Consider the following 52,041-nt stretch of genomic DNA (forward strand, 5'->3'; position numbering starts at 1 on the left):
TGCTACTGCACATCGAACACGACAGAACAACATGATCATGCCGCTACTGAGAAACGCTCACTGTCGAATGGGCCGGCCGAAGGCGGACGCGTTACCACTCCATCGGACGCAGCCGAGCTGTGAAATCGCAACCAAAGGTGAATGGGTTCACGCGGTCGCGGTCCACCAGTCCCGCAGCGGTGATGGAGCGGTGAGGTCGATCCGTTCCCCCGGACGCGGGACCGTGAGCTGGGCTCCGTCGTCCTCTGCCGCGCGGAGCAATCGCACCACCGGCTCGGACCACGGGTGGAAGCCGAGGTTGAACGTCGCCCAGTGCACCGGGACCAGCACGGCTGCACGCAGGTCGCGATGCGCGCGCACGGCGTCCTCGGGGGTGAGATGGACGTCCGGCCATCGCTCGTTGTAGGCGCCGATCGGCAGCACCGCCAGGTCGAACGGCCCGAGCTGCCGCCCGGCGCGGGTGAACGCCGCCGTATAGCCGGTGTCGCCGCAGACGTAGACGTTCCGGGTGGGGCCCGCGATGGCCCAGGACGACCACAGCGTCGTGTCGCGGCGCAGGCCCCGACCGGAGAAGTGGCGGGCCTCGGCGCAGGTGATGCTCAGTCCGGCGACGCGGGTCCGGCCGCCCCAGTCGAGCTCGATGATCCGCTCGTCCGGCACACCCCACCGGCGCAGATGCGCCCCGACACCCAGCGGTACCACGAACGGGGTCTGGCCGGCCTGCGCCAGGGCGCGAACGGTCGGCAGGTCCAGATGGTCGTAGTGGTCGTGCGAGATGAGCACGGCGTCGACGGGCGGCAGCTCGGCCAGCGGCGCCGGCACCGGATGCATCCGGCGCGGGCCGATCAGCGGCGAGGGTGACACCCGCTCACCCCACACCGGATCGGCGAGGACCCGTCGCCCATCGATCTCCACGAGGACGGTGGAGTGGCCGAACCAGGTGAGCGCGAGCGTGTCCGCGGCGGCCGGGCAGGTCACCGGGGCGAGCGGCACCGGCAGCGACGGCCGGCCGGTGCGCCCGCGGCGGGCCAGCAGGGCAAGCACGGGGATCGCGGTCCGGGGGCTCAGCCAGGTGCTGGGCTCGGTGTTGCGGTAGGTGCCGTCCGCGCCGCGCGCCGCGCCCGCGGTGCCGGCCCGCAGCTGTGCGTTCGTGGCGCCCAGCGCGAGGGGAAGCCCGCGCGCGGCGCTGGCCAGGGTCGCCGCCGCACCCAGCAGTGCGCTGGTGATCAGCAGCGGGCGGGCGGGGATGGCGGAGGGCCGGAGCGCAGACACGTCGCCAGGGTATGAAGCGCCGTCAATCTGGCAGAAGCCTCGGGAATTGAGTCGATACGACTCATGTTTCGTGAAGTGCAAGGGCTAAGTAGTCTCGAGGAGGACACCATGACCCTGTGGCTCTGGGCCGACCGCGCCCCGTTCGCCGAGCTCGATGCGCTCCGCCGCGCCTACGCGGCTCCGGCCATACCCCCGCGTTCCGGGTTCGTCCCCGCCGCCGAGGTCAGCCGGGACGGTGACGACGCGGTCGTCCGGGTCGAGCTACCCGGGCTGGACGTGGAGAAGGACGTCACCGTCGAGGTCGACGAGGACCGCCTGGTCGTGCGGGGGGAGCGCCGCGACGAGCGGGCCGAGCAGCACGCCCGGCACAGCGTGCGGGAGCTGCGGTACGGCTCGTTCCGGCGCTCGTTCACCCTGCCGGCGCATGTGACGTCCGAGGCGGTCAGTGCCTCGTACGACGCCGGCGTGCTGAGCGTGCGCGTCGCGGGCGCCTACGCGGGCGCCGCGGCGAGGCGGATCCCCGTGACGGCCGGCGCCGCCGCGGCCCCGGCCGTCGAGGGTGAGGAGCCCGCCGAGCACCGCGCGGCGTGACCCGGCACCCCGCCGGGCGGTCTCCACCGGCGCGGTCCGGTCCACCCGGGACCGGACCGCGCGACGGTCAGCCGCACGCCAGCTCCGCGAGCGGGGCGGCCAGCGCGCGCCACTGGGCCTCGGGCAGGCCGCGCCGCTCGGCGGGCAACGCCTGCACCGCGACGTGGTCGGCGCCGGCGTCGAGGTGTGCCCGGATCCGGGCGCACACCCGCTCCTCGTCGCCCCACGCCACCAGCGCGTCGACGAAGGCGTCGGTGCCGCCGTCGCGCAGGTCGTCGCGGTCGAAGCCGAGCTCGAGGATGTTGCTCACATAGTTGGGCTGGGACAGGTAGACCGAGGTGTAGGCGCGGCCGATGGCCCTTGCCTTCGACGGGTCGGTCTCGAGCACCACTGCCTGCTCCGGGCACAGCAGTGGCCCGGCGCCCAGCGCCTCGCGGGCCCGTGCGGTGTGCTCGGGGGTGACGAAATAGGGATGTGCGCCCTCGGTGCGCTCGGCCGCGAGCCGCAGCATCCGCGGCCGCAGCGCCGCGAGCACGTACCGCGTCGGCGTCGCCGGACGGTATGCGGTGTAGGGCGAGTTCGCGATCCCGTCGAGATAGGTGCGCATTGCGGTGAGCGGTTTGTCGTAGTTGTGCCCACGCAGCTCGCTCACCAGGTTCTGGTGGCTCACGCCGAGGCCGACGAGCACCCGTTCCGGGAAGGCCTCGATGAGCGCCTTGGTCGCGCACGAGGTCGCGACGGCGTCGCGGGCCCAGATGTTCGCGATGCCGGTGGCGCCGATGAGCCGTCGCGTGGCCGACAGCAGCAGGGCCAGGTGCACGAACGGGTCGCGGCCCGCGACCTCGGGGACCCACAGCGTGCCGTAGCCGAGCTCCTCCAGCTCCGCGGCCAGCTCGCGGGCCCGCGCCGCGGGCACGGTGTCCAGTGCACCGGTCCACAGCCCGACCGGGGGAACGGCAAACCGCTGGTTCTCGGTCATGACCAGAACATACGTCGGTGACGGGTTGGAGAACCGGCCGGATGTCAGAGGTTGGCGGTGGCGGCCTCCAGGTAGCCGGCGAACTTGCGCCGCGCCGCCTCGCGGCGGGTCGGGATGTGCTCGGTCGGCACGTCGGTGGGGGTGTAGCCGCGCAGGATGCGCCGGCCCACCGTCTCCTTGTGCACCTCGTCCGGGCCGTCGTAGATCCGGGCCGCGCGGGCGGCGCGGTACATGTGCTCCAGCGGTAGGTCGCCGGAGAAGCCCAGCGACCCGTGGACCTGGATCGCGCGGTCGATGACGTCGTGGAGCACCTTCGCGCCCCAGTACTTGATCATCCCGATCTCGATGCGGGCGTTCGACGCGCCGACCTGGTCCATCGTCCATGCGGCGTGCAGCGTCAGCAGCCGGGCGGCCTGCATCTCGGCCGCCGACAGCGCGACCCAGTCCTGGACCATCTGCTTGTCGGCCAGTGCGGAGCCGTGCGCGTGCCTGCTCACCGCGCGCTCGCAAAGCATGTCGAACGCCCGGCGGGACTGGCCCAGCCAGCGCATCGCGTGGTGGATGCGGCCCGGACCGAGCCGCTGCTGGGCGAGCCGGAACCCGTCGCCGGGGTTGCCGACGAGGTTGTCCTGCGGCACCCGGACGTCGCGGTAGATCACCTCGGCATGGCCGCCCTCGAGCGCGCCGCCGATCGTGGCGTGGTCCATCACCGGGATGTCGCGGACGATGTCGACGCCGGGGGTGTCGACCGGAACGATGATCATCGAAGAGCCGCGGTAGGGCGAGACGTCGGGGTCGGTGACCGCCATGACGATGAGAAAGTCGGCGACGCTCGCGTTCGACGAGAACCACTTGTGGCCGTTGATGACATAGGAGCCGCCGTCGAGGACGGCGCGGGTGGTGAGCATCGTCGGGTCGGCGCCCGCGCCCGGCTCGGTCATGGAGAAACTGCTGCGCAGCTCGCCGCGCAGCAGCGGGTGCATCCAGCGCTCCTTCTGCTCCGGGCTGGCGCCGATCGCCAACAGCTCGGCGTTACCGGAGTCGGGAGCCTGGTTGCCGAAGATGCCCGGTGCGAAGCGGCACTGGCCGAGGATCTCGTGCATCAGGCCGAGCCTGACCTGCCCGAACCCGCCGCCGCCCAGCTCCGGGGGGAGGTGCGCCGCCCACAGCCCACGCTCCTTGACCTCCTCCTTCATCGGCGCGGTGATGCGGGCGAAGGTCTCGCGGTCGAGGTCGAGGGTCTCCAGCGGGATGATCTCGTCGCGGACGAACCCGCGCATCCATTCCAGCTTCGCCTCGAACTCGGGCTCGGTCGAAAAGTCCCATGCCATGGGGGTCCAGCCTCCGCGGGTCGCCTTCGATGGTCCTCGCCATGGTGGCCTAATCAGTATGTTTCTTAAAGTGATGCAAGCGAATTAAAAGGTGTGAGTCTCCCCTCCGTCCGGCTCGCGGGCCGCGAGGCGCGAGCGTCGGGTCAGGCCCGCGAGGCCGACCGGGCCGCCGGCATCGGCGGCGCGTCCGGTCGCGGCCCCGTGGCTCCCGGTGCCGCGGCCTGTTCGGCCGGACCGGTCTGCCTCGCCGGTTCGTCCCGGCAGACCCACCCGCACCGGGTGTGATCCCAGTAGCAGCGCCGACCGTGGACGTGGTGCGAGGCGCTCGTCATGGGAGGCCCCCTCTCCGGATGCGACCGCAGGCGGCCAGTGTCGAGCCGGACGAACCGCGCGTCGAGATGCGCACGGGTGTCGCCGTCGAGCGGCGATGCGCCCGTTCGGGTGGACGAGCCGTCGCCCGCGGTGCGAAGCGATGCCGTTCGCGCTCGCGACCAGTTCCGGTCCGACTACGCGTTTCCGAGTGCCGACATCGACCGCCACTGCTCCCAGGGGATCGTCCAGTCGTAGTTGTCGCCGTCGGCCGCCGACAACGCGACACTGCTGCCGGTCACCTCGACGGGGTCGCCGTACAGGGCGGTGGCGAAGTAGTCCCTGGCGTTCTTCGTCGACAGATTGATGCAGCCGTGGGTGACATTGCGCTCTCCCTGCGCCCAGATCGACGCCGGGTTGGCGTGGATGAACTCCCCGTTGTTGGAGATCCGCACCGCCCAGTGCTCGGGAAGATTCACGTACCCGTAGGCGGGATTGGACATCAGGACGGTCTCGGCCTTGCCCATCACGATGTGGATGCCGCTGCGGGTGACCCGGTTCGGGTCGCTGCCCAGCCCGTAGCTCGCCGGCAGATCCATGACCTGCTGGCCGTCGCGGATCACGACCAACCGGTGGCTGTTCACGTCGGCCTTCACGATCTGGCTGCGGCCGATGGTGAACTCGCTGGTCAGGTCCGCGGCACCGAAGCCGGCGTCGCCGAGGTCGAGGCCGAACAGCCGCGCGGTCATCCGCACGGTGGCGCCCGGCGTCCAGTACTCGGCAGGCCGCCAGTGCACCCGGGAGCCCTGGGCCGTATCGGGCAGCCAGGCCCAGCCGCCCAGGACCGGAACCGAGGTCTGCACGCTCAGCGCCCGCTCGGCGGTGGCCTTCGCGGCGTCGTCGAGATGCCGGTTGAAGCGCACCTCGATGGGTGCCGCGATGCCGACCGTCTGCCCGTCGCCGATATTGGTCCGTGCCTTGACCAGCTTCGTGGGGGCGACGGTGTGAAACGTTCCGGTCAGCGGGACGGACGTGCCGTCGGGGGCGACAGCGGAGCCGCTCCAGGTGTAGGTGCTGTCGTAGTCGAGCGGAGCGGTCGTCGTCCACTGCCGCTGGTCGGGGGACAGGGTGCCGGGCACCGCGACGCCCTCCGCGTCGGTCAGACCGACCCCGCGCAGCGTTCCGGCACCGGTCTCGGCGCGCACGAGGGCGCTGGGACTGACGTCGGCGGTCCCGTCGGCGGGTTGGAGCAGCGGCGGCGCGACCACCGCCGGGGCGGGGGCAGGTGCCGGGTCGTGGTGCGAGGAGCGGGCCGCCGCCGTTGCGCCCCCACCGATCAGCGCCGCGATCACCAGCGCGGAGATCACCACCGCGAGCGGCCCGCGGCGGCGCCGCGGCGAGCCCTTCCACAGGTGGCTACCCGCACGCTCTGTCACCGTTGTCGACCCCCCCCGTCACTCACCGAGACGGGTGGGCATCGACCGGTGGTGTCCCCGTCCCGTCCTCACCCGACATGATCCCAGCTCGTACGGCCCCGATTGACACCGATCGTGTTGCGTTTCGGTCGCCGTGATGAGATCGCGGGTGATGCGGTCGGTGGGTGCGGCAGGGGAGCGGGCGGGTCCGGCACGCCCGCAGGAGGGCATCTTCGAGACGCTGCTCGTCGCCGACGGCCGGCCGCGGCGGCTCGACACGCATCTGCGCCGGCTGCGCCGCTCCTACCGGGAGCTCTACCGGAGCGCGCTGACCGCCGACGTCCGCGGGGCGATCGCCGCGGCGATCGCGGACCGCCCCGGGTACCTGCGCGTCCGGGTCGACGCCCGCCCCGAACGTCCCGACCGGGTGCAGGTGGTGGCCCGCAACTGGGCGCCGCCGCTCCCGGTGACCACGCAGCCGGGCCTGGTGCTGCGACCGGTCCGCGTCGCGTCCGGCGCCGCGCACAAGTTCGCCGACCGCGGCTGGATCGACCGGATCGAGGCGGCGCTGCCGGACGGCGTCCTGCCGCTGCTCGTCGACCCGGCGGGCCTGCTGCTGGAGTCGACCCGCTCCAATGTCGCGGTGGCGCGCGGCGGGATCGTCGCCACCCCGCCGCTGGATGGGCGGATCCTGCCCGGCACGGCGCGGCAGGCGATGCTCGACGCCCTGGACGCGGCGGGCCGCCGCTACGACCTCGACGCGCCGCGCCTCGACGAGCTTCCCGCCGCCGACGGCGTCTTTCTCACCAACGCGATCCGCGGCGTGCAGTGGGTGCGCGCGGTCGAGGGGGTGGCCAGGTGGGACGCCCCGGATCCGGTCGCCGTCGCGCTGGGTGCCCGGCTGCAGCCGGCGTGACCGGGCCCGCTCAGTCCGGCACGTCGAGATCCACGGTCCCGGCCGGCACCGCGGCCGCCGCGCCGCCGGTCTGTTCGGCCAGCCACGCGTCGAACTGCGCGGTGCCGTCGGCCCCGGTGAGCGGAACGTGGACGGTGAACCGCGCCTGCCCGCCGTAGTCGATCGACGCAATCCGATGCCCGGCTGCGCGCAGCATGTGCTCCAGCCTGCCGGCCTCGGCGTACCCGACGGCGATCTCGAGGACGGCGAACCGGGCGCGGCGCAGGGTGCCCACCGCGTCGATCGCCTCCGCGACCGCCCTGCCGTAGGCCCGGACCAGCCCGCCCGCACCGAGCTTGGTCCCGCCGAAGTACCGGGTGACGACCGCGACGGTGTCGGTGAGGCCGCGGCGCGCCAGCACCTCCAGCATCGGCACCCCCGCCGTGCCCGCGGGCTCGCCGTCGTCGCTGGAGCGCGCGATGGCGCCGTCGGGGCCGACCCGGAAGGCCGAGCAGTTGTGCGTGGCCGACCAGTGTTGTTTACGGATCCCGGCGATGAACGCGGCCGCCGACTCCTCGTCGCCCACCCGTGCGAGGCTGCACAGGAACCGGGAACGCTGGATCTCGATCTCGTGCGCGCCGTCGCGGGCGATCACTCGGTTCGCCGGGTTCACCGAGGAAACTCCGAGGAAGCCCCTGGCTTCAGCCATGGGGAGGAATCGGAGTGCCCTGTCTTACTCAACTGCGCCTCCACGGTGAACTCGATCTCGTGAGGACGGCGTACAAGGTCCGGGCCTACCCGGGCCCCGAGCAGGCGGCGCTGCTGCGCCGCACGTTCGGGTGCGTCCGCGTCGTCTGGAACCGGGCCCTCGCCGCGCGGCAGAAGCGGTACACCGTCGAGAAGAGACCCACCTCGTACCGGGAGACCGACGCCGCGCTGGTCGCGTGGAAACGCACCGACGAGCTGGCGTTCCTGTCCGAGGTGTCCTCGGTGCCGCTGCAGCAGACGTTGCGCCACCAGCACAACGCGTTCCAGAGCTTCTTCGCCCGCCGTGGCCGATACCCGCGGTTCAAAACCCGGCGCGGCCGCCAGTCCGCGCCCTACACCCGCTCGGCGTTCCGGATCAAGCCCGACGGGTTGTGGCTGGCCAAGACGTCGGCTCCGTTGAGGGTGGCGTGGTCGTGGCCCGACGTCGACCAACCCGACCCCACCCCGCTCCCCGCCACCGGGGAGACCGTCGGCGTCGATCTCGGCGTGACCGACTTCGCGGGGTGCCCCACCGGGGCCCGGATCGTGAACCCGCGCCCTCTGGCGAAGCGGGAGCGCAACCTGGCCCGCTACCAGCGGCGCATGGCACGCAGCCGGAAGGGCTCCCACAACTGGGCCACAGCGAAACAAAAGGTTGCGCGCGCCCACTCGAAGGTCCGCGCCGCCCGCCGAGACTTCCCGCACCAAACCTCCACCGGCCTGGTGCGCCGCTTCGACCGGATCGGGGTCGAAGACCTCGCGGTCGTCAACATGGTCCGCCACCGCTGCCTGGCGAAGGTCATCTCCGATGTCGGCTGGGGCGAGTTCCGGGCCATGCTCGCCTACAAGGCGGTCCGCGCCGGGCGTCAGCTCGTGGTGCTCGACCGCTGGTATCCGTCCCGCAAGACGTGCCGCTCGTGCGGGCATCTGCTCGCTCACCTCTCGCTCGGGACACGACAGTGGACCTGTCCCGGCTGCGGCACCCGGCACGACCGGGACCTCAACGCCGCGCAGCACATCGATACGGCGGCCGGGCTGGTCGCTGCTGCCTCCGGAGGGACGGTGAGACCCGCGTAGGCAACCGCCGGGCACGTCCCGGTGAAAGAGGAACCCCCGCAGGTGACTGCGGGAATCCCCCGCCTTCAGGCGTGGGGAGGAAGTCAACATGACGAGTATCCGCCTAGGGTGACCGCGTGAATGTCGCAGGGGTGGACGAACAGGCGCGGGCCCGCGCGCTGGTCGAGGCGCAGGACAAGGCCATCGCGCTGTTCGACGAGATCACCCGGCGCGGGCTGGTGCGGCCCGGCGTGCGGGAATCGGTCCTCAGCGCCGAGGTGCGCGATCTGGGCGCCGAGCTGTTCGGCACCCGGAGGCACTGGCACAAACGCATCGTGCGGTCGGGCCCGAACACGTTGCAGCCCTACCGGGAGAACCCACCGGACCGGGAGATCGGCGCCGACGACATCGCGTTCCTCGACCTCGGGCCGGTCTTCGCCGAGTGGGAGGCCGATCTGGGGCGGACGTTCGTGCTCGGTGATGATCCGGTGAAGCGACGGCTGTGCGACGACCTGCCCCGGATCTTCGACGCCGGTCGCTCCTACTTCGACACCCATCCGCAGGTGACGGGCCAGGAACTGTTCGGGTACATCGCCGGGCTGGCGGCCGACGCGGGCTGGGAGTTCGGCGGCCCGCACTGCGGGCATCTGCTGGGGGAGTTCCCGCACGAGCTCATCGACGGCGAGCGGATCGAGAGCTATATCGCCCCGGGCAACCCGACCCCGATGCGGCGTGTCGACCGGTCCGGCCGGCGCTGCCACTGGATCCTCGAGGTGCATCTGGTCGACCGGCACCGCGAGATCGGCGGGTTCTACGAGCAGCTGCTCACCCTGGGTTGACGTCCGGGTGTTCCCCGGCCGTCCGGCCCGCGACCAGCACGCCGATCACGGCCATCGCGGTCAGCCCGGCCACCAGCACCGGCAATGCGGAGGCCGCCGAGCCGAACAAGGCCAGCAGCCCACCACCCACCGCGATCATCAGCGCGGTCGTGAGCTGGTCGGACAGCTGCGCCGCCGAAGAGTGGAACCCCACCTCGCCCGGTGCGGACTGGGCGAGCAGCAGGTAGGCCACCGAGGAGAAGCCGAGGCCCATCCCGAGCCCGGCCAGCGCCCACAGCGGTGCGGCGAGCCACGGCACGCCCCAGGCCGGGGCGACGAGCAGCATCCCGGCGGTGCCCGCGGCGAGCAGGCAGAACCCGGCGCGCAGCAGCCGGTGCCGGGCCAGTCCGGGGTGGCGGCCCTGCCACGCCGCCGCGGCCGACCAACCCAGCGAACCGACGAGCAGCGGGACCCCGGCCATCGTCAGCGACCAGCGATGGGTGTCGGCGAGCATCAGCGGCAGGTAGGAGTTGACGGTGAAGAAGGTGCCGGCGAGCAGCCCGCGCGCCGCGACGAGCGTCGGGACGCCCCGGCGGGCCCGGAACACGCCGACCGGGAGCAGCCGCCGCATCGACGGCACGAGCAGCACCGCCGCCCCGGCCGCGACGACGGCGGCGAGCGTGCTCGTCTGCTGCGAGGCCCAGCTCAGCGCGGACACCCCGGCCGCGGCACCGACCGCCGCGAGGGCGAACCCGCGGCGGGCCGGTGGCGTCGCCCGGCCGGGATCGGGCGGGCCCAGCCTGCGCGCCGCCGGCGCCACCAGCGCGACCGCCAGCAGCACCACCGGCACCAGCCCGAGGAACACCCAGTGCCAGGACAGCCGCTCGGTCACGATTCCCGACACCGGCGGCCCGATCAGGGCGGGCAGCACCCAGGCGGACGAGATGAGGCCGAACACCGCGGGCCGGACGCGCTGCGGGTACACCGCCGCCACCAGCACGTACACCGCGACGCCCTGGGCGCCCGCGCCCAGTCCCTGCAGGAACCGCCCGACGAGCAGCTGGCCCATGCCGTCCGCCGTGCCCGCGACGATCAGCCCGGCCCCGAACAGGGTGGGCGCGACGACGAGCGGGACCCGCGGGCCCGCGACATCGCACCACCGTCCGCCGAGCACGGTGCCGATCACCGCCGAGGCCATGAACGCGACGAACGGCCACGCGTAGTGCGACACCGCACCGAGATCGGCGACGATCGCGGGCATCGCGGTTCCCACGCCCATCGCCTCGAACGCGATCAGGCTGATCAGCAGCACCAGCCCGATCGTCGTTGCGCGCCGGGCGGGCCCGAACAGCTCGGTGCGGACGGCGGTGCGGACGGCGCTGTCGGGGATCTCGGCGGGGACGCTCACGACGACCAGCCTGGGCCCTGCACCCGTGTTCAGGTCAACGGGGTTGGCGCGTGCGAGGCTGGCCCGGTGAGCTACGACGTCCGCGCCGTCCGTGCCCGCTTCCCGGCCCTGGCCGCCGGCTTCGCCCATTTCGACGGACCGGGCGGCTCCCAGGTGCCCGATACCGTCGCCGAGGCGGTGGCCCGCGCGCTGACCTCGCCGCTGGCCAACCGCGGCCGGAACACCGCCGCCGAGCGCGCGGCCGACGACATCGTGGTCGGGGCGCGGGCCGCGATGGCCGATCTGCTCGGGGCCGACCCTGCCGGGATCGTGTTCGGCCGCAGCATGACCCAGCTGACCTACGACATCGCCCGCACGCTGGCCGCGACCTGGGCGCCGGGCGACGAGGTGGTCGTGACCCGGCTCGACCACGACGCCAACATCCGGCCGTGGGTGCATGTCGCCGAGGCTGTCGGCGCCGTCGTGCGGTGGGCCGACTTCGACCCGGCCTGCGGCGAGCTCACGCCCGGTCACGTCGCCGCGGAGCTCTCCGACCGCACCCGGCTGGTCGCCGTGACGGCGGCGTCGAACCTCATCGGCACCCGGCCCGACGTGCCGGCCATCGCCGCGCTCGCGCGCCGCGCCGGAGCGCTCACCTACGTCGACGGGGTGCATCTGACCGCGCACGCGCCCGTCGACGTGGCCGCCCTCGGCGCCGACTTCTATGTCTGCTCCCCGTACAAGTTCCTCGGCCCGCACTGCGGGGTCCTCGCCGCGGACCCGGCGCTGCTGGCGACGCTGCACCCGCAGAAGCTGGTGCCCGCCACCGACGTCGTGCCGGAGCGGTTCGAGCTGGGCACCCTGCCCTACGAGCTGCTGGCCGGGACGACGGCGGCGGTGGAGTTCCTCGCCGGGCTCGGCGGGCCGGCCGAGGGGCCGCGCCGCGAGCGGGTGCTGGCCGGGATGGCCGCGGTGCAGGCGCACGAGGGGCCGCTGCGCGGGCGCATCGAGGCCGCGTTGGCGCAGCTGCCCGGCATCGTCGTGCACTCCCGGGCGGCGCGGCGCACCCCGACGCTGCTGGTCAGCTTCGCCGGTTGCGATCCGCAGCGGGCCTACCGGCAGCTCGCCGAGCGCGGCGTCAACGCCCCGGCCAGCTCGTTCTACGCGCTGGAGGCGTCGCGGCGGCTCGGGCTCGGCGACGGCGGCGCGCTGCGGATCGGGCTGGCCCCATACACCGATGACGCCGATGTCGACCGGCTGCTGGCCGGGCTGCGGGAGCTGACCTGCCGATGAACACCGCTGCCGACCACCCCGGGCAGGACACCGACGTGGACCACTACGAGCGCGACGAGACCGAGGCCGAACGCCTCGACCGCAACTGGACGGACCTGCTCCAGGAGCTGCGGGTGGTGCAGACCGGCGTTCAGCTGCTGACCGGGTTGCTGCTCACCGTCCCGTTCCAGCAGCGGTTCGTCGAGATGTCGGGCTACCAGCGGACCGTCTACCTGGTGGCGCTGGCGTGCTCGGCGGGGGCCACGGCGCTGCTGATCGCGCCGGTGAGCATGCACCGGATCCTGTTCCGGCAGCGCGCCCGCCGCCCGCTGGTGGCGGCGGGCCAGTGGTTCGCGCTGATCGGGCTGGCGTTCCTCGGGCTGGCCGTCGTGCTCGTCATGCTCCTGATCTTCGACGTCGTGCTGGGCTTCGTGCCGGGGCTGGTGGCCGCGAGCGTCGCGTTCACGATCTTCGTCTGTCTGTGGGGACTCGGGCCCTGGATTCTGCGCAGGCGGCGCCGAGGGCGGCCCGCCGGCTCGGGGCGACGCGCCTCACCAGGTCACGACGATGGCCCGCAGCACCACCACCAGGATGAAGACCACCGGCAGCGCTAGGTCGATCGCGACCGGCCCGACCTGCACCGGGCGCAGTACCCGGCGGACCGGCGCGAGCACCGGCTCGGTCACGGTGTGCGTGACCCGCCGCGCCTGCCGCTGCCAGCCGCCGCCGCTGCCGACGAGCACCCCTGCCCAGTCCACCACCAGCCGCGCGATCAGGACCACCTCGAACGCCAGCAGTAACCAGCCCAGCACCATTCCGGCCGTGCCCATCGCGGTCCCCCTTCCGGTCGTCGGCCGCGCGATCTGAGAACGGATGTGCGGGCCCGGAAGTTGCCGGCCCGCGGTGAGAGGCGATGTCGGGGCCTTCGTGGTCGCTCGTAGAACCTCGTTCAGCCTCGTCGTCTCGCTGCCGCAGACTGTCCGTAGCTGTCGAGCTTCGCCGCGACCCGCTCGATCTCCTCGGCCGGCAGCAGGTTGGGCTCGCCGAGCAGCCGGGCCTGGTAGTACATCCGGCACACCCATTCCAGGTAGACGCTGCGGGTGTAGGCCTTGGCCAGGCTGTCCCCGTAGGTGGTCGCGCCGTGGTTCTGCAGGATCACACCGAACCGGCCGGCCATCGCGCGCACGCTGTTGCGGGCGAGTTCCGGGCTGCCGAAGGTCGCATACGGCGCGACCCGCACCGGCCCGCCGAGCAGCGCGATCATGTAGTGCACCGGGGGGAGCTCGTCGATGAGCGCGGACAGCGTGCAGGCGTAGAGGGGATGGGTGTGCACCACCGCGACGGCGTCGGTCTGCGCGTAGACCTGGGTGTGCATCGGAACCTCGGTGGAGGGCTCCAGCCCGTCCTCGACACGATTGCCGGCGAGGTCGAGCACGCAGATCGACTCGGGCGTGAGCTCGGCGTAGGGGACCCCGCTCGGGGTGATCGCGATGTGGTTCCCGGAACGCACGCTCAGGTTCCCCGAGGTGCCGACCGTGAGCTCGTCGGCCTGCATCCGGCGGCAGTACTCCACCAGTTGGACGCGTTCATCGTGCAGGAGCATGTCGGGCGGCTTCCTTTCTGGGACGGCTGGGCTGTGCTCTGATTCTGACCGGCCCGCCGCGACCGCGACCGGGTCGGCCCGCGCCGCCCGCCGTCCGATCGAGGTGACGTCCGGCCCTGCGGACCGGGGCTTCCGCCCGTCGTCGGGGACGCCGTCGGAGGACGACAGTGGATCAGTGCTGATCGGCGGCGGAGGGACGGCAGCAGGCGCCCGCCGCAACGGCCGAGAATCCCGGGGAGGACGAGACAAGCGTGAACGATCAGTCGAATGCCGTCCGACCGGACGTGGGGACGGTTCTGCCCGGCCTGCGGCCCGACGAGGTACCGGAGTGGCTCGTCAAGACCGCGCCGGCCGCAGACCGGATGCCGGGACTGTTCGGTGCCGTGCTGGACGTGGTGTCCGGGCTGCAGCTGGAGACGACGCTGCGCCGGATCGTGGAGGCGGCGGTCGAGGTGATCGATGCCCGGTGCGGGTCGCTGGCCGTGCTCGCCCCGAACGGGGACGTGTCCCGGTTCGTGAACGCGGGCCTGGACGACCGTGGCAGGTCCGGCTCCGTCCCGACGCGGGGTTTCCTCGCCGTCCCGATCTGGGTCGGCGACCGCCTCCACAGCAATCTCCATCTCTCCGAGAAGGCGGACGGCGGCCCGTTCACCGCCGACGATGAGGTGGTCGCGCAGACCCTTGCCGCCGTGGCCGGTATCGCCGTGCACAACGCCGAGCAGTTCGAGCAGGGCCGGATCCGCAGGCTCCTGCTGGAGGCCTCCGCGGAGATCCTCGGCGAGCTGCTCTCCGGGGCGACCGATCAGGACGCCCTGCAGCTGATCGCCCAGCGAGCCCAGGAGCTGACCGGGTCCGCAGCAGCCGTGATCATGCTCGTGCCCGACCCGTCGGGCCGGTTCGAGCTCGGCGCCCGATCCGGCGCCGCGGTCGGGTTGGACGAGGACTCCACGCCGATCCGGGAGGTGCTGGAGAGCCGGGCCCCGGTGCTCGCCGAGGCCGCCGTCGGGCTGCCCGGGGATCCGGATCGCCACCAGCGGCGTCCCGGCCCGGCGGTCGCGGTCCCGGTCTGTCGCGACGAAGGAGTCACCGGGGTCTTCGTCGCGGTGCGCAGTCCCGGGGCCGAGGCTTTCTCACCCGCGGTGATCCCGCTGCTGCGCTCGTTCGCCGACCAGGCCACGCTCGTGCTGGAGGTGGGCGAGAAGAGCCGGGCCCAGCGCCAGGTCGCGGTGCTCGCCGAGCGCGACCGGATCGCCCGCGACATGCACGACCACATCATCCAGCGGCTGTTCGCCACGGGGCTGGGACTGCAGAGCGCGCTCAGCCGCACCCAGCTCCCCGACGTCCACGACCACGTCCGGCACGCCGTCGCGGAACTGGACGAGATCGTGCGGGAGGTCAGGGCCGCGATCTTCGATCTGCATCCCTCGGACCCGCCGGAGCGTGCCGAGCGAGGGTGATCCCCCGCTCACCCCGGTCGCGGGACGAACAGGACCGGGCACGGCGCGTGGGCGAGCGCGGAGCGGGCGACGAGGCCGAGCATGCGGGGCCGCCGGATGCGAGGTCCGCCGATCACCAGCAGCTGGGCGTCGAGGTCCTCGCCGACCAGCTCGTGCGGATGGGCCCGGGCCAGCTCGGCCGTCACCGTGGCCCCGGGGGCGTGGGCGCGGAGCGCGTCGATGCCCGCCGCCAGGACCCGCCGTCCGCGCTCGACGGCGGCGTCGAGACCCACGCTGCGCTCGGCGAAGGACTGGGGGACGCCGTGGACGAGATGAAGCACGGCGCCGAGGTGAGCCGCGGCGTCGGCGGCGTCTGCAAGGACCTGGGCGTCGTCGGGTAGCTCCCGGACGGCGGCGACGACCTGCGGCCGGCCCGTGGCGGCCGGCGCTGGGTGCGCCACCAGCACGGTGTGACCGGCGAGCTCGGCGATCAGCCTGGCCCGCTGCGCCACCGCGGGCTCGGTGAACGTCGCCGAACGCGCCGCCGGGGACCGGAGCACGAGCTCCCGTCCGGCCGCGGCACACCAGCGCTCCACCCAGCCGGGGATCTCGGCTCCGTTGAGCACGACCACCGAGCCGAGGTGCTGTTGCTCCAGGATGGCTGAGGGGTGCATGGCTCTCCATCTCGTGCGGCCCCGCTGCCGACCACCATGCCCTCGGCCGGGCGCCGGTGGTAGGGCCCTTCGTCATCGGGTGCGGGGCGCGGCGGCCCTCCGGCCGCCGGTACCGACCTTCGGCGGGCGGGCCCGGGTCCTGCGCCCCTGCCCGGTTCCGCCGCCGCCGGCCGACCATCGGGAGGTCGATCGCCGCAGAGGGTCCGCGGCGGCAGTGTCGAGGCCGGCGAGATGCTCGGCAGGTATCCGCGCGCCAGCCGGCTGAGGGGAGGCAATGATGCGGGGCACGATACCGCTCGGGCGGTTCGGCGGGGTTCCCGTCGGTGCGCATTGGTCGGCCCTGATCGGCGTCGTGCTGCTGGGGCAGCTGCTGGCGATGACGGTTCTCCCCATGCTCGTGCCGGGGCGCAGCGCCGCGACCTACTGGGCGGCGGGCGGCGCGGCGGCGCTGGCGTTCATCCTGTCGCTGCTCGCGCACGAGCTGGCCCACGCGGTCGTCGCGCGCCGCAACGGGCTGGAGGTGCGGCGGATCACGATCTGGCTGCTCGGGGGCGTCGCGGAGTTCGCCGACCGGCCACAGCGCGCGGGTATGCAGGTACGGATCGCACTGGTCGGTCCGATGGTGAGCCTCGTGCTGGCCGGGCTGTTCGCGGCGGCATCGTGGTTGACGGTCGGCTCCGGTGGTTCGGCGCTGGTCGCGGCCACACTGTCCTGGCTGGCCTCGATCAACCTGATGCTGGGTGTGTTCAACCTGCTGCCCGGCACCCCGCTGGACGGCGGCCGGGTGCTGCACGGGCTGATCTGGTGGCGCAGCGGCGACCGCGAGCGGGCGACCCGCATCGCCTCCGGCGCGGGACAGTTCCTCGGCGCGCTGCTCGCGGGCCTGGGGATCCTGCTCGTGCTGGGCGGGCGAGGGGACGGTCTGTGGCTGCTGCTCGTCGGTTGGTTCCTGGCTGGCGTTGCGGCCGGTGAGCGCAGGCACGAGATGGTGGCGGGACAGGTGGCGGGCCTGCGGGTGGGCGATGTGATGAACCGGGAGCCGCAGGTCGCGCCCGGCTGGTGGACCGTGCAGGCCTTCGTCGATCAGCTGATGACCCACCACGGCCCCCAGCATCGGGTGTTCCCGGTCGTGGACCTGCAGGGGCAGGCGACCGGTGTGGTCGGGCTGGCCGATCTCGCCGCCGTCGCGGCGCCCGACCGCGTCCACGTCCCGGTGCGCAGCGTCATGCGCCGCCAGCCCGCCGAGCTGGTCGTCGGCGAGGACACCCCGCTGGAGAAGATCCTGAGCCGGCCGCTGGTGCCCGGGCGCGACCTCGTGCTCGTCGAGCGGGACGGCAGGCTCGCCGGCCTCGTCGGCCCCGGCGACCTGGCCCGGACCGTCGAGCTGCAGGCGCTGTCCGGCGAGCCCGCCGGCCGCACCCGAGGCCAGGGCTCACCGGCGTCCCTCGGTGACCGGGGAACGTAGCGCGCAGGCTCCGGCCTTCAGGCCGGTGACAGCGCGTCGAGGAACGGATGGCGGGGTCATGCGCCATTCTCTCGAACATAGGTTCGAGGATGGTGCGACGGGCGTACCGCTACCGCTTCTACCCCACCCCCGCACAGGCCGAGCAGCTCGCGAAGACGTTCGGCTGTGTCCGCTACGTCGACAACCGCGCCCTCGCCGAACGGTCCCGGGCCTGGACCCAGGAGCAGCGGCGGGTCACGCACGCCGAGTCCGACCGGTGGCTCACCGCGTGGAAGCGCGACCCCGCCACGGCGTGGCTCACCGAGCCGTCCAAGGGGCCCCTGCAGGCCACGCTGCGGCACCTGCAGACCGCCTACGTCAACTTCTGGACCAAACGGGCCAGGTACCCGACGTTCAAGCGCCAGGGCCGCAGCACCGACGCGGCCACCTACTTTCGGGGCTGCTTCACCCACCGCGATGGCCGGCTCACCCTCGCCAAGCAGGACCGGCCGCTGGACATCGTGTGGTCGCGCCCGCTGCCGACCGGTGCCGTGCCGTCGCAGGTGACGGTGTCGCGGAACGCGCGGGGCCAGCACCACGTATCGATCCTGGTCGAGATCACGATCGATCCCCTGCCCGCCGCTGGCGCGGTGGTCGGGATCGACGCCGGGATCACCTCCCTGGCCACCCTGCCTACGGGAGAGAAACTCACCAACCCGCGGCACGAGAAACGGGACCGCAAGCGGTTGGCCCTGGCCCAGCGTCGACTCGCGCGGAAGCAGAAGGGGTCGGCGAACCGGGCGAAAGCCAAGCTCCGGGTCGCGCGCATCCATGGGCGCATCGCCGGCCGCAGGCGCGACGCCCTGCACAAGCTGACCACTCGGCTTGTGCGCGAGTTCGACACGAGCGCCATCGAGGACCTCACGGTCCGCAACATGGTGCGCAACCACGCCGTCCGGATCGCGAGCGTGAGGGTCCGCACCGCGGCCGGCTCGGTCACCGGCCGCAGCAGGGCTCCCTGCTCGCCGGCCCGCTCGGCCGGCCGGGCCAGGAACCCATCGGGCAGCGGCCAGTCGGCGAAGTACCGGCAGCCAGCGGTGTGGCGTGGTCCGCCCTAGTGACGATCATGATGCCTCCGTCTCTGTTCTGCGCTGGTCATCGTGGACGGATCCGGTGGTGTGGCCCACGGTCTGGGGCGCTGCCGGGTCGGGACGAACGGCCCGGATCTGGGGGTCGTGCGCCGGTGCCGGGTGCGGTAGCGAATGAGCAGGGTGGAGTGGACGAGTCGGAGGAGGGGCGATGGCGGAGCAGCGGGCGTGGCCGGTCGTGGTGGGTGTGGACGGGTCGGAGCCGGCCCTGGACGCGGTCCGATGGGCCGCCCGGGAGGCGGCGGTGCGGGGAGCGCCGCTGCGGCTGGTGGGGGCGTTCGTGTGGACCGGCACCCCGCATATCGGTGATCTCGGGCTGGGCGAGACCTACCTGGAGGGGCTGTGGGACACCGCGCGGGGGCACGTGGAGACGGCCGCGGGGGTGGCGCGTTCGGTGGCCCCGGGCGTGACGATCGAGCAGGACGTGCGGGCCGGCTATGCGGTGCCGGTGCTGTGCGAGGAGTCGGAGCGGGCGCGGCTGGTGGTGGTCGGCTCGCGCGGGCTGGGCGGGTTCACCGGGCTGCTGGTGGGCTCGGTGGCGGTCGGGCTGGCCGCGCACGCCTCGTCCCCGGTGGTGGTGGTGCGCGGCGCGCTCCCGGAGGAGTCGTCGGCGCCGGTGGCGGTGGGGGTGGACGGGTCGCCGGTGAGCGAGGCGGCCCTGGCGTTCGCGTTCGAGGCCGCGTCGTGGCGCGGGGTTCCGCTGGTGGCGGTGCACACCTGGAGTGATGTGCTGCTGGACCCGACGCTGGTGCCGTTGCTGGACTGGGACGCGATCGAGGCCGACGAGCGGCAGGTGCTGGCCGAGCGGCTGGCGGGCTGGTCGGGCAAGTATCCCGACGTGCAGGTGCGCCGGGTCGTGGTGCGGGATCGGCCGGCGAAGGCGCTGGTGGAGTGGTCGGGCGAGGCGCAGCTGGTGGTGGTCGGCTCCCGCGGGCGGGGCGGCGTCGCCGGCGCGTTGCTGGGCTCGGTCAGCCAGACGCTGCTGCGCCACGCCCATTGCCCGGTCGCGGTCGTGCGCTCCGGCGGTGCGGAGCAGCAGCCGTCATGATCGGTGCCGGTGAGGTGCGTCCGCTGCCGGCCGTTTCGGCGGCCGCCGCGGCGACGAGTGGGCGATGGCCGGCGGCCGGCTGTGGCTGGTCCGGGCTCGTCCCATCACCACGCTCGCCCCGACCCCGGTCGCGGTGTCACTGGCGACCAAGCTGTATGTCAACCTCGTCATGCCGGAGGCGGCCGAGCGGGTGGCCGCGGCCCGAGGTTCGACGTCGTCCATGGATCGACAGCAAGGAGGGGTGACCGTGCGTGCCCAGAGCGGGGAGCGCCCCGCGCCGGCACGGCTGACGGGTGGTGCTGACGATGCAGCCTGATCAGACGCATCGGCGCAGCGGGGAGGGCCGGATCCGGCGGCGGGCCACCGACCGGCTCGGGGATGCCGTCGGCTGGCTGCTCTCGACACTCGCGCTGTTCGCCGTGGTGGCGGCCGTGGTGGTGGCCGCGCAGGTGCACGGCAACGTGCTCGCCAGAGCCGAGCACGAGGCGGCGACCCGGACCCAGGTGCAGGCCGTCGTGGTGACGGACGCGCAGGCGCTGCCCAGTCCCGGAGGTGGCCCGTTGCCGAGCCTGTCGGTGGCGGCACGCTGGATCGCGCCGGACGGGATCGAGCGCACCGGCCCGGTCACCGTGCGCGGAGCGGTCGACGTCGGAGCGAGCGTGCCGGTCTGGGTCGACCGCACCGGGATGGCCGTGCCGGCCCCGACCGAGCCGGGCCTCGCGCTGGCGGCGGGGATCTTCGCCGGTATCGGTCTGACCGGTGGCGCGGCGTTCCTGCTCTGGCTCGCCTGGCTGGGGGTGCAACGCTGGATCTTCGCGTGCAACGCGGCCGGTTGGGAACGGGAGTGGGCCGCCGTCGAACCCAGGTGGAGCGGCCGCATCCGCTGACCCGTCGACGCAGGGCCGGATGCTGCTGATCCGGGAACCCCCTCCCTCCCCGGATCAGCAGCATCCCGCAGGCGGCGTCTCGCCTCGACGGTGGCAGCTCGTCCACCGCCGTACCCGCCGCGCATCCGGACTGCAACGGAACCTTTACGCTTAGCAAGAATTTGGGCCGAGCTGGTGCCTCTCGACCCGGGTGGTTTCCGGGAACGGACAGATTCTGCGGGTTCCGGCCTGCCCACGGGTCAGGGTCGCAGCCCGCGCAGGGTGGCCGACGGCGCGACGCCGAAGCGGCGTCGATAGATGTGGGCGAACCGGCCGGCGTGCGGGAAGCCCCATCTGCGCGCGATGACGGCCACGCTGGTCTGCCCGGGGTGGGCGGCCAGCAGGTCGGCGTGCGCGCGGTCGAGGCGTCGGTCGCGTTGGTAGGCGTGCGGCGAGACGCCGACGTAGCGGCGGAACCCCTCCTCGAGTCCCCGCACGCTGACCCCGCACGCCTTGGCCAGCTCGATCACCGTCCAGGCCCGCTCGGCATCGGCCTCGATCAGATCGAGGGCGTTGCTGATCGTCTTCGGCCGGTGCGGACTGGCTCCGGAGTGCAGCTCGTCGCTGTAGTTGTGCGGCTGGGTCAGCAGCAGCCCGGTGATGATCAGTCGATGGATCTCGGCGGCCAGCAGCGGTGAATCCGCCAGCCCACCCGGCTGGCGCAGCTCGCGACTCAGCATGCGGACCGCATCCAGCCATCCCTGCGCCGCGGGCGTGGTCAGATCCAGCGCCAGCGCGAATCGCACCGGGGTCGACAGCGGCCGCCCCAGCCGTTCGGCGAGCTCGTTCTCCACCGCGCGCCGATCGATCTTCAGACACAGCTGGACGCTGCCCGGAGCCCAGCGGTCGAGCGTCGCGTGGCCCGTCGGCGTGAACACCGCGGCGGTGCTCGGGTTGGCGAGCACCTGTTGGTCGCCGCAGCGCGAGAGCACCTCGCCGGTGAGCGGGATGTTCACGTGGTAGGCGATCTCCAGCTCACCGGCGTCGAGCTCGACAGCGCTGCCGAACTGCACCCGCCCCAGGGTCAGCGGCCCTGCGCTGCGCGTCGACATCGCGAACTGGAACGGCGCCGCAGTCTCCAGCTGGCGCAGCCGCAGCGGGTAGTACGTCCGTCTCAGCTCGGCGCGTGCCCGATCCGGATCGGAGGTCTGGAAGACCGCTCGGGTCGGCCCCGGCGTGTCGGGGACGGCGCTCGGCGACAGATGCACCCCGCAACGGTCCCGCAGCATTCGGCCCCGGACAACATCCAACGCGGTTCAATGCGCCCATCCCCACCCAGCAACGACGTCATGGAGCCATGACGCGCTCCGGCTGCGCTCAGGAACGCCGTCATGGAGCCATGACGCGCTCCAGGCGGACGGGGTCGTCCGTCTGTTCCGGCCGGGCCGTCGGCCTCTGCCGGGCGCCGCCCGTGCCGACGAGGATGGGAGGCATCCAAGGGCAGGTGATGACGATGATGTTCTGGTACGGCCACGGCATGGGTGGCTGGGGCTACGCCCTCATGGCCATCGGCAACGTGGTGCTCTGGGCCGTGCTCCTCGTGGCGATCGTCGCGCTGATCCGGTATGTGACCCGCGCGGACGGGCGTGGGACCGGCCGGCCCATCGCTCACCGGTCCGCCGAGCAGGTGCTGGCCGACCGGTTCGCCCGCGGCGAGATCGACGAGCCGGAGTATCGCGAGCGGCTGGCCGTGCTGCGGGACCCCGACCGGCCGTTGACCAGGCAATGAGTCGCGCAATGTGGCCGCGGACGGATCGGCGGGGGTGGCTGCGGGGCGCCACGCGAGGGGTGAGGCCGCCGCGTCGCCGTGCTCGCGGAGTCCCGTCAGGCGTGTGGGCCCGCCGGGGTGCCGGCGGGTTCGGTGCGGACGCGGGCGAGCCGGTCGTGCCACCACGCCGCCCGCTCCGGGTCGGCCGGCTCGTAGGTGTCGAGCAGGGCGGGGTCGGGTGCGGGTGGCATGCGGGGGACCGGCAGGTGGCCGTCGACCGGGCGGAGCGACGCGGCGCCGGCCACGACATCGCCGTCCAGCAGCGTCAGGGTGCCCAGCCCGCAGGCGAAGTCGAGCTCGGGCAGCGCGCCGGCGAGGGCGAGCTGCGCGGCCAGCCCGACGCTGGTTTCCAGGGCGGAGGAGACCACGCACGGCAACCCGGCGGCCTCCGCAACCCGGAGTGAACGCCGCACCCCGCCGAGCGGGGTGCATTTGATCACCGCAACGTCGGCCGCGCCCGCGACCGCCACCCGCAGCGGGTCCTCGGCGTGGCGGATGGACTCGTCGGCGGCGATGCGCACCTCGACCCGGCGGCGCACGGCGGCCAGTTCCTCGATGGTCCGGCAGGGCTGCTCGACGTACTCCAGCCCGCGCGCCGCCCGGTCCAGCGCCCGGATGGCGGTGACCGCGCCGGCCACGTCCCACCGGCCGTTGGCATCCACCCGGATCGCTCCGTCCGGTCCCAGTGCATCGCGGACGGCTTCGACACGGGCGAGGTCCTCGGCCAGGGACTCGGGATGATCGGCGACCTTGACCTTGGCCGTGCGGCAGCCCGATCGGGCGGTGATGCCGTGGGCGCGTTGCGGGTCGACGGCCGGGACGGTGCAGTTGATCGGGATGCGGTCGCGCACCGGCTCGGGCCATCCCACGGTGCATTGCTCGATCGCGGCGGCCAGCCACGAGGCGGACACGTGGTCGTCGTAGTCGGCGAACGGGCAGAACTCGCCCCACCCGGCGGGGCCCTCGATCAGCATGCCCTCGCGCACCGTGATGCCGCGGAACCGGGTGCGCAGCGGGATGGCGTAGAGGCGGGCGGCGGCGAAATCGATGCCGTCGCGGTCGACGTCGCTGAGCATCACGTGGTGGCGTCCTCGTCCTGGCCGGCACTCGGCGGATGGGCTCTCGTGGCGCGGGTGTGCCCCCGGTGCGACTCGAACGCACACTGGACGGGTGTTGGGCAGGCGGATCACGGGGGGTGACCTGGTGTCATCGGCGCAGCTTAGCCCGTGTTCGCGCGACCACAGGTGATCGCCGGTGACACTGTGGTTCGTCAGGGGGGCGCGGGAAAGCGCCGAGTAATGTGGCCGGTCCGGCAGCCCCGTTCAGGCGGTGGACCTCGCCGCGAGGCAGCCCAGTTCGTCACTTAGAGCACATATCTGGCTACAGCCGATTACCCTGTCGTGGTCAGGAGATGGCCAACTGCAGACGGGGGCGCGGCGGCGGATGGGGCAGCGGCGGACCAACGACGGCGACGACGACTCGCCCCGGACGACACTGGCGGAGGCCATCCTCAACGTCATCCAGCGGTACGGCGGCCTGGCACGCGGGGAGATCCCGCGCCACTTCGTGCTGCTCGTGGAGACGATCGGCTGGGATGACGACGGCGCCGAGTACTCCAACCTGGTCCGGGTGGCCCCTGCGGGGGTGCCGCTGCGGCATTCGCGGGCGCTGCTGGAGGACGGGTTGGAGATGCTGAGCAACGCTCAGCCGGTGGCTGCCCCAGCGCCGGTGTCCCCGCGGTGGTCGGCGGCGAGAGGTTCGCGTCGGCGGCCGGTGGGCCGACGGCCGCGTTCCTGACGGCCGGTCTCAACGGGGCTGGCGACGACGGTTGTCTCAGGGTCGCCGCCGTCCGGGTGCGGGTCGGGGCACATCCGTGCTCTGACTTCGGACAGGAGCTCGTCGTTCTTCAGTCGTGAGGGGTCGGCGGCGATGGTCGCGCCGAGGCCTTCTGGGCGGTAGCCCAGCCGGACGAGGAACTCCGCTTCTTTGACTCCGAATGTCTTGGCGAGGCCTTGGACGGCCCGGTGGGAGAGGTCGCGACCGCTGCGCAAGCGGGTGAAGATGCCGCGTTCGAGGCCGGAGCGGCGTTCCACTTCGGCCTGGGTGAGGCCTTGGTCGGCCATGAGTCCCTGGACGTACGCGTACAGCGCGCTATCGCTGCGGTTGCCCATGACGCCAGATGATAGCCGGGTGTCAGGCACTACCGCAGGGTGTCACACACGTCTACGGAGTGAATCGACCTCCGCCGGCGCCGAAAAGCAACCGCCCAACTGATCTGCCGCCTGCTGCCCACACGCGTTGCGTTCAACCCGCAGCACCGAGTAGTGTTTGTTGGGTGCAGCCAACATCAGCAGTGGGTAGCACACAGCAGAGGCGCCCTCCGGTCCGCACCGTCAACGTCGCGCTCGTCAACGCCCTCCTACGCGAGCGCGGCTGGACCCGCACCCGGCTCGCCCGGGAGATGGGCATGGACCGCGCCCACGTGACCGAGGTCCTCCTCGGCCGCGCCGCGTGGGGACCCGCGTTCCTCACCGCGCTGCTGGACGTGTTCCCCCGCCACACCCTCGATGATCTTTTCCCCGTCCCCCACCACCCGGTCGGTGGTGCCGCATGAGCGCACCATCACTGCCCGGGGAGCTCGCGTCCGCGGTCGCCGACGCCGAGCCGGTGGTCTACGCCGTCAAGATCGACGCCGAGACGCTCGCCACGATGCTGACCGTCCGGCAGCTCTCCGAGCTGCTCAGCCTGGGCTACCAGACCGCGCTGCGGCTGGTGCGCTCCGGCCGCATCCGCTCCCGCAAGATCGGCACCCACTACCTGGTGCCGGTGTCCGCGTACGTCGAATACCAGGCCGGCGCGGACGACCCCAGCCCGGACGACGACGAATGACAGCGCCCCCGTGACGGCCCAACGGCCGCCGCGGGGGCGCTTTCGGCGTCTACGGCCCGGCCAACCGACCAAGGAGGAATCCAGGCGTGACCCACCAAGCGTACCCACCTGCCCCTACCGTGCCGCGGCGCCGGTCCGAGGGTGGTGGCAACATCCTCGGCCCGGCCGCCGCGCTCGCCATCGTGGAACAGCGGGCCCCGGCGCTGCGGGAGCTGCGTGACCACCTCGGTCTTGACCACGTCGGCGGGGTCCTCCGCCGGGTCGACCACCCCGCCCGCACCGCCCACACCGTGGCCTTCGCCATGCGGGCCTGCGCGAAACAGCTCCGCGCCTGCCACCTCGAGAGGACCAACCAGTGATCTGCGACATGATCCCGCTGCCGAAAGTCGAACAGCCCCGAGACCACCTCATCCAGCTGCGCGACCGCTACCGGCAGGACGCCTACCTGGTCGGGACCGCGGGGGAGGACGCCGCCCAGCAGGCCCTCGACGCGGTGACCAGGTTGCTGGCCGACCACCGCTCGGCGGGTGTGCGGTGAACATCAGCGAAGCGAACCAGTTCAACGTCCTGCTGGACTGGCTGTTCGAGCTGCCCGGCCCGGACGGGCGCATCCCCAGCCACAAGGAGGGCCGCGCCGCCGCGGCGTGGCTGGCCGACCGCGCCCACACGGCCATCAGCGCGGGCCTGACCGGCGCCAAGGTACGCGACAGCTGGTACTGGGTCGACGACGGCCACTGCTGCGGCATCGACGGCTGCGACTGCGCCGCCGGCGAGCCACCCGCCCGCGCCGTGGAGACCGTGCAGGTCACGGGAGAGCGGCTGTGACCGACCCGGCTCACATCGACCAGCCCGGCGTCTACGACCTCCCGGCGCACGTGTACCACGCCGACCCCGTCGTCGGCGGCTCCCTGTCCTCCTCGGGTGCGCAGCGGCTGCTGCCGCCGTTCTGCCCGGCCAAGTACAAGGCGTGGCGCGCCGCCGGCGGCGAACACCGCCACGTGTTCGACGTCGGCCGGGCGGCACACGCCCTCGTCCTCGGCGTCGGCGAGCCGTTCGAGGTGATCGACGCCGACAGCTACCACACGAAGGCCGCCCGCGCCCAGCGCGACGAGGCATACGCGGAGGGCCGGACACCGCTGCTCAGCCACGAGCACGAGCAGGTGCAGGCGATGGCCGCCGCGCTGCGCAAGGTGCCGCTTGCCCGCGCCCTGTTCCGACCCGGTACCGGCCGCCCGGAGCAGACCCTCGTGTGGCGCGACGGCGAAACCGGGGTGTGGCGGCGGGCGATGCTCGACTGGCTGCCGCATTCCCAATCCGGCAAACGGCTCCTGATCACCGACTACAAGACGGCGGCGAGCGTCGAACCCGCGGCGATCTCCAACGCGCTCGCCCGCTACGGCTACTACCAGCAGGCCTCCTGGTACATCGACGGCGCGACCGCGCTCGACCTGCACGGCGGCGTCGAGCCCGCGTTCATCTTCGTGGTCCAGGAGAAGGAACCTCCGTACCTCGTGACGGTCGCCCAGATCGACCCTGAGTCGATCGAGTGGGGCCGTCGCCGTAACCGCAAGGCCATGCACATCTACCGCCGCTGCATTGAGACCGGCGTGTGGCCGGGCTATGCCGACGACGAGGTGATCTCCGTCGGGCTGCCCCGCTGGTCGGTCTACGAGCACGAGGCCGCGTACGCGGCCGGCGAATACGACACCGAACAGGACATCGCATGAGCAGCATCGCCGTCCCGCACCCCGGAGCGCACACCGGGCAGGCCACTCAGATCGAGCAGGCCCGTGCCCAGGCCGAGGTTCTCGCCGCGATGGAGGCCGCGAAGCGGTGGCCCCGCGACGAAGATCAGTGCGAGCAGAAGATGCGGCGGGCGTGCGCCCGCCCGGCCGTCGCGGAGAAGGCGTTCTGGGCGTTCCCGCGCGCTGGGGAGCAACTCACCGGGTCGACGATCCACTTGGCGAAGACTCTGGCCGGGATCTGGGGCAATCTCCAGTTCGGTGTCGTCGAGCTGGAGCGGAACTCGGCGCGGCGTGAGTCGCAGATGCTCGCGGTGGCGTGGGAGCTGGAGACCAACACCCGGGCCACGACGACGTTCCTCGTCCCGCACCTGCGGGACACCCGGAACGGCACGAAGGACCTCACGGATCTTCGCGATGTGTATGAGAACAACGCAAACCAGGGTGCGCGCCGCGTCCGAGAAATGATCTTCAAGATTTTGCCGGACTGGTACACCGAGACCGCCGAGGACATCTGCCGGGCGACGCTGGAGAAGAGCGACAAGCCGATCGCCGAGCAGCGCGCCGCGCTCGCGAAGGCGTTCGAGTCGCTGGGGATTCGCGTCGAGCAGTTGGAGTTGAAGATCGGCCGGGCGTGGGATGAGACAACGCCGGGGGATCTCGCGATCTTGAAGATCGTGGGAAAGTCGATCCGGCGTGGAGAGGCGACGGTGGCGGAGCAGTTCCCGCCGCTGAAGCCTGCCGGTGCTGTTCCGGTGACGGTGGAGGAGATCACCGGCGGCCCGGCCGTGCAGCCGGAGCCCCCACCGGCCGCGTCCGAGGTGCGTGCCGAGGCCGACGTGGCCAGGGCGGCGCTCGATCAGCACGCCGAAGAGCTGGCCGAGCAGCGCGCCGGCGAGCCGGAGGTCAAGAAGCGGGAGCGGCGCATGTTCGCGCTGCTCAATGAGGCCGGGGTCGGCGGCAGCAAGGCCGACGAGCGTGCGCGGAGGCTGCGGCTGCTCGCATTGATCCTCGACCGCGACATCACGTCGTCGTCGGATCTGTCCCATGACGATCGCGGTCTGGTGGTCACCGAGCTTGAGGTGTGGAAGCAGCAGGGCCGGCTGGTGGAGAACGCGGCGGCCGCGCTTGATGACGGCTCCGAGGACGGGGGGAGCCGGTGAGCTTCTATCCGTGCGATTGGTGCGGCTGGATGCCGCCGTCGTGCACGTGCCGGCGCTCGTCTGATCCGCGTTCCGCTCGTGATGTCCAGCAGCGGCACAAGGCGGCTGTGGACCGGGCCTGGCGGTCCGGGTGGGCTGCTCAGCGGGCTGTCGCCCGCGCCTGGCAGCGGGTGGCGGCATGAGCCTGTTGCGGCGGCTCGCCGAGGCCGTGCTGTGGGCGGTGGGCAGCCTGGTGTGGGCGGCCGCCACCACCGTGACCCCGACCATCCACCACTGCGAGGAGGCCGACCGATGAGCTCCGTCGCGAACGAGGCCGCCGTGGAGCGGCTGATCGCAGGGAAGCTGCGCCGCTCCGACGCTCGTGATGCCGACGTGGCCGCCGCGGTACGCCGCATGCGCGCCGCCGGTGTGTCGGTCACGCAGATCGCGAAGCGGCTGCGGACCGGGGCCGGCGCGGTGCAGCGGATCGCCCGAGATTCCGAGGAGACCCCGAATGTCTGAGCTGTTGTGGAAGGCCGTCGGCCGCGACTACACGTCCCGGGGTGGTGTGGTGTGGACGGTGGGGGAGACCGTCACGCACCCGACCTCGACCCGCATGGTGCGGGACGAACCGGCGACGTACCTGTCGTCGTCGGCCGAGCCGGGGGAGACGCTGATCGGGCGGGATTGGCCGTGTCGCCTGCTGCGGGTACGCCCGATCGGCCAGGTGATCGACTCCGACGAGTGGCGATTCAAGCGGTGCGCGCTCGGCTATGAGGTGGTGGCGGAGGTGGCGGCGTGGAGGGCGCTGGGACCGAACGGCCGCCAGGTCGCCGCGCTGGTCGCACGCCTGGGTTGTCTGACAGCCGCCGAGATCTCGGCGGCGAGGGACGCGGCGAGGGACGCGGCGTGGACCGCGGCGGTGGACGCGGCGTGGACCGCGGCGGTGGACGCGGCGTGGGCCGCGGCGAGGGACGCGGCGTGGGCCGCGGCGGTGGACGCGGCGTGGACCGCGGCGGTGGACGCGGCGTGGGCCGCGGCGAGGGACGCGGCGAGGGACGCGGCGGCTGGACTCGTGGTCCGTGACCTGCTCCCCGACCACCACTACCGCCGCCTCACCGACCGGGTGACTGCTGTGATCGGCCCACCCGAGTCGTGGCCGGTCCCTGCCTGGTGCGACCGGCCCGACGACGACGAGGAGACGCCGTGAGCCGCCCGCTGCCCGACTCGTGCGCCCTGGACCGCATCGAGCGTGACTGGTGCGCCGCAGTCGACGCCTACCGCAACGGCGACCCTTCCGGTGTCGCGGACGCGTTGTGCCCGCCCGATCTCGGCTCCGTCGAGACGTACACCCGCCTGTTCGCTCTCACGGCCCTCGCGGCGCACGTGTGCGGCCAGCAGTACCGCAAGGTGCACAAGGTCGACCCCGACCCCGACCGCGACGGCGCGTTCTTCGGCGTCGAGGTCGTTGACGCCGTCACCGATCGGGTGGTCACCCCGGACGACGGGATCAAGGAAGCCAACGTTGTCGCCGCTGGCCGGCTGATCGCGGCGGCCGCGAACGGTGATGTCGAGATGGTCACCGACCTCGTGCACGCGCACATGCCGTTCGAGGGTTCACACGAGCGGTCCGGGGTGCTGCTGGATTTGCTGGGTATCTACTGCGCCATGAGTTCCGCCGCCGCCGAGGGGGTGGAGTGATGCCGGCCGTCTTCGTGTGCGGCCCCGACAACCGCAACCTGCGGAAACGGTACTGGCGGTGCCCGAGCTGTGAGCGCATCACCGAGACCGTGGTGCGGCACGGCGGCTGGTGGGGTGTCGACATCCTGTGCTGCCGGTGCGGTGACCGCTGGACCGACGGGCAGCTGCGGCCGCGTCCGTTTCAGCGTGGCTGGCGGGATGAGCGCCGCCGCCGCCACCGACAGCTGTGGGACGCCGCCACGCACGGCCCCGACCCCACGTTCGAGGAGTTGTTCCCGGAGTACGCGGCCCGGCGGCCGGTGGTGGATGTGCATCTACCCGACGACGAGGAGACCCCGTGATGGCCCGGCACGGTTACCCCGCGCAGGACCCGATCGGCACCGTCCGCATCCGCTACCGGTCGGAGCGGCACGAGCTGTGGGCCCAGCGCGTGATCAAGATCGCTGGGTCGTGGGGTGGGTGGACGTGGCTGACCGGGCGGCCCCTGACTGCTGATCTGTGGCTGTCGCCGCGGGAGGTGGCCGGGTGGCCGGTGCAGTCGTGGTCGGAGTTGGCCCGGGTGCTCGGCCACCCGGGCGACGAGGGCGCCGACCGCGGCCGGTTGCACGACCTGGATGAGGTGCTGGCCGAGGCGGGTATCGACCCGGCCAGCCTGGCCGACGAGGAGGACGGCGAGGTGACGAACTGATGACCGAGCCAACTCTAAACCCAGCTCTAAGCCAAGACTTGAAGGTTGCGGCCTTGCGGGGGGCCGCCGGCCTCGCCGCCGCATCACCCTCGGTCCCCGATGCGGTGCGGGTCGCCTGGCAGCACCTACACACCAACCGGGCCGTGCTCGCCGTCGTGTTTCGGGCGTGGGCCGCCGCCGAGGGGGTCGCCGACATCCCCGACCTGGGCGGCGTGCTGCGCCGCCGCCACACCACCCCCGACCAGGTCGCGGCCGGGCTCCGGCGGGCTGCCACCCTCCTGGAGGACACCCCCGATGAGTGACCCGACCACCATGCACGGCGCGCACGAGAGTCGCCACCTGGCCGCTCTCGCCCGCGAGCTGACCTACGCCGCTGGGGTGCCGCTGCGCGACCGCTACGGCTTCGCCGCGTCCGAGGAAAGCGTGTTGCGCATCGTCGCGGCGGTCGCCGCCCACCCCGACGACGAGGACGCCGCCGACGTGATCGGATCAGCCAACTTTGTGGGGGAGATCGAGATCGCCGAGGGCTACGACACCCCGACCAGTGAGGAGTATGAGCGTCGGATCGTGGCCGCGCTACGGCCGCTCGTGGAGCAGCGGCGTGACGCCGCCGTGAGGGGGCTCCGATGACCACCGATCCGACCCCCACCCCGGACCTGGCCGACGCTGAGGCGATGGTGCGCCACTGGGCCAGGACGTGGGCCGGGCCGCTGCTGGCCGTGGTGCTGGCCGAGTACGACCGCCGCGGCACCGAAATCCAAGAGCTGGCCTACCAGGCAGACCGGCTGCGAGCGGAGCGCGACGAAATGAAGCAGCTGGTGGAAATCCTTGAGGCCAACCTCATCCGGCAGGCCAACTGCGGTGTGGGGCACGACCCGGAGCAGATCTGCTGCGCCCACGCCGCCGAGGTGCAGCGGCTGCGCACCCAGCGGCAGGCCGCGCTCGCGCTGCACCGTGACGCCGGGCCCAGCCAGGGCTACGACAGCAGCGGCTGCTATGACGACCTGCCCCGCTGCTGCGGCACCTGCGGCGCGCACGGCGAGTGCGGGGTCCCGTGGCCGTGCCCTACCGCCCAAGCCCTCGGAGTGACCGACCAGCCCGACCAGGTGGCGACATGAGCCTGACCACGATCTCCTACGGAGGCGGCGTCCAATCGACGGCGATGATCGTCCTCGCGGTCGAGGGCCGTCTCGGGCTCGATGTCGACGCAGCCTTGTACGCGAATGTTGGGGACGACAGCGAACACCCGGACACCACACGTTACGTCCGCGAAGTCATGCAGCCATGGGCCGCAGAGCGTGGCCTCCCCGTGCACGAGCTGCGCCGTGTGCGTCGCGACGGCACCGTCGAGACGCTCTACGGCCGACTCACCCGGGAGAGGTCTCGCTCGCTCCCCATCCCGGTCCGCATGAGCAACGGCGCCCCTGGCACCCGGAGCTGTACCGCCGACTTCAAGATCAAGGTTGTTGCGCGATGGCTCCGCGAGCACGGTGCCACGAAGAACGACCCCGCAACGGTCGCAATCGGGATCAGCGTCGACGAGATCCAGCGCGCGAGCAACAGGCGGTCCCACAGCTACGAGCGGATCACCTACCCCCTGCTCACGTTGGGGCTGCGGCGGACCGACTGCGCTCGAATCATCGCTGACGCAGGACTTCCCATCCCGCCGAAGTCATCGTGCTGGTTTTGCCCGATGCAGCGCCCTTCCGTGTGGGCTGCGATGCGTGTCGACGAGCCCGATCTCTTCGACCGGGCCGTCGAACTGGAAGACCTTCTCAACAGGCGCCGTGACCGTCTCGGTAAGGACCACGTCTACCTCACGCGGTTTGCCAAGCCGCTACGCGACGTCGTCCCCGAGGGGATTCAAGCACTCCAGCTGGCCTACGGCGCTGATGACGGCGCCTGTGACTCCGGATGGTGCATGACATGAGCGCAAACGAACTGGTCACGGCCGAGGTGCTGCGCCGTGCTGCTGACCTGATCGAGCAGCGCGCCGCGAAGGCCACCCCGGGGCCGTGGCGGGTCCGCTACACCGACCGCTACGGCTGGCCGATCGACATGCACGCCGACGACGACGACGAGGGGACGCTGACGCTCGTCGCGGGTACCGCGCTGCCGCGCGCGAACGGCCGCGATCCCGGCCACTACGAGTCGCAGCACATCATCGCCACTAGCGAGCCATCCGACCTGTACCCGGGCATGGAGCAGTTCGCTGAGCTGCACGGCAACCACGAGTGGATCGCCACGATGAGCCCACAGATCGCCCGCCCGTTGGCGGCGTGGCTGCGGCTCACCGCCGCCGGGTACGAGCAATACCCACTCAACCCTGCCGAGCTGGAGGGCTCCGCCCCGGTGCGGTTGGCCCGCGTGATCCTCGGGGAGACGACATGACCGACGACCCGACTCCCGCGCCGGGCGTGATCGACCTGTCCGGTGTCCGCACCCAGGCCGATCTCCAGCTGGTCCGCGACTTCGCGATCCGTCGCTACATAGGTGAGCACGGCGTCGACTACACGGCGGCGGCGGAGGCCGTCGACGAGCAGATCATTTCGGTGGTCCGCCAGGTCTTCCGCGAGGTCAACGTCGTGTTCGCGCAGGTCGCCGATCACCTCAGCAAGGTGGCCGTCGAGGTGTTCGACAGGCTCGGCCGCATCGTCGACCCGCACCCCCACCTCGTCGACCAAGACCCGCCCACCGATCCCCGTGAGCGCGCCCTCTGGCTGCGCCGCCACCGCCACACCGGCCCCGCCCCCGCTCGGCTCGACGGACGAAAGACACGGCGATGACCGGTCTTGACCGGCCCGACCCGGCCCGCCGCCTCGGCTTCGACAAGTCGATGCGGCAAATCCAAGCCCGCTACGGGGACGCGATCCGCATCCTCGGCGACCCCCCACCGCTCGCCGAGCTCGTCGCCGACGTACACGCCATCGCCGACACCCTCGACGCCCTCGGCGCCGCCGGCGCCCGGGACGTGCTGCGCACCGCCGCCGACCACCTCGACGCCCTCGGCACCGACCTGGCCGTCGAGCGCCGCTACCGCACCCTCGGCGGCCCCCCACCCAAGCCGGATCAGACCTGGGCGAACCTGCGGCTGCCGCCGCCGCCCTCGGCCAGCGACCCGGCCGCCCCACCGCACCACCGGCCTACCCGCAACGAACCCGGGACCAACGGCCGGACATGACCAGACTCACGACCTCGACCACTGGCGCCACAAGGCCAAGCAGCAAGTCACGAAAGAGGTAGCCCCCGATGGCCCGTAGCCATGCACGCCTCAAGATGGCCATGTTCAGCGAGGACCGAGACGCAGACCTCGGATCGCTGACCACCGAGGCGAAACTGCTCTACGTCGTCATCCTCACCGAGCCCGCGCTCAACCAGGCCGGTGTGGTTGTCCTGCGCGCCGGGGTTTGGGCCGACGAAGCAAGCCTCGACCAGGCCCGGTTCGACGCCGCGTTCGCCGAACTTCAGCAGCGCCGGTTCATCGTCGTCGACGAGCGCACCTCGGAGCTGCTGGTGCGCTCGTTCATCCGCAACGACGGAGTCGCGGACCAGCCGAACGTGCTCAAGGGGGCGCTTTCCCAGGCATTGCAAGTCCGTTCGAGGGTGATCCAGCGGGCGCTCGCTGTGGAGCTGCGGCGGCTGCCACCGAAGCAGGAGGACAGGGTCGGGAAACACGGGCGCCTGATCGTCTACCCGGACCCGCACGCGTGCGCCGCCGAGCTCGACCCGGAGGCGTCGCGGGAACCTTCGGAGAACCCTTCCGGGAACCCTTCGGCGAAGGGTTCCGAGGACCCTTCCGGGAACCCTACAGATCGGTCTGATATGTCCGATTCTGGGACCCTTCGCGGAACCCTTCCGGGAACCCTTCGGCGAACCCCGGGGGGTAGGGGTAGGGGTAGGGGAGAACCTTCAGTTACCGAGTACTCATCTGGGCATCACGCGCGCCCGCGCACGCCCGCGAGGAACCCGATCAACGAACTCGCCGGGACCGCGCACAGCCCCACCGCCCACCGCCTCGTCCAGGCCTACGCCGCCACCTGCCGCCGCCGCCCACCCACCAAGATCGCCTCCCAGCTCGCCGTCGAGGTCGACGCCCTGCTGCGCGAAGACTGGCCCGAACCCGACATCGCCGCCGCCCTGACCGCCTGGGGCGCCAAAGGCCTCGGCCCCGGCGCGCTCCAAGCCGTCGCCCACGAGATCGCCAACACCCCGCAGGACGGACAGCACCTACGCGCTGTCCCCACCCCGAAACCCGGCCCGGACGACCCCCTCACCGACGAGCAGGTCGACGACATCGTCGGCCCCGAATCACCGCCGTACCCGCCCGCCGAGGTGTCCGACCGTGGCATCGCCGCCTGCAACGAGTGGGCCCGCGACGCCATCCCGCGCTGGCGGGAGCAGCGCCGAGACCGGGCCCGAGTGATCCTGCGGCGCCGGGCGGCGTACCGGGCGGCGGCCGGCCAATGACCGACGAGCGGCTTCCCCCCGCCGACCTCGACGCCGAACGCGCCCTCCTCGGCGCGTGCATGCACGGCCAGCGGGCCCTCGACACCGCCGTCGAAATCCTCGACCCCCGGGACTTCTACCGGCCGGCACACGCCGAACTTTTCGCCGCGATGGTCGCGATGCGCGACACCGGCCGCGAGGTCGATCCAGTCACCCTCGCCGCACACCTCGGCGATCGGCTCGCCAAGCTCGGCGGCCACCCGCACCTGATCGACCTGTACGGGGCGCCGCCGACCGCGGCCAACACCGCCCACTACGCCGAGATCATCTCCGACGCGGCGGTCCGGCGGCGGCTGCTCGAGGCCGGGCAGCGGGCGATCCAGCTCGCGCACACCGCCAGCGACGACCCGGCCGAGAACGTCGAGCGGGCCCGCGCGGCGCTCGACGACGTCGCCGCCCAGGCCCGCGGCGAGGCGCAGGCGGTCGAGATCGACGACCTCGCCGGCCGGGCGCTGCTCCGCTACCAGAACCCGGCGCCGCGGGGAGTGTCCACCGGCTGGCCCGACATGGACGAGATCCTCTCCGGCGGCTACCGGCCCGGACACCTCACCGTGGTGGGGGCGCGACCCGCTGTCGGGAAATCGCTGGTGGCCTGCTGCACGGCGGCCGCGGTGGCGCTCGACGGGCACGGTGTCCTGGTGGTGTCGCTGGAGATGACCGAGGCCGAGCTCACCGACCGGATCCTCGCGAACTTGGCCAGCGTCGACCTGGGGCGGTTGACCCGGCACGAGCTGACCGAGCGGGACTGGCAGGCGGTCGAGCACGCCGCCGACCGGCTCCGCGGGCTGCCGCTGGCCGTGGTGGACCACCCGCACCTGGGGCTGACCGGGATCCGGTCGCTGGCCCGGGACCGTGCCCGGAGCCCGCGGGGGCTGTCGTTGCTCGTCGTCGACTACCTCGGGCTGGTGCGGCCGGCTGACCCGCGGCTGCCGCGGCAGGAGCAGGTCGCCGGGATCTCCCGCGGGCTGAAGCTGCTGGCCAAGGAGCTGGAGGTGCATGTGCTGGCGCTGCATCAGCTGAACCGGCAGTCGGAGATGCGCGCGAACCGGCGGCCGGTGCTCGCGGACCTTCGGGAGTCGGGGGCGATCGAGGCCGATGCGGATGCGGTGTGGCTGCTGCACCGCGACGACGCGGACGAGACCAGCCGGTACGAGCTGGAGGTGCTGGTGGCGAAGAACCGGCACGGCCGCACGGGGAACGTGGGTCTGGCGTGGAATCCGCAGTACGCGCGGGCCGGATCGTTGGCCCGGCTGGAGGCCGTGTGACGACCCGGCTGCTTTTCTTCTGCCTGTGAATGTTGTGTGTTACACACAGCAGATGTAGGCTAGGGGCAACATTTGGAGGTGGGGATGCGAGGCGACGACGCAGGTCACGCCCAGATCGCGGGGGATGACGCGCTGCTGACCGTGTTGGGTCGGGGTGGTCCGACGCCGGTGGGGGACGTGCTGGCGGCGATGCTCGCTGCGTGGCGGGCTCACCTGGTCGCCGACCCGCCCCTGGACGTCACCCGGCTGGACGCGGCGCTTGCCCGGATCGGTCATAACACCGTCCAAAAACGCGCAGAACGGTTTCAGGGTGCCACGCCACGCGGAACTGACTGTTCACCCGCTCACGGCGACGACAGCAGGGTGGAACCCACAACGGTGGGTGGCAGCACCCACTAGAGCGGGCGCCGTCGCGGGTCGAACCGGGGGAAGCGGTCCCCGCGGCGGCGCTCACACCAACCGACCAAGGAGACACACCATGCACCGACGTGCCCACTACCCCGACCGGCTCGTGCCGCTCGTGGACGACACCGCGTTCTGGGTCGGCGCCCTGCTCGGCGTCGCCACCCTCGGCGCGGTCGGGCTGTTCCTCACCGGCCTGTTCATCCTCGGCGGCCTGCTGTGACCGCCGCCGACGTCCCCACCGACGACCTCATGGCCGGGTTGCGCCGCTACGCCGAGGGTGAACTCACCGTGACCGCCGCCGTGGAGCTGCTGATCGCCCACGCGCATTGGTTGGACCGCGTCCCGTTCCGACGGCTGGTCGACTGGGCACCAGCCAGCGACGAAGGCCCTGCCTACGCCTACCCCGACTGGGAGGCGCTGGAGCTGCTGGCCCACAACCCGCACACCCAGCCAGCGAGTCTCGGCCCGATCTTCGACACCCCGTCCGAGCTCGGCGTGCTGCAGGTCGCCTGCTCGCTCGCCCACGACTGGCTCGGGGAGGCGATCACCGCGTGCGACCCGGTCAACGTGCGGCTGATCGCCGCCGCCGTCCTGGCCGCCGGAGGTGCCCGGTGAACGAAATCCAGACCGTCCTGCACCCCTACCCGCTCACGGGGGGCCGGGTGTACCCGCCCATGCAGGTGATCCTCACCTGGCGGCCCACCCGCCCCCACGAGATCACCCTCGCCGCGGGCAGGACCTCGTGGGTGTTCGCCCGGGACCTGCTCGCCGCCGGCCTCGACGCCCCGGCCGGCCTCGGAGACGTGTCCATCCTCCCCGACCTCGCCGCCGAGGAGGAGCGGGTCGAGCTCGTGCTGTCGGCCCCGTCGGGCCGGATGGCGCTGCCCCTGCCGGTCGACGCGCTGCGCACCCTTCTGGCTGCGACCTGGGACATCGTCCCCGCCGGTGCCGAGGCCCGGGTGTGGGAGGCCGCCTGGACCGACGGCATGTTCCCGGCCGGAGGTGCCCAGTGACCGGCGACGGGCAGCTCGGTCTCGCTCTCGACACCGCCCCGTATCCCGGTCAGCGGCTCGTCTGGACCCAGCCCGACGGCGCCCAGGTGTTCGTGCGGGTCACCCGCGTCCACGACGGTGTCGTGTGGCTGCGTTGCCAGCACGGCGGCCGGCAGTGGACCCGCCGCCACCGGCTCCCGTTGTTCCCGAGCATGCGGCCCCACCCGTGGACGGCCGCCGACGTGCTGGAGACGATCCCATGACTGGCCCCGAGTACGCGAACGCGCTCGCGATCTCCACGCTGCCGATCATCGCCGCCGTCCGTAACGGCGACATCCCCGCCCTCCGGGTCGCCACCTGGACCAGTCTGTCGATCACCCCACCGCCCGGGGTGGACCCGTACGAGGCGCTCGTGACCGTGCTCGCCGCGCAGGTCGACGAGGACACCACCCTGTCAGAGCGGCTGGCCTGGGCCAGAGCGTTCGACCCCCGGGTCGCCGCCGCCTGCCAACCCAGGAGGACCGCCTGATGGCCCCGAAACGCTCCAGCAACGTCACCGCGATCGTCGGGCTCTGCCGAGGCTGCCACCGCGCCATGGCCCCGGCCGGGTGCGACATCCCCGGCGTCGCCCAGACCACCGACGACCCCCACCACTGCGCCTCGTGCCTCACCTGGCTCCGCCGCCACCCCGGCCGAGACCTGGCCGACAGCCTCGGGCACGCCCACCGTCCGCTGCCGGAACGGCCCATCGCGGACTGGTCGTGGCGGCTGGACGCCGCCTGCCGCGACGCCGGGGCCGGGGTGTTCGACCCCGCCGACGTGGACGAACGACCGCACCCGCCGCCCGCGGTGGCGCGGCTGGCCGCGACGGTGTACTGCGCCGCCTGCCCCGTCGCGGACGAGTGCGCCGCCGAGGCCGACGCTCACCGGTACGAGGGGCTGTGGGGCGGCGCCTGGCGGTGGACCCCGGCCTGGAAACCGTCCGCGTACAAGACCGTGGACCTCCTCGCCGACGACGCTACGGGGGTGGTGGCGTGACCCGCCGTGTCACGCTCGTACCCGTCGAGGACGACTGGCGGCACCGAGCCGCCTGCGCGACCGCCGCCGCGAACCCCCGCTGGTTCGGGCCACCCGAAACCGGCGGGGACCTCGCCCGGGCCGCCGTGTTCTGCGCCCGCTGCCCCGTCACTGCGGAGTGCCTCGCCTACGCCGAGGCCGATCCGTACTCGACCGGTATCTACGCCGGCCAACTCGTCCGCCCGAAACGCGGCTGGGGATGACCACGATGACCAGGGACAACGAAGAGACCCCCGACAACGAGACCCCCACCCCAGCCCGATGGGCCAGGGTGGGGGTCTTTGTCGTCGTTTCCGGGCCCCGCGTGGGCGGGGACGACACGGGTGTGACAGCCACCCACGGATCACCCCCGCGTGGGCGGGGACGACTGGTGGCCGACCCTACCGGGTCGCCACCACTCGATGGCCAGCCCGGGGACCTCCCCGGCGACCCGGGCCACCACGGCGCGATGCCAGGACGCCGGCCACGGCTGCTCCGGGTGATGCGCCTGGTAGTCGCCGTCGGTGCGGTAGGTCAGGATCTTCGGGTCGGGTGCGTCCAGGCACGCCTCGATCGCCGTTGTCACGACCGCGGCGGTGCGTGTCTCCAGGTCCTCGACCGCGCACCGCACCCCGTCCGGGATCGGGGACACGTCGGCCTCCCAGCGGTGCACGGTGCGCTCCTGCACCCGCAGATGCTCGGCCAGCCAGCGGGTGGTCAGCCCGAGGTGCTCGCGGACGACGCGCAGCTCGGCGCCGGTCATCACGTCCGTCTGCGTCTTCATGGCGTTCCCGGGCCCTGGCACACCTGGGAGAAGTGGACGTGGATGCACGGGCCGTGGCGTCGGCTCAGCGCGGAGATGGCGAGCCCGACCTCCCGGCCGACGAGGTGGTCGCCGTCGTCATCGGCCACGGCCTGGATGTAGCTCGCGCTCACCCGGGCCGGGGCGTGCCGGGTGTGGGCCACGATCCGCCCGTCGTGGGCGACGACCACACCCAGGCGGGAGTCCCCCGAGGGGCGGACCTGCTCGGCCCAGGCGGCCAGCGGCCCCGCGTGGTCGGGGTCGCCGCCGCCGCGGCGGAGCACCTCCCGGGCCTTGGCGGTGAAGTACGGGTGCATGTCAGTCCTTTCAGTCCTCGTCGCCGGGGCCGCGCACGTCGGCGATGACCTCGGCGGAGACACGGCGGTGGGTGGTCACGGGGACGAGCTGGGCCGCGATGGTGTGGATCTGCTCCAGGATGGTGGCGTGCAGGTCGTGGGCGTCCTGCCGGTACTCGTCGGCCGAGGTGTGGGTGTAGCTGGTCTCCACGGTCCACCAGGCGGCGGCCTCGATCATCACGGCGGCGATCACCTCGTCGCGGGTGGGCGCGTCGTCGCCGTAGATGCGGGTGGCGCGCTCGGCGGCGGCTTCGGCGTGGGGGATGAGCGCAGCGGTCGCGAGGCGACGCATGACGGCCGGGTCGTCGGTGGCGGTGATCTCGGCTGCGAGAGCGGTGGTGGTGGTCATTTCGTCCCCTTCGGGTTCCGGTCTGGCCTGCTGCCTGACCTCACAAGAACAACTATATGTCAGGAAGTCGGACATGGCAAGGGGTGGGCGCACCCCCTCAGCCGTCACCGGGCGCCGGGCGCGATCTGGTAGACCCGCGAGTAGGCCACCCTCGCCCGCTCGGCGACGGCGGCAGCCGGGATGCCGTCGGCGCGGGCGGCCACGATCAGCCGGTCCCGCTCGGCCTGCGCCGACCGCGTGTCGGCGCACAGCTGCTCGAACCGGCGGGCGGCCTCGCCGAGCTGGCGCATCACCTCCGGCGCGGACGCGTCCTGCTCGATGCGGACCCGCTCGACCGCGGCCGCGATCCGCGCCTCCAACGCGGCCCGGTCGGCCAGGTCGACCAGGTCGACGGGCACGCTGTGCCGCCGATCATCGGAGGACACACTCAGGGTGGGTCCGTGATCCACGCTGTAGGCGCTGACCTGCGGCACCCAGGTGTGCACCTCCCCCCAGGGGGAGATCGCGGCGGTGATCCCAGGCCCGGCGGGGGCACTCCACCAGGACCGGGAGCGGGGCGGGTCGGCGCACGCCCAGTCCAGCAGCTCGTCGATCGAGGCGAAGTCGTGGTCGGCGGTGGTCATCGGAAGACTCCTCACGGGGGGTTTGTGGGGTGCGGTGCGGGGTGGGCCCGATACCGGCGGGCCCACCCCCAGCTGGTCAGAACCGCTTGGCGATGTCGATGAACTCCCCGGCCTCGGCCTTGGTCATCGCGGCGAGACGCTCGTCGGGGGTGTCGCGGATCGTCTCGCGCTGGGCGGCGACGGCCACCTTGATCGCGTCGCGGACCGCCGCGGCGGCGTCGGCGGTGGGCCGCTCGACGGGCATGAGGGCAAGCTCCCAGCCCAACATCTTGCGCTGGGCGTAGCGGTTGGTGGTGGCCCGCATGATGTTGACGGCGTGGACGTGGTTGCGGCGCTCGATCTCCTCGGCCCAGGTGGGGTCCTGGGCGGCGGTGGTGTAGAGGTCGCGGATCTGGTCGCGCAGGGTGGTGGCGTAGGCGATCTGGGCGGGGGTGGCGGGCTGGTCGGCCATCGTGCGCTCCCTCGGTGTCGCTGTCTCACTGACACCCATAATCTAGCGCACTAGACAACAGCTGTCTAGTGGGTTAGACGAGATTGCTCGGATGGGGCAACATGGGGCCACAGGGCCAGTGCCCCGACGCTGGCCGGCGAAAGCACCCCACGGCACACCGCATAGCGCCGCCCACCCCCCCCGACGACGAGACCGGGCCAGCAGCACCCCGAGCTCGTGGTCGGCGGCGAGCCCGTGCCAGTGGATACCGTGTCGCATGGGTCAGCACCCCCGTGCTGACCCTCCCGCCTCCACCAACTCCCACACACCGTGCTCACTGCGCCGTACCCGCTGGTCCTCGAGCAACTCCTGCAGGGCCGCCCGCACACCCGAGCGCGATCGGCCGGTCTGCTCGATCAAAACCTTGAACTGCCGCGGACCGTCGGCCAGCAGCTGCGCCACCTGCTCCCGCGTCGTCCCCGGATCACCAGGCTCCACTGGCGGCGACGTGACGGGCTGCGCGCCGGAGATCTCGGCCAGATCCGCCGCCCGCGACGCCGCGGCCTGCTCGTGCCGGGCCGTGAAATCCGGGCCGAACGCCCGCGCCGTCATCTCATCCAGCTCGGCGTCCGCGGTCTGCGTGAACCATTCCTCCACCGTCGGCACCGGCAACTCGTGCTCGGCGGCGTCCTTCGCATCCGGCAGATACCGCGCCCGGAACGGCGCCGTCCGCGCCCCCGACCCGGCCGCCGCCACCAGGTACCCGAACCCCGGCAGCACCGGCAACTCGTACGGGTCCAGCTCGAGACCGGGGATGAGGTGGCCGGCCATCCTCGACGCGGTGCGCAGCGCGACCCCGTTCCCGGCCAGCAGGCTCGACCGGAGCGGCTCGCTGTGCCCGAACGTGTCCAGCCCGGAGTGCTGCGAGGCGGCGAGGACCGCGACCCCGACCTTGCGGCCCTCCCGCGCGACCGCCGCCCACCGCCCCGCCGTCCGCGAGTCGAAGGCCCGGTGGCACTCGTCGACGATGCACAGCACCCCCGGCAGCGCCGGGCTCGGGGTGAACCCGGCCAGCTCACCCACCCGGTTGTACTTCTGCCGGATCGCCATGCCCCGCTCCAACGCACCCAGGATCATCGGCGCCTGCGCCGGCCCGCCGGACCAGGTGGCGTACTTGGCCAGGATCGGGCTCGACGCACCGTCCTGCCCGTCCAGATAGATGACCAACGTGTGGCCCATCGCCCGGGCCGCCACAGCGATCGCCTCGATCAGCCGCGACTTACCGCTTCCGGACCCACCAAGGACGAATCCTCCCCACATGCTGTTGGTGGTGTACAGCCGCCAGATGGCCTCGCCGATCCCGTCGGCGTACGGGCCGAGCAGGATCCGCCCGTCGACGACCCGCGGCCGGTCGAAATACACCGTGTCCTTGATCGGGGACCGGTCGATGATCTGCAGCCGGGCGATCGACGGATCGTCGGTGTCCGGGTGCTGCTCGAGCACGATCCGGTCGATCGGCTGCCGCAGCCCCTGGGAGATCTCCGGCAGCCGGGCGAGCACCCGCGCCAGGGGCTGGCGTCCGGGCACCAGCTGCACCGACCACGACCGGCCGTGCTCGGTCACCCCCGGCTCGTACAGCCGGGCTCCCGTGACGGGCCCGCCCTGGTCGGCCACGTGCTGCTCCCACAGCTGCCCGACGGTCGCCGGGATCTCCGGCTCCGGGACGTCGCGGCCGTCCCGCGGCCAGTGATGCTGCCACCACGGCCCGGCCGCCGCCGCCCCGGCAAGGACCAGCCACTGGTCGGTGGCGTCCACCCCGGCCGCGGCGGTCCACGCCAGCCACACCCCGCCGAGGCCCAGCAGCGCGCCCGCGTAGATCCGCTCGACAGCACGGTCGAGCCGGTGCCGCAGCCGCACCCCCCACCACCCGGCCGCCACCACCCCAGCAGCCACACCCACCGCTACCGGGGACTCCCCGGACAGCAGCCACCCGGCCAGCCACAACCCGGCCAGTACGCCGAGCGGCGCCAGGCTGCGGCGGCCCCGCCACAGCAGCCGCCGCCCCGTCCGCGTGGCCCGCGGCCGCGGCGGCTCTAGCTCGGCGGCCAGCGCGGCCCGGATCTCCGCCGCCCGCAGCTGCTGCTCCCGACGTGCGCGACGCCCCACCTCGAAACCTCCCGGAGACGCGGGAGGGGACCGACCACGCTCGATCGGCCCCCTCGGAAATGACTAGATCAGTGCCGGTACCAGTCGGTGCGTGCGGTGTGCGCGGTAGCGTTCACCGCCTCCTCCACCAGCCCGTGCCGGGTGTTGAGCCCGTCGAGAGTGCGCTGCGCCGCGGCACTGGTCGCGTCCGCCGCCCTCTCCAGCTCGGCCGCGGCCGCCTCCAGGGTGTGCGCCGCCTCCAGCAGCACGGTGATGTCGGCCATCGTCTGCGGGTCGATGTCCACCTCGGCCAGGTTCGCCTGCATCGTCTCCGCCGCGGTGCGCAACTGCGCCGCCTCCGACTGGGCGGCCGCGGCGGTGTCCAGATGCAGGGTCGCGACCGCGGCCATCGACGACAGGCCCTCACGGGTCTGCTCGATCGTCGCCGCCTCGCCGGTCGTCACGTGGGTCACGATGATTCCTCCTCCAGGGTCGGTGATGCTCGGTCTAGGTGCGTCCGCGCCCACACCGGCGGGCGCGGCTGTCACGTCCTCTGTCACGCCTTCGCACCGCCGGTTGCGCAGCGCGCACGGGCACGACCAATCCGTGTCGGTGCAGCCACAGCCGTCGGTTTCCGCCGCGGTCTGCCGCGCCGTGTGCCCGCATCGGGGGCATCGGCCGGTGATCCAGTGCCGCCACGACGGCGCACCCGGATCGTCCCGCACCCCGCGGCGACGCTCACGGCGCTCGACGGCACGGGCCGTGCCCTTCTCCCAGCCGCGGCGCCACCCCGCCCCGAGGGACCGGCCGGCGCCGCGGGTGATCCGCCAGGTGCCGCGGGCCACCACCCCGGCGCCGACCCCGCCGGCCAGCGCCCACCGGGCCGGCGAGCGCCACCCCCGCCGCCGCACCTGCTCCGCTTTCGCGGCGGCGGCCCGGCGCGCCCGCACAGTGGTGGCCCGGGCCCCGGCCCGGGTGTCCGCCCAACCCTGCTCGACGGCGCCGACGATCGCGTACGCCACCGCGAACAGCAGCAACATCCCCACGTCAGCCCCCGAACATGAAGGTGAGTCCGTTACCGACCGCGGTGGACAGGAACCCCAACGCCGACAGCACCGCCGTGCCCAGCGCGCCCGCGGCGGCGGCCTGCGCCAGCGGGGGGATCGCCACCGCGGCGACCGAGGTGAACCGGCCCGCCTGGTGCTTGGGCCACAGGTCCCACAGGAACACCGCCAGCGCGAACAGCAGCAGCAGCGACGGCACCGGCGACCCGAACAGGTACGCCGTGGCCGACCCGGTCGTGCGGGTCGCCCACGCCGCCCCATTGGTCAACCAGCCGGCGATCGCGCCGGTCACCCCGGCCGACGCGGTCAGAAACAGCACCGCCATCGTCTTCGGCGCGCTCCTCTTCCAAAAGAGGAATAGAGCGGCGGCGAGGGCGAGGACGCCGACGCCGGCGGACACCGCAGAGAACATCAGCCGCTCCTCACCACGTCGCCCACAACACCAGGGCGAGCACCGCGACCAGCCCCAGCCGCGACGGCCGCTGCAGCACCCACAACGCGGCCGCCCCAGCCACCGTCACCGGCAGCGCCAGCAGCCAGCCGTACGCCTTCCCGAGGAACTCGAGGATCGGGGCCTGCTCACCCGGTATCCAGGCTCCCGATCTCGTGTAGGCGACGACGTCAGCCGGACTCGCGGGCCCATCACGCCACAGCGTGCGCGACTCCACCGCCGGCGCGGCCTGCTCGGCCGCGGTCATGGCGGCCCGCCGCCGCGATCTCGCCTGCCGGACACGCTCCGTGACCGCGGCGGCGTGGGCTACGATCGGGCCTCGCGTGCGCGCGCGCGTCGGCCGCGCGTTGGCGCGAGCCCCCGGGCCTGACCCGTCGTCTGGCCTGTCCCCTGTCCCCTCACGCAGCGACACATGCGTCACCGCCTGCCTCCCTTGGTCGGTTCCAACGTCTCCGCGGTCGTCAGCAGGTACTCCACGACCTGCTCACCCACCGCCGCGGCGACCTGCGGGTCCGCTCCCGCGATCAGCGCCCGCACGTAGTCGGCGGCATACGCGATCCGCCGCGACGGCACGTGCGCCGCGGTGATCAGATCCAGGTAGCGGGCACGTCGGCGGGCGGCGCGGGCGGTGCTGCGGTCCCAGCGGCGGCCGGCCATCACCGGGCCGCCGTGAACCGCGTCCAACCCCCGCCGCCGCGCTGGCGCCGCCAGATCAGCACGCAGTGGGGGAGGATCCGCTCCGGGTCGGGCCAGCCCTCCCGGCGCACCGCGGCCACGAGGATCTCCCGCAGCGCCGCCCCGTCGGTGGGGTCGACGAACCCCGACCACTCCTCGCGGGTGTAGCCGTCCCGCTTGAACCGCATCTCCAGCATCTCCGCGGCCATCAGGCCACCTCCCTCGTCCGCGTCGGTATGGCGGTGTGGCGGAGGCAGCGGCACTCCTGCGGGGGGCAGCGCAGCTGTCGCATCTCGGCGCGCTGGTCGGCGACCAGCCCGCCCAGCCACCCCCACGCCGCAGCCACCGCGGCGGCCACGACCGGCAGCAGCCACCCCCACCACGGGCCGGTGGCGAGCGCGACCACCCAGAACGTCACAGCCGCCGCCCCGGTCACGGCGGCCGGCCACACCGCCCGCGCCGTCGCCGCGGTCACCGGTCACCCCCACCGGCGGGGGTGTGACGGTGACACACCCACCCGGCCGCCACCCCGGTGGCGGTGAGCGCGGCCACGCCCGCCCACCAGCCGACCAGCAGGTACGCGGTGAGCCCGGCGGCCAGCGGGGCGGTCACCAGCAGCACCGCGAGCAGCGCCTCGGCGCCGTCGCGGTGGGTCGTCGTGTCGGTCACGGTTCGTCCTCTCCTCGGGTCACGCCGCCGCGGTGGCGGGCATCTGGGTGTTCTGGGCGCGTTTGCGGGCGCGGGCGCGCTGCTGGCGTTCGCGGGCCAACCGGCGCCGCCGTGCCTCGGGGGTCTCCTCGACGACGTCCGCCACCGAGGGCGCTGCCGGCTCAGCAGCTGGTGAGGTCACGGCCGGGGCAGCGGGCTCGGTCGGAGCGGTGTCACGCGCCGCTGGCGCCTCATCCTCGGCACACCCCACCTGGGCCGCCCGGGAGAGAGCCCGTTCGATGGGCTGGGCGTCACGCTGGACGACAGGCTTCGCCGCGGGCGCGGCGGCGCGCGCCGCCATCACGACCAGCGCCTCCATTACCGCGCCGGGCACCCACGCGATCAGCCAGGGCAGCCCCTCCTCGTGCAGCAGCAACGTCACGTGCACGAGGGTGTAGAGCGCGGCGCCGCCGCAGATGAACGACATCACGGCGGCCCGTTCGACCCGGGCCCAACCGGTCACACCATCCGACGCCCGCCACAGCCGGACCGCGACGGGCAGCACCAACGACATGAACACGCCGACGCCGACGAGCACCCCGGACCGGGGCAGCGCCCAGGTCACGTTCCCGGCCAGGGAGCCGGCGACGCCGAGGAGGATCGCCGTGCGCGCAGTAGCGCGCCGGACAGGAGCGCCCGGGCGGGCTAGAGCTTCGTGTTGACGCGCCGCCAGAGCGTGGTCTGCGGCAGCTCGGCCATCGCGGCCATCTGCGGCCAGGACACCCCGCGGCAGCGCAGCTCGCGGATCAGCTCGGCGCTCCAGGTCGGGGCCTGGCTGCCGGTCAGCTCGGCGTCCCGGATCCCGGCCACCAGTTCCTCGGTCTCGACCTGTGACAGGTCCTTGCTGAGGAGATCGGCCAGGTTCATCAACGCACGCGTCTCCTCGGGGGTTGTCACAGCCGGAAAGGCTAGCGGTACGGCTTTCCACGCATGGAAAGATACCGCATGCTTTCCACATATGGAAAGTTCGTGGGGGTAGGGCCGGTCACCAGCGGAAAGACCCCCGGCTAGCTACTATCTGCCGTGTGGTCAACACAGCAGCAGTAGCCACCACACAACATCACCGCTGCGCCCCGCCCCGGCACACCCCCGGCCGCCGCGTCTGGTGCTGCCCCACCTGCGGCGCCGGCTGGGCCTGGACCACCCGCCACCTCACCGACGGGCCGCTGTCCGGGTGGGCCCGCAACCGCGTCTACGACTCACAACTGGTGCGTGACGCCTGGCAGTACGAGCAGATCGCCAACATGCTGCCGTGGTGGCGGTGGGTCACGCGCTGGCAGCTGCGCCGTCACGCCGCCGACAACCGCACCATCGCCCGGGTGATCCTCTGATGGTCAAACACGGGACTCCGGCCGCATATAACCGTTGCTACAAGCGCCCCGAGGGATCCTGCGAGGCATGCCGAGCGGCGAAGCGGGCCTATATACGCCAGTGGAAGGACCGCAAGGACCCCGGGCGGACTCGACGTAGACCGATCGATCCGACACCGCTTCCGGGGGGCGGCTACGCGGAGCGCGTGTGGAAGGGGCTGAGTGAGCCCCAACGCGTAGCTCTGGAGGATCTAGCGCGAGGCAGGACCCCAAGGGGGACCAACTACATCGCGACTATTCGAGCTCTTTGCTCGAAGGAGCTAGTGCTGTCGGTCAGCTTCGAACACCAGCTGAGCGCTCGTGGGAATGCACTGCTGGTGTGGGCAGAAAAGAGAGGGCAGCGGTGATCGAGCACCGCTGCCGCAGCGGCGCCCGCTGCGTCGACCGCGAGAAGACCGTCACCCGCACCACCGGCTGGGAAAATTGCGGCTGCTCCTGTCACGGCCGCGGCCCGCACCACCCCTGCGACGCCGACGGCGGCTGCGGCCACCACCACGCCGAGCCCGCGGACACCGTCACCTGGGCCGGCGCCCAGATCGTGACCGAGTACGGGCTGTGCCCCGGCTGCGTCCGCGCCATCGGCTACGACATCGCCCACCTCAAAGGCGACGTCGCCGAGCTCACCATGCGCATCGCCCGCGACGGCACCGTCAGCGGCGACAAGGTCTCGGCCACCCGCGAACCCCCGACCCCGCTGCGGCTCGGCCTCGACGCGCTCCGAGCCGAGATCGACCACGAAACCCAGGCCTGGGCCGAACCCGTCGCCGAATCCCTCGGTATCGACTGGCCCACCAGCCGCCAGCTGCGCGCGATGCGCCTCGGGCCCCGCGTGCAGCGCTGCGTCGACCTACTCACCAAGACCGTCGCCACCCTCGTCACGCTGCCCGCCCAGGAGCACCCGGCGTGGACCAAGGATGGGCAGCCGGCGTGGGCGGTCGAGCACGAATCCGACCCCGGGCCCGGTGCCTGGCAGATCCTCGAACGCGACGACTGGTGGCCGTATGAGCCGATCCGCGCCACCGTCGTCCGCGACGGCGTCGACGGCGCCCTGCGCCTGTCGCAGCTGCACCACCGCGTCTATCAGCGCCTCGGCCGCACCCGGCTCGTGCACCGGCTCCCGGCCCGCTGCCCCTGGTGCTGGCAGCGCACCCTGGTCCGCGACAACGGCGCCGCCCACGTCCACTGCGAATCGACCCGGTGCCGCGGCCGGACGATCGACGAGCGGCACTACGACTGGCTCGTGCAGGCCACGCTGGCGGTTGAGCAGGCCGCCGCCCGGAAGGCCGCGGCGTGAGCGGGACGTGGCCGTTCCCCGGCGACACCGCCGCCGACCGGGCCCGCCAGGTCGCCCGCACCTTCCGGGACGCGCTCGCAAAGGTCGACCCCGACGCCGCCGCGGCGATCGAGCAGGCCGCGATCGCGGTGGGGGAGACGTGGCTGCGGCCGGCCGTGGCGCTCGCCGACGACGAGGACTTCGTGTCCGTCGCGGACGCCGCGGACATCGTCGGCTGCTCGGTCCGCCTCGTCTACAACTGGGTGTCCGACGGCATGCTGCCGTCCTACCCGGAGGGCGGGAAGATCCGGGTGCGGGTCGGGGAGGCGCGCCGCGTGGACGCCGAGCGGCGTGCACGTGCATACTGATGCCAGTGGGCGGGGTGTGCCCGAATCCCGGAACCCACCCGATGTGGGGACCCGGGCTGCGGGCTGACCTCTCCGCCTAACTTGCTTTCGCCGGCCGTCCCGGCTTGCGCACCCAGACTGACGCGAAGTGCTCGATCACCGGCCGAGTCCAGATCGGGCCCGACCCGAGCCGGGCATACGGCGCCGGAAACTCCGGGTGCTCGCTGTGCAGCTGGTGCAGGAAACACGATACAACGTCAAGGATTATGGGGGTGACCATGCTCGGACCCGTCCTCGGCGCTGCCACGTCGACCACACCCACCACGCCAGCGCCCATCTACACCAGCAACACCCCACCCATCCACCGGCCGACCAAGCTCGACCCCCACCAGCTCCTCCGCATCCGCGACGCCGCCCACCACGCCAAGCAGACCTACCCCGGCCCCGTCGGCGAACTCATCGCCCACGAACTGCTCGCCTGGGCCGAATTCGGCTACCTCCTCGACCGCACCGGACTCACCACCCGGCTCGTCGACCACGTCCTAGCCCAGCCACCCCCACCCGCCCCCGACACCACCGCGACCGGGGGGCACAGCCGATGAACACCCCCGCCGACCAGGACCCCGCCCGGCTCGCCGGACTCGAAGCCAACTACCACTGCCCCAACCGCGAGGCCGTCGAACGCCACATCCTCGCCAACCGCGACCGCCTCACCCGCGCCCGGAACGCCCCCAACATCGCCGCCCGGCTACGCCACGACATCGACCTGCTCCTCGACCGGTGGCTCTACCTACACGTAACCGCGACCGCCGAATAGGGCGCCGCTATCCGGCGGCCCGTCGCCCGGCCGTCGTCAACCGCGCCGCGAACGACCGCGCCGCCGCCAGCTTCGCCGGCGGCACATCCACCACCCACTGAAACTCCGGGCCATCCACCAACAGGAACACCTCCCGGTCGTCCTGCTTCTTCTTCAGCGCCAGCGCGAACACCCCCACCGCCACCAGACGGGTCGCGGTCACCCGACGGTTAATGTTCCCGGCCGTGTCCACCACCGCCGACACCCCGGCCACCGGCCGCCGCTCCCCGTTCCACACCACCTCGTCGCCGTCCAAGACCACCCCGGCGCACCCGTACCCAGCGCGTTCCGCGAACCCGGCGTCCGCCTCCGCCCGAGCGCTCGCCTTCGCCTGATCCACGTTCTGCTTGATCGTCTCCAGCTGGCGGTCCCACGCCCACCGCACCCCGTCCCCGACCTTCCTCCACAACCCCACAACAGCCCCCTCCTATCCGGCCACGCCACCCATCCCGGACATCGTGCCCACAGCCCCCGCGCGACACCAGAGGACATCCCACACCCCACTGGTACCTCCCGGCCCACCACAGACCCATACGTCGCCAGGCGGCCCGCATGCCCACCCACCGGCCGCCCCGCTACTCGACGCCCTCGGCGTCACCATCCACCTCGACGACGGGCAGCAACGCGCCGAAGCCATCGTCATCGGCAAGGTCGTCGACCTCGCTGCCGACGACACCCGACACGAATCACTCGTGATCGGCGAACCCTCATCGACGAGCTGAATCCCGCAACGCGGGCTGCTCTCCGCCGCGCAACTCATCCTCGACCAGAACACCTTCGATAACGACGACTGCTGACCAGCGCGCAACGCGAACAGCAGGACGACGACGAACACGACAGCGCGCGAACCACACGAGCAGACAGAACGAGAAACGGCGATGAGCGGACAGTGGGAAGGACGCGCGTCCGGACGAAACAGCGCCGCCTGGAAACGCTTACGGCGGTTCATCCTCGACCGGGACAGCCACCGATGCACCTGGCCGACCGACCACGGGCCATGCGGTGCCCCGGCCGACCAGGTCGACCACATCGACCGGCACGGCGGCGACGACCCGAACAACCTGCGCGCGCTCTGCCGCCCCCACCACGCCATCAAGACCTCCGCGGAGGGCAACGCCGAACGGTGGCGACACCGCGAGCGACGACCGACCCGCCCCCACCCCGGCTTCCTTGATCAACAGGGGGTGGGGGGTGCCCCCCACCCCGCCACCCCTCCCTGACGGGAGGTGCTGGCGCTCACGGCGTGTACGGGTCTGGCCGAACCCCCGCCGGGGGACGTCTGGGCGGGTCTGATCGTGGTGCTGGTGCTCGTTTGGGGTCGGCCGGGCCTGAGGCGGACCCCCGGACGGCACGGACCCGCTGAGCCGGTCACCGGATCGTGACCTTGTGTTTGTGCAGGTAGATGGCCTGTGACCGTTACACTATGGGTATGAGGTCGCGTCCTTGCGTCTGGTGTGGGGCGGAGCTTCCGGTGTTGGCGCACAGCCGGGCCCGGTTCTGCTCGTCGCGGTGCCGCACCGCCGCACATCGTGCCGGGGTGCCGGGTGAGCTGCGGCGCCGTCCGCGCTGGGTGCGCTGGACCGGGCGGAAACGCCCGCAGACCGTCGACGGCCGGATCGCCTCGTCGACCGACCCGGAGACGTGGGCGACCTACCAGGCGGCCCGCCGGTCGACGGCCGGGGTCGGGCTCGGGTTCGTGCTCAACGGCGACGGCATCGTCTGCTTGGACCTCGATGGCTGCCTGGCCGACGGGGTCCCGAACGCGGCCACCCAACTGCTGCTCGAGCTGGCCGGCCGCACCTACGTGGAGATCAGCCCGTCCGGGCGGGGTCTGCACGTCTGGGGCCGCGGCGAGCTCGCCGCGGGCCGGTGCACGACGTTTCGGGGGCAGCCGGTCGAGCTGTACGGGTCGGGCCGCTACATCACGGTCACCGGCGTGCGGTTCCCGGGTGCGGGGTCGACGCTCGGTGACCTGTCGCCGGCGCTGGCCACGGTGCTGACCTCCTCTTCGCACGCCTAGCTCCTCCCCGACACGGGGTCGAGCGGATCCCGACATGGGAGTGATGGACGATGGCAGGAGTTGGACC

77 protein-coding genes (1 of these 77 only partly in view) are annotated in these 52,041 nt (G+C 72.6%); 49 read left to right on the forward strand and 28 right to left on the reverse strand.

Annotated features, from left to right (window positions below; translation table 11 throughout):
* Nucleotides 1-147 precede the first annotated feature (147 nt).
* Nucleotides 148-1,272 carry an MBL fold metallo-hydrolase gene (locus tag G567_RS0114200; protein ID WP_245585652.1) on the reverse strand — a complete coding sequence of 375 codons (1,125 nt, stop codon included), beginning with the start codon at nt 1,270-1,272 and terminating at the stop codon, nt 148-150.
* Between the two features lie 108 nt (nt 1,273-1,380).
* On the opposite strand from G567_RS0114200, the gene G567_RS28815 reads away from it, so the two are divergent.
* Nucleotides 1,381-1,863 (forward strand): Hsp20/alpha crystallin family protein, encoded by a 483-nt coding sequence (locus G567_RS28815; protein WP_037057264.1) that lies wholly within the window; start codon nt 1,381-1,383, stop codon nt 1,861-1,863.
* A 67-nt stretch (nt 1,864-1,930) separates the two neighbouring features.
* Here G567_RS28815 and G567_RS0114210 read toward each other — a convergent pair whose 3' ends face one another.
* From G567_RS0114210 to G567_RS0114225, 3 genes are all read right to left on the reverse strand, one after another.
* Complete coding sequence (locus tag G567_RS0114210; RefSeq protein ID WP_028930523.1) at nt 1,931-2,842, reverse strand: TIGR03620 family F420-dependent LLM class oxidoreductase; 912 nt, start codon at nt 2,840-2,842, stop codon at nt 1,931-1,933.
* A 44-nt stretch (nt 2,843-2,886) separates the two neighbouring features.
* Entirely contained in the window at nt 2,887-4,173 is a 1,287-nt protein-coding gene (locus G567_RS0114215; protein WP_028930524.1) for an acyl-CoA dehydrogenase family protein, read from the reverse strand.
* Nucleotides 4,174-4,679: 506 nt separating this feature from the next.
* Entirely contained in the window at nt 4,680-5,918 is a 1,239-nt protein-coding gene (locus G567_RS0114225) for a L,D-transpeptidase (protein WP_028930526.1), read from the reverse strand.
* Nucleotides 5,919-6,054: 136 nt separating this feature from the next.
* Here G567_RS0114225 and G567_RS0114230 point away from each other — a divergent pair, with 136 nt between their 5' ends.
* A complete protein-coding gene (locus G567_RS0114230; protein WP_084796152.1) occupies nt 6,055-6,813 on the forward strand; it encodes an aminotransferase class IV in 759 nt (252 codons plus the stop codon).
* A gap of 10 nt (nt 6,814-6,823) precedes the next feature.
* Here the strand turns inward: G567_RS0114230 and G567_RS0114235 are convergent, their stop codons facing one another.
* Complete coding sequence (locus tag G567_RS0114235) at nt 6,824-7,501, reverse strand: YigZ family protein (protein WP_051233035.1); 678 nt, start codon at nt 7,499-7,501, stop codon at nt 6,824-6,826.
* A gap of 59 nt (nt 7,502-7,560) precedes the next feature.
* On the opposite strand from G567_RS0114235, the gene G567_RS28820 reads away from it, so the two are divergent.
* Nucleotides 7,561-8,616: an RNA-guided endonuclease InsQ/TnpB family protein gene (locus tag G567_RS28820; RefSeq protein ID WP_211223930.1), complete on the forward strand. Its 1,056-nt coding sequence runs from the start codon at nt 7,561-7,563 to the stop codon at nt 8,614-8,616.
* Nucleotides 8,617-8,732: 116 nt separating this feature from the next.
* A complete protein-coding gene (locus G567_RS0114245) occupies nt 8,733-9,434 on the forward strand; it encodes a M24 family metallopeptidase (RefSeq protein WP_028930529.1) in 702 nt (233 codons plus the stop codon).
* Here G567_RS0114245 and G567_RS0114250 read toward each other — a convergent pair.
* Nucleotides 9,421-10,821, reverse strand: coding sequence for an MFS transporter (locus G567_RS0114250; protein ID WP_245585653.1), 1,401 nt, complete (start codon nt 10,819-10,821; stop codon nt 9,421-9,423). The genes G567_RS0114245 and G567_RS0114250 overlap by 14 nt on opposite strands.
* A 66-nt stretch (nt 10,822-10,887) precedes the next feature.
* Between G567_RS0114250 and G567_RS0114255 the strand changes: the two genes are divergently transcribed.
* Nucleotides 10,888-12,093 carry a cysteine desulfurase-like protein gene (locus G567_RS0114255; RefSeq protein ID WP_028930531.1) on the forward strand — a complete coding sequence of 402 codons (1,206 nt, stop codon included), beginning with the start codon at nt 10,888-10,890 and terminating at the stop codon, nt 12,091-12,093.
* Nucleotides 12,090-12,686 (forward strand): DUF6328 family protein, encoded by a 597-nt coding sequence (locus G567_RS28825; protein ID WP_051233038.1) that lies wholly within the window; start codon nt 12,090-12,092, stop codon nt 12,684-12,686. Before G567_RS0114255 ends, G567_RS28825 begins: the two co-directional genes overlap by 4 nt.
* Here G567_RS28825 and G567_RS0114265 read toward each other — a convergent pair.
* Together G567_RS0114265 and G567_RS0114270 are read right to left on the reverse strand one after the other, a co-directional pair.
* Entirely contained in the window at nt 12,624-12,902 is a 279-nt protein-coding gene (locus G567_RS0114265; RefSeq protein ID WP_028930532.1) for a YggT family protein, read from the reverse strand. The genes G567_RS28825 and G567_RS0114265 overlap by 63 nt on opposite strands.
* 119 nt (nt 12,903-13,021) lie before the next feature.
* The gene (locus G567_RS0114270; protein ID WP_028930533.1) at nt 13,022-13,675 is read right to left on the reverse strand and encodes a class II aldolase/adducin family protein; all 654 of its coding nucleotides are present in this window, start codon (nt 13,673-13,675) and stop codon (nt 13,022-13,024) included.
* 251 nt (nt 13,676-13,926) lie between these two features.
* Here G567_RS0114270 and G567_RS28830 point away from each other — a divergent pair, with 251 nt between their 5' ends.
* Complete coding sequence (locus G567_RS28830) at nt 13,927-15,132, forward strand: GAF domain-containing protein (RefSeq protein ID WP_051233040.1); 1,206 nt, start codon at nt 13,927-13,929, stop codon at nt 15,130-15,132.
* 8 nt (nt 15,133-15,140) lie between these two features.
* Here G567_RS28830 and G567_RS0114280 read toward each other — a convergent pair whose 3' ends face one another.
* Nucleotides 15,141-15,785: a universal stress protein gene (locus G567_RS0114280; protein WP_028930534.1), complete on the reverse strand. Its 645-nt coding sequence runs from the start codon at nt 15,783-15,785 to the stop codon at nt 15,141-15,143.
* Between the two features lie 277 nt (nt 15,786-16,062).
* Here G567_RS0114280 and G567_RS0114285 point away from each other — a divergent pair, with 277 nt between their 5' ends.
* The 5 genes from G567_RS0114285 (at nt 16,063) to G567_RS32115 (ending at nt 20,312) form a co-directional block, all read left to right on the forward strand.
* Entirely contained in the window at nt 16,063-17,250 is a 1,188-nt protein-coding gene (locus G567_RS0114285) for a site-2 protease family protein (RefSeq protein ID WP_161631706.1), read from the forward strand.
* Nucleotides 17,251-17,339: 89 nt separating this feature from the next.
* A complete protein-coding gene (locus G567_RS28835) occupies nt 17,340-18,347 on the forward strand; it encodes an RNA-guided endonuclease InsQ/TnpB family protein (protein WP_211223931.1) in 1,008 nt (335 codons plus the stop codon).
* 181 nt (nt 18,348-18,528) lie between these two features.
* On the forward strand, nt 18,529-19,425 hold the full coding sequence (locus G567_RS0114295; RefSeq protein ID WP_028930536.1) for a universal stress protein: 897 nt from the start codon (nt 18,529-18,531) through the stop codon (nt 19,423-19,425).
* Between the two features lie 64 nt (nt 19,426-19,489).
* Nucleotides 19,490-19,741: a hypothetical protein gene (locus G567_RS0114300; RefSeq protein ID WP_028930537.1), complete on the forward strand. Its 252-nt coding sequence runs from the start codon at nt 19,490-19,492 to the stop codon at nt 19,739-19,741.
* Complete coding sequence (locus G567_RS32115; RefSeq protein WP_051233042.1) at nt 19,731-20,312, forward strand: Rv1733c family protein; 582 nt, start codon at nt 19,731-19,733, stop codon at nt 20,310-20,312. The genes G567_RS0114300 and G567_RS32115 overlap by 11 nt, the downstream gene beginning before the upstream one ends.
* A 239-nt stretch (nt 20,313-20,551) precedes the next feature.
* Here G567_RS32115 and G567_RS28845 read toward each other — a convergent pair whose 3' ends face one another.
* Nucleotides 20,552-21,580 (reverse strand): AraC family transcriptional regulator, encoded by a 1,029-nt coding sequence (locus tag G567_RS28845; protein WP_051233044.1) that lies wholly within the window; start codon nt 21,578-21,580, stop codon nt 20,552-20,554.
* Nucleotides 21,581-21,804: 224 nt separating this feature from the next.
* On the opposite strand from G567_RS28845, the gene G567_RS0114315 reads away from it, so the two are divergent.
* Nucleotides 21,805-22,080, forward strand: coding sequence for an SHOCT domain-containing protein (locus G567_RS0114315; RefSeq protein ID WP_037057323.1), 276 nt, complete (start codon nt 21,805-21,807; stop codon nt 22,078-22,080).
* 95 nt (nt 22,081-22,175) lie between these two features.
* Here the strand turns inward: G567_RS0114315 and G567_RS0114320 are convergent, their stop codons facing one another.
* Nucleotides 22,176-23,195: an o-succinylbenzoate synthase gene (locus G567_RS0114320; protein ID WP_051233092.1), complete on the reverse strand. Its 1,020-nt coding sequence runs from the start codon at nt 23,193-23,195 to the stop codon at nt 22,176-22,178.
* A gap of 367 nt (nt 23,196-23,562) precedes the next feature.
* Between G567_RS0114320 and G567_RS35185 the strand changes: the two genes are divergently transcribed.
* A complete protein-coding gene (locus tag G567_RS35185; RefSeq protein ID WP_028930540.1) occupies nt 23,563-23,916 on the forward strand; it encodes a hypothetical protein in 354 nt (117 codons plus the stop codon).
* On the opposite strand, the gene G567_RS37200 is transcribed toward G567_RS35185, so the two are convergent.
* The gene (locus G567_RS37200; protein WP_147201150.1) at nt 23,823-24,290 is read right to left on the reverse strand and encodes a helix-turn-helix domain-containing protein; all 468 of its coding nucleotides are present in this window, start codon (nt 24,288-24,290) and stop codon (nt 23,823-23,825) included. The genes G567_RS35185 and G567_RS37200 overlap by 94 nt on opposite strands.
* A 182-nt stretch (nt 24,291-24,472) precedes the next feature.
* Here G567_RS37200 and G567_RS0114330 point away from each other — a divergent pair, with 182 nt between their 5' ends.
* The 28 genes from G567_RS0114330 to G567_RS34840 all read left to right on the forward strand — a co-directional run bounded on the left by G567_RS0114330 (nt 24,473) and on the right by G567_RS34840 (nt 38,729).
* Complete coding sequence (locus G567_RS0114330) at nt 24,473-24,733, forward strand: helix-turn-helix domain-containing protein (RefSeq protein WP_028930541.1); 261 nt, start codon at nt 24,473-24,475, stop codon at nt 24,731-24,733.
* The gene (locus G567_RS0114335; RefSeq protein WP_028930542.1) at nt 24,730-25,008 is read left to right on the forward strand and encodes a helix-turn-helix domain-containing protein; all 279 of its coding nucleotides are present in this window, start codon (nt 24,730-24,732) and stop codon (nt 25,006-25,008) included. Before G567_RS0114330 ends, G567_RS0114335 begins: the two co-directional genes overlap by 4 nt.
* An 86-nt stretch (nt 25,009-25,094) precedes the next feature.
* On the forward strand, nt 25,095-25,367 hold the full coding sequence (locus tag G567_RS0114340) for a hypothetical protein (RefSeq protein ID WP_147201151.1): 273 nt from the start codon (nt 25,095-25,097) through the stop codon (nt 25,365-25,367).
* An 8-nt stretch (nt 25,368-25,375) separates the two neighbouring features.
* Nucleotides 25,376-25,546, forward strand: a complete 171-nt coding sequence (locus G567_RS0114345) for a hypothetical protein (protein WP_154667152.1) — start codon at nt 25,376-25,378, stop codon at nt 25,544-25,546.
* Nucleotides 25,543-25,833, forward strand: coding sequence for a hypothetical protein (locus G567_RS28850; protein WP_037057268.1), 291 nt, complete (start codon nt 25,543-25,545; stop codon nt 25,831-25,833). Before G567_RS0114345 ends, G567_RS28850 begins: the two co-directional genes overlap by 4 nt.
* On the forward strand, nt 25,830-26,735 hold the full coding sequence (locus tag G567_RS28855) for a PD-(D/E)XK nuclease-like domain-containing protein (protein ID WP_037057271.1): 906 nt from the start codon (nt 25,830-25,832) through the stop codon (nt 26,733-26,735). The genes G567_RS28850 and G567_RS28855 overlap by 4 nt, the downstream gene beginning before the upstream one ends.
* Nucleotides 26,732-27,913, forward strand: coding sequence for a hypothetical protein (locus tag G567_RS32120; protein WP_051233046.1), 1,182 nt, complete (start codon nt 26,732-26,734; stop codon nt 27,911-27,913). Before G567_RS28855 ends, G567_RS32120 begins: the two co-directional genes overlap by 4 nt.
* Nucleotides 27,914-28,204: 291 nt before the next feature.
* Nucleotides 28,205-28,414 carry a hypothetical protein gene (locus tag G567_RS0114365; protein ID WP_028930545.1) on the forward strand — a complete coding sequence of 70 codons (210 nt, stop codon included), beginning with the start codon at nt 28,205-28,207 and terminating at the stop codon, nt 28,412-28,414.
* Nucleotides 28,407-29,102, forward strand: a complete 696-nt coding sequence (locus G567_RS35525) for a hypothetical protein (protein WP_051233048.1) — start codon at nt 28,407-28,409, stop codon at nt 29,100-29,102. The genes G567_RS0114365 and G567_RS35525 overlap by 8 nt, the downstream gene beginning before the upstream one ends.
* Nucleotides 29,099-29,593: a hypothetical protein gene (locus tag G567_RS0114375; protein ID WP_028930546.1), complete on the forward strand. Its 495-nt coding sequence runs from the start codon at nt 29,099-29,101 to the stop codon at nt 29,591-29,593. The genes G567_RS35525 and G567_RS0114375 overlap by 4 nt, the downstream gene beginning before the upstream one ends.
* Complete coding sequence (locus G567_RS0114380) at nt 29,593-29,934, forward strand: hypothetical protein (RefSeq protein WP_028930547.1); 342 nt, start codon at nt 29,593-29,595, stop codon at nt 29,932-29,934. Before G567_RS0114375 ends, G567_RS0114380 begins: the two co-directional genes overlap by 1 nt.
* Nucleotides 29,934-30,281, forward strand: coding sequence for a hypothetical protein (locus G567_RS0114385; RefSeq protein WP_028930548.1), 348 nt, complete (start codon nt 29,934-29,936; stop codon nt 30,279-30,281). The genes G567_RS0114380 and G567_RS0114385 overlap by 1 nt, the downstream gene beginning before the upstream one ends.
* A 53-nt stretch (nt 30,282-30,334) precedes the next feature.
* Nucleotides 30,335-30,583: a hypothetical protein gene (locus G567_RS28870; RefSeq protein ID WP_028930549.1), complete on the forward strand. Its 249-nt coding sequence runs from the start codon at nt 30,335-30,337 to the stop codon at nt 30,581-30,583.
* Nucleotides 30,576-30,911, forward strand: a complete 336-nt coding sequence (locus G567_RS0114395) for a hypothetical protein (RefSeq protein WP_028930550.1) — start codon at nt 30,576-30,578, stop codon at nt 30,909-30,911. The genes G567_RS28870 and G567_RS0114395 overlap by 8 nt, the downstream gene beginning before the upstream one ends.
* On the forward strand, nt 30,908-31,399 hold the full coding sequence (locus G567_RS0114400; RefSeq protein ID WP_028930551.1) for a hypothetical protein: 492 nt from the start codon (nt 30,908-30,910) through the stop codon (nt 31,397-31,399). Before G567_RS0114395 ends, G567_RS0114400 begins: the two co-directional genes overlap by 4 nt.
* Complete coding sequence (locus tag G567_RS0114405; RefSeq protein WP_028930552.1) at nt 31,396-32,211, forward strand: adenine nucleotide alpha hydrolase family protein; 816 nt, start codon at nt 31,396-31,398, stop codon at nt 32,209-32,211. Before G567_RS0114400 ends, G567_RS0114405 begins: the two co-directional genes overlap by 4 nt.
* The gene (locus G567_RS0114410) at nt 32,208-32,672 is read left to right on the forward strand and encodes a hypothetical protein (protein ID WP_028930553.1); all 465 of its coding nucleotides are present in this window, start codon (nt 32,208-32,210) and stop codon (nt 32,670-32,672) included. The genes G567_RS0114405 and G567_RS0114410 overlap by 4 nt, the downstream gene beginning before the upstream one ends.
* Nucleotides 32,669-33,067, forward strand: a complete 399-nt coding sequence (locus tag G567_RS0114415) for a hypothetical protein (RefSeq protein ID WP_028930554.1) — start codon at nt 32,669-32,671, stop codon at nt 33,065-33,067. The genes G567_RS0114410 and G567_RS0114415 overlap by 4 nt, the downstream gene beginning before the upstream one ends.
* A complete protein-coding gene (locus G567_RS0114420) occupies nt 33,064-33,462 on the forward strand; it encodes a hypothetical protein (protein WP_028930555.1) in 399 nt (132 codons plus the stop codon). The genes G567_RS0114415 and G567_RS0114420 overlap by 4 nt, the downstream gene beginning before the upstream one ends.
* Before the next feature lie 68 nt (nt 33,463-33,530).
* Entirely contained in the window at nt 33,531-34,748 is a 1,218-nt protein-coding gene (locus tag G567_RS36675) for a hypothetical protein (RefSeq protein WP_147201153.1), read from the forward strand.
* Nucleotides 34,745-36,052 (forward strand): replicative DNA helicase, encoded by a 1,308-nt coding sequence (locus G567_RS28880; protein ID WP_051233051.1) that lies wholly within the window; start codon nt 34,745-34,747, stop codon nt 36,050-36,052. The genes G567_RS36675 and G567_RS28880 overlap by 4 nt, the downstream gene beginning before the upstream one ends.
* A gap of 478 nt (nt 36,053-36,530) precedes the next feature.
* Nucleotides 36,531-36,677: a hypothetical protein gene (locus tag G567_RS34245; RefSeq protein ID WP_154667153.1), complete on the forward strand. Its 147-nt coding sequence runs from the start codon at nt 36,531-36,533 to the stop codon at nt 36,675-36,677.
* A complete protein-coding gene (locus tag G567_RS0114450; RefSeq protein ID WP_028930559.1) occupies nt 36,674-37,072 on the forward strand; it encodes a hypothetical protein in 399 nt (132 codons plus the stop codon). Before G567_RS34245 ends, G567_RS0114450 begins: the two co-directional genes overlap by 4 nt.
* Nucleotides 37,069-37,470, forward strand: a complete 402-nt coding sequence (locus G567_RS28885) for an SsgA family sporulation/cell division regulator (RefSeq protein ID WP_051233053.1) — start codon at nt 37,069-37,071, stop codon at nt 37,468-37,470. The genes G567_RS0114450 and G567_RS28885 overlap by 4 nt, the downstream gene beginning before the upstream one ends.
* Nucleotides 37,467-37,712, forward strand: coding sequence for a hypothetical protein (locus G567_RS0114460; RefSeq protein ID WP_028930560.1), 246 nt, complete (start codon nt 37,467-37,469; stop codon nt 37,710-37,712). Before G567_RS28885 ends, G567_RS0114460 begins: the two co-directional genes overlap by 4 nt.
* Nucleotides 37,709-37,978, forward strand: coding sequence for a hypothetical protein (locus G567_RS0114465; RefSeq protein WP_028930561.1), 270 nt, complete (start codon nt 37,709-37,711; stop codon nt 37,976-37,978). Before G567_RS0114460 ends, G567_RS0114465 begins: the two co-directional genes overlap by 4 nt.
* Complete coding sequence (locus tag G567_RS28890) at nt 37,978-38,487, forward strand: WhiB family transcriptional regulator (protein WP_037057280.1); 510 nt, start codon at nt 37,978-37,980, stop codon at nt 38,485-38,487. Before G567_RS0114465 ends, G567_RS28890 begins: the two co-directional genes overlap by 1 nt.
* A complete protein-coding gene (locus tag G567_RS34840; RefSeq protein ID WP_037057283.1) occupies nt 38,484-38,729 on the forward strand; it encodes a WhiB family transcriptional regulator in 246 nt (81 codons plus the stop codon). Before G567_RS28890 ends, G567_RS34840 begins: the two co-directional genes overlap by 4 nt.
* A 140-nt stretch (nt 38,730-38,869) precedes the next feature.
* Here the strand turns inward: G567_RS34840 and G567_RS28900 are convergent, their stop codons facing one another.
* The 15 genes from G567_RS28900 to G567_RS0114555 form a co-directional block, all read right to left on the reverse strand.
* Nucleotides 38,870-39,289: a helix-turn-helix domain-containing protein gene (locus tag G567_RS28900; protein WP_051233055.1), complete on the reverse strand. Its 420-nt coding sequence runs from the start codon at nt 39,287-39,289 to the stop codon at nt 38,870-38,872.
* A complete protein-coding gene (locus tag G567_RS0114490) occupies nt 39,286-39,624 on the reverse strand; it encodes a hypothetical protein (protein WP_028930562.1) in 339 nt (112 codons plus the stop codon). Before G567_RS0114490 ends, G567_RS28900 begins: the two co-directional genes overlap by 4 nt.
* 10 nt (nt 39,625-39,634) lie before the next feature.
* Nucleotides 39,635-40,012: a hypothetical protein gene (locus G567_RS0114495; protein ID WP_028930563.1), complete on the reverse strand. Its 378-nt coding sequence runs from the start codon at nt 40,010-40,012 to the stop codon at nt 39,635-39,637.
* Nucleotides 40,013-40,116: 104 nt separating this feature from the next.
* Nucleotides 40,117-40,635 (reverse strand): hypothetical protein, encoded by a 519-nt coding sequence (locus G567_RS28905; protein WP_037057285.1) that lies wholly within the window; start codon nt 40,633-40,635, stop codon nt 40,117-40,119.
* A 76-nt stretch (nt 40,636-40,711) separates the two neighbouring features.
* Complete coding sequence (locus G567_RS0114505; protein ID WP_028930564.1) at nt 40,712-41,086, reverse strand: hypothetical protein; 375 nt, start codon at nt 41,084-41,086, stop codon at nt 40,712-40,714.
* Nucleotides 41,087-41,347: 261 nt separating this feature from the next.
* Nucleotides 41,348-43,231: a type IV secretory system conjugative DNA transfer family protein gene (locus G567_RS0114510; RefSeq protein ID WP_028930565.1), complete on the reverse strand. Its 1,884-nt coding sequence runs from the start codon at nt 43,229-43,231 to the stop codon at nt 41,348-41,350.
* A 68-nt stretch (nt 43,232-43,299) separates the two neighbouring features.
* Nucleotides 43,300-44,250 carry a hypothetical protein gene (locus tag G567_RS0114515; RefSeq protein WP_028930566.1) on the reverse strand — a complete coding sequence of 317 codons (951 nt, stop codon included), beginning with the start codon at nt 44,248-44,250 and terminating at the stop codon, nt 43,300-43,302.
* Nucleotides 44,251-44,257: 7 nt separating this feature from the next.
* Entirely contained in the window at nt 44,258-44,599 is a 342-nt protein-coding gene (locus G567_RS0114520) for a hypothetical protein (RefSeq protein ID WP_028930567.1), read from the reverse strand.
* A gap of 97 nt (nt 44,600-44,696) precedes the next feature.
* Entirely contained in the window at nt 44,697-44,972 is a 276-nt protein-coding gene (locus tag G567_RS0114525) for a hypothetical protein (RefSeq protein WP_028930568.1), read from the reverse strand.
* Between the two features lie 170 nt (nt 44,973-45,142).
* A complete protein-coding gene (locus G567_RS0114530; protein WP_211223933.1) occupies nt 45,143-45,385 on the reverse strand; it encodes a hypothetical protein in 243 nt (80 codons plus the stop codon).
* Entirely contained in the window at nt 45,382-45,609 is a 228-nt protein-coding gene (locus G567_RS0114535; RefSeq protein WP_028930570.1) for a hypothetical protein, read from the reverse strand. The genes G567_RS0114530 and G567_RS0114535 overlap by 4 nt, the downstream gene beginning before the upstream one ends.
* On the reverse strand, nt 45,609-45,875 hold the full coding sequence (locus G567_RS0114540; protein ID WP_028930571.1) for a hypothetical protein: 267 nt from the start codon (nt 45,873-45,875) through the stop codon (nt 45,609-45,611). Before G567_RS0114540 ends, G567_RS0114535 begins: the two co-directional genes overlap by 1 nt.
* Complete coding sequence (locus tag G567_RS0114545; protein WP_028930572.1) at nt 45,872-46,069, reverse strand: hypothetical protein; 198 nt, start codon at nt 46,067-46,069, stop codon at nt 45,872-45,874. Before G567_RS0114545 ends, G567_RS0114540 begins: the two co-directional genes overlap by 4 nt.
* Nucleotides 46,070-46,088: 19 nt before the next feature.
* Nucleotides 46,089-46,673, reverse strand: coding sequence for a hypothetical protein (locus tag G567_RS0114550; RefSeq protein WP_028930573.1), 585 nt, complete (start codon nt 46,671-46,673; stop codon nt 46,089-46,091).
* Nucleotides 46,674-46,753: 80 nt separating this feature from the next.
* Nucleotides 46,754-47,005 carry a hypothetical protein gene (locus G567_RS0114555; protein WP_147201157.1) on the reverse strand — a complete coding sequence of 84 codons (252 nt, stop codon included), beginning with the start codon at nt 47,003-47,005 and terminating at the stop codon, nt 46,754-46,756.
* A gap of 128 nt (nt 47,006-47,133) precedes the next feature.
* On the opposite strand from G567_RS0114555, the gene G567_RS34255 reads away from it, so the two are divergent.
* The 5 genes from G567_RS34255 (at nt 47,134) to G567_RS0114580 (ending at nt 49,915) form a co-directional block, all read left to right on the forward strand.
* Nucleotides 47,134-47,439 carry a hypothetical protein gene (locus G567_RS34255; RefSeq protein WP_028930575.1) on the forward strand — a complete coding sequence of 102 codons (306 nt, stop codon included), beginning with the start codon at nt 47,134-47,136 and terminating at the stop codon, nt 47,437-47,439.
* Nucleotides 47,440-47,797: 358 nt separating this feature from the next.
* Nucleotides 47,798-48,772, forward strand: coding sequence for a hypothetical protein (locus G567_RS0114565; protein WP_147201158.1), 975 nt, complete (start codon nt 47,798-47,800; stop codon nt 48,770-48,772).
* Nucleotides 48,769-49,119, forward strand: coding sequence for a helix-turn-helix domain-containing protein (locus tag G567_RS0114570; protein ID WP_028930577.1), 351 nt, complete (start codon nt 48,769-48,771; stop codon nt 49,117-49,119). The genes G567_RS0114565 and G567_RS0114570 overlap by 4 nt, the downstream gene beginning before the upstream one ends.
* 251 nt (nt 49,120-49,370) lie before the next feature.
* Entirely contained in the window at nt 49,371-49,700 is a 330-nt protein-coding gene (locus G567_RS28910) for a hypothetical protein (RefSeq protein WP_245585654.1), read from the forward strand.
* Nucleotides 49,697-49,915 carry a hypothetical protein gene (locus G567_RS0114580; protein ID WP_028930578.1) on the forward strand — a complete coding sequence of 73 codons (219 nt, stop codon included), beginning with the start codon at nt 49,697-49,699 and terminating at the stop codon, nt 49,913-49,915. The genes G567_RS28910 and G567_RS0114580 overlap by 4 nt, the downstream gene beginning before the upstream one ends.
* 7 nt (nt 49,916-49,922) lie before the next feature.
* On the opposite strand, the gene G567_RS32130 is transcribed toward G567_RS0114580, so the two are convergent.
* Entirely contained in the window at nt 49,923-50,369 is a 447-nt protein-coding gene (locus G567_RS32130) for a hypothetical protein (RefSeq protein WP_147201159.1), read from the reverse strand.
* A 1,056-nt stretch (nt 50,370-51,425) separates the two neighbouring features.
* Between G567_RS32130 and G567_RS0114600 the strand changes: the two genes are divergently transcribed.
* Nucleotides 51,426-51,974 (forward strand): bifunctional DNA primase/polymerase, encoded by a 549-nt coding sequence (locus tag G567_RS0114600; RefSeq protein WP_211223934.1) that lies wholly within the window; start codon nt 51,426-51,428, stop codon nt 51,972-51,974.
* A 50-nt stretch (nt 51,975-52,024) separates the two neighbouring features.
* Nucleotides 52,025-52,041: the beginning of a phage terminase small subunit gene (locus G567_RS0114605; protein WP_028930580.1), read on the forward strand. 436 nt of this gene lie beyond the right edge of the window; the window shows 17 of its 453 coding nt (coding positions 1-17); its start codon is at nt 52,025-52,027; the stop codon falls past the right edge of the window.

This window comes from Pseudonocardia asaccharolytica DSM 44247 = NBRC 16224 (genome assembly GCF_000423625.1).
In the GTDB taxonomy this organism is placed as follows: Bacteria; Actinomycetota; Actinomycetes; order Mycobacteriales; family Pseudonocardiaceae; genus Pseudonocardia; species Pseudonocardia asaccharolytica.

What these genes read in the sequence shown, in the direction of transcription:
- G567_RS0114235 (WP_051233035.1), bottom strand. Translation starts at nt 7,501, where the DNA reads ATGGCTGAAGCCAGGGGCTTCCTCGGAGTTTCCTCGGTGAACCCGGCG.
- G567_RS35525 (WP_051233048.1), top strand. Translation starts at nt 28,407, where the DNA reads ATGTCTGAGCTGTTGTGGAAGGCCGTCGGCCGCGACTACACGTCCCGG.
- G567_RS34245 (WP_154667153.1), top strand. Translation starts at nt 36,531, where the DNA reads ATGCACCGACGTGCCCACTACCCCGACCGGCTCGTGCCGCTCGTGGAC.
- G567_RS0114525 (WP_028930568.1), bottom strand. Translation starts at nt 44,972, where the DNA reads ATGACCGCGGCCGAGCAGGCCGCGCCGGCGGTGGAGTCGCGCACGCTG.
- G567_RS0114210 (WP_028930523.1), bottom strand. Translation starts at nt 2,842, where the DNA reads ATGACCGAGAACCAGCGGTTTGCCGTTCCCCCGGTCGGGCTGTGGACC.
- G567_RS0114520 (WP_028930567.1), bottom strand. Translation starts at nt 44,599, where the DNA reads ATGGCGGTGCTGTTTCTGACCGCGTCGGCCGGGGTGACCGGCGCGATC.
- G567_RS0114230 (WP_084796152.1), top strand. Translation starts at nt 6,055, where the DNA reads ATGAGATCGCGGGTGATGCGGTCGGTGGGTGCGGCAGGGGAGCGGGCG.
- G567_RS0114420 (WP_028930555.1), top strand. Translation starts at nt 33,064, where the DNA reads ATGACCGGTCTTGACCGGCCCGACCCGGCCCGCCGCCTCGGCTTCGAC.
- G567_RS0114490 (WP_028930562.1), bottom strand. Translation starts at nt 39,624, where the DNA reads ATGCACCCGTACTTCACCGCCAAGGCCCGGGAGGTGCTCCGCCGCGGC.
- G567_RS32120 (WP_051233046.1), top strand. Translation starts at nt 26,732, where the DNA reads ATGAGCAGCATCGCCGTCCCGCACCCCGGAGCGCACACCGGGCAGGCC.
- G567_RS0114410 (WP_028930553.1), top strand. Translation starts at nt 32,208, where the DNA reads ATGAGCGCAAACGAACTGGTCACGGCCGAGGTGCTGCGCCGTGCTGCT.
- G567_RS0114365 (WP_028930545.1), top strand. Translation starts at nt 28,205, where the DNA reads ATGAGCTCCGTCGCGAACGAGGCCGCCGTGGAGCGGCTGATCGCAGGG.
- G567_RS0114295 (WP_028930536.1), top strand. Translation starts at nt 18,529, where the DNA reads ATGGCGGAGCAGCGGGCGTGGCCGGTCGTGGTGGGTGTGGACGGGTCG.
- G567_RS0114385 (WP_028930548.1), top strand. Translation starts at nt 29,934, where the DNA reads ATGGCCCGGCACGGTTACCCCGCGCAGGACCCGATCGGCACCGTCCGC.
- G567_RS0114315 (WP_037057323.1), top strand. Translation starts at nt 21,805, where the DNA reads ATGATGTTCTGGTACGGCCACGGCATGGGTGGCTGGGGCTACGCCCTC.
- G567_RS0114505 (WP_028930564.1), bottom strand. Translation starts at nt 41,086, where the DNA reads ATGGCCGACCAGCCCGCCACCCCCGCCCAGATCGCCTACGCCACCACC.
- G567_RS0114405 (WP_028930552.1), top strand. Translation starts at nt 31,396, where the DNA reads ATGAGCCTGACCACGATCTCCTACGGAGGCGGCGTCCAATCGACGGCG.
- G567_RS28890 (WP_037057280.1), top strand. Translation starts at nt 37,978, where the DNA reads ATGGCCCCGAAACGCTCCAGCAACGTCACCGCGATCGTCGGGCTCTGC.
- G567_RS0114465 (WP_028930561.1), top strand. Translation starts at nt 37,709, where the DNA reads ATGACTGGCCCCGAGTACGCGAACGCGCTCGCGATCTCCACGCTGCCG.
- G567_RS0114300 (WP_028930537.1), top strand. Translation starts at nt 19,490, where the DNA reads ATGGCCGGCGGCCGGCTGTGGCTGGTCCGGGCTCGTCCCATCACCACG.
- G567_RS0114580 (WP_028930578.1), top strand. Translation starts at nt 49,697, where the DNA reads ATGAACACCCCCGCCGACCAGGACCCCGCCCGGCTCGCCGGACTCGAA.
- G567_RS0114515 (WP_028930566.1), bottom strand. Translation starts at nt 44,250, where the DNA reads ATGTTGCTGCTGTTCGCGGTGGCGTACGCGATCGTCGGCGCCGTCGAG.
- G567_RS0114265 (WP_028930532.1), bottom strand. Translation starts at nt 12,902, where the DNA reads ATGGGCACGGCCGGAATGGTGCTGGGCTGGTTACTGCTGGCGTTCGAG.
- G567_RS28825 (WP_051233038.1), top strand. Translation starts at nt 12,090, where the DNA reads ATGAACACCGCTGCCGACCACCCCGGGCAGGACACCGACGTGGACCAC.
- G567_RS32115 (WP_051233042.1), top strand. Translation starts at nt 19,731, where the DNA reads ATGCAGCCTGATCAGACGCATCGGCGCAGCGGGGAGGGCCGGATCCGG.
- G567_RS0114535 (WP_028930570.1), bottom strand. Translation starts at nt 45,609, where the DNA reads ATGGCCGCGGAGATGCTGGAGATGCGGTTCAAGCGGGACGGCTACACC.
- G567_RS28845 (WP_051233044.1), bottom strand. Translation starts at nt 21,580, where the DNA reads ATGCTGCGGGACCGTTGCGGGGTGCATCTGTCGCCGAGCGCCGTCCCC.
- G567_RS0114345 (WP_154667152.1), top strand. Translation starts at nt 25,376, where the DNA reads ATGATCCCGCTGCCGAAAGTCGAACAGCCCCGAGACCACCTCATCCAG.
- G567_RS0114380 (WP_028930547.1), top strand. Translation starts at nt 29,593, where the DNA reads ATGCCGGCCGTCTTCGTGTGCGGCCCCGACAACCGCAACCTGCGGAAA.
- G567_RS28900 (WP_051233055.1), bottom strand. Translation starts at nt 39,289, where the DNA reads ATGAAGACGCAGACGGACGTGATGACCGGCGCCGAGCTGCGCGTCGTC.
- G567_RS35185 (WP_028930540.1), top strand. Translation starts at nt 23,563, where the DNA reads ATGGGGCAGCGGCGGACCAACGACGGCGACGACGACTCGCCCCGGACG.
- G567_RS37200 (WP_147201150.1), bottom strand. Translation starts at nt 24,290, where the DNA reads ATGGGCAACCGCAGCGATAGCGCGCTGTACGCGTACGTCCAGGGACTC.
- G567_RS0114495 (WP_028930563.1), bottom strand. Translation starts at nt 40,012, where the DNA reads ATGACCACCACCACCGCTCTCGCAGCCGAGATCACCGCCACCGACGAC.
- G567_RS0114215 (WP_028930524.1), bottom strand. Translation starts at nt 4,173, where the DNA reads ATGGCATGGGACTTTTCGACCGAGCCCGAGTTCGAGGCGAAGCTGGAA.
- G567_RS36675 (WP_147201153.1), top strand. Translation starts at nt 33,531, where the DNA reads ATGGCCCGTAGCCATGCACGCCTCAAGATGGCCATGTTCAGCGAGGAC.
- G567_RS0114335 (WP_028930542.1), top strand. Translation starts at nt 24,730, where the DNA reads ATGAGCGCACCATCACTGCCCGGGGAGCTCGCGTCCGCGGTCGCCGAC.
- G567_RS0114415 (WP_028930554.1), top strand. Translation starts at nt 32,669, where the DNA reads ATGACCGACGACCCGACTCCCGCGCCGGGCGTGATCGACCTGTCCGGT.
- G567_RS28815 (WP_037057264.1), top strand. Translation starts at nt 1,381, where the DNA reads ATGACCCTGTGGCTCTGGGCCGACCGCGCCCCGTTCGCCGAGCTCGAT.
- G567_RS0114285 (WP_161631706.1), top strand. Translation starts at nt 16,063, where the DNA reads ATGCGGGGCACGATACCGCTCGGGCGGTTCGGCGGGGTTCCCGTCGGT.
- G567_RS0114400 (WP_028930551.1), top strand. Translation starts at nt 30,908, where the DNA reads ATGACCACCGATCCGACCCCCACCCCGGACCTGGCCGACGCTGAGGCG.
- G567_RS28905 (WP_037057285.1), bottom strand. Translation starts at nt 40,635, where the DNA reads ATGACCACCGCCGACCACGACTTCGCCTCGATCGACGAGCTGCTGGAC.
- G567_RS28835 (WP_211223931.1), top strand. Translation starts at nt 17,340, where the DNA reads ATGGTGCGACGGGCGTACCGCTACCGCTTCTACCCCACCCCCGCACAG.
- G567_RS0114320 (WP_051233092.1), bottom strand. Translation starts at nt 23,195, where the DNA reads ATGCTCAGCGACGTCGACCGCGACGGCATCGATTTCGCCGCCGCCCGC.
- G567_RS28880 (WP_051233051.1), top strand. Translation starts at nt 34,745, where the DNA reads ATGACCGACGAGCGGCTTCCCCCCGCCGACCTCGACGCCGAACGCGCC.
- G567_RS0114280 (WP_028930534.1), bottom strand. Translation starts at nt 15,785, where the DNA reads ATGCACCCCTCAGCCATCCTGGAGCAACAGCACCTCGGCTCGGTGGTC.
- G567_RS0114270 (WP_028930533.1), bottom strand. Translation starts at nt 13,675, where the DNA reads ATGCTCCTGCACGATGAACGCGTCCAACTGGTGGAGTACTGCCGCCGG.
- G567_RS0114395 (WP_028930550.1), top strand. Translation starts at nt 30,576, where the DNA reads ATGAGTGACCCGACCACCATGCACGGCGCGCACGAGAGTCGCCACCTG.